This window comes from Nonomuraea rubra (assembly GCF_014207985.1).
Classification (GTDB): Bacteria; Actinomycetota; Actinomycetes; order Streptosporangiales; family Streptosporangiaceae; genus Nonomuraea; species Nonomuraea rubra.
In genome coordinates this window covers 3,305,962-3,363,632 of record NZ_JACHMI010000001.1, presented here as the reverse complement: position 1 = coordinate 3,363,632, position 57,671 = coordinate 3,305,962, and the positions used below count along the sequence as shown (strand labels likewise).

Annotated in this window: 40 protein-coding genes (1 of these 40 running past the window's edge); 14 read left to right on the top strand and 26 right to left on the bottom strand. The window is 73.4% G+C overall.

The genetic code is table 11. The features are described 5' to 3' along the window. The 5 genes from HD593_RS15300 to HD593_RS15280 form a co-directional block, all read right to left on the bottom strand. Positions 1-235 carry the start of a winged helix DNA-binding domain-containing protein gene (locus HD593_RS15300; protein ID WP_185102800.1) on the bottom strand. It extends 746 nt beyond the left edge of the window, so 235 of the gene's 981 nt are visible here — the first part of the coding sequence; its start codon is at positions 233-235; the stop codon falls past the left edge of the window. 103 nt (positions 236-338) lie between these two features. Beyond that, positions 339-2,603, bottom strand: a complete 2,265-nt coding sequence (locus HD593_RS15295) for a transglutaminase TgpA family protein (protein ID WP_185102799.1) — start codon at positions 2,601-2,603, stop codon at positions 339-341. Beyond that, entirely contained in the window at positions 2,600-3,766 is a 1,167-nt protein-coding gene (locus HD593_RS64320; RefSeq protein WP_221524773.1) for a DUF58 domain-containing protein, read from the bottom strand. Before HD593_RS64320 ends, HD593_RS15295 begins: the two co-directional genes overlap by 4 nt. Before the next feature lie 73 nt (positions 3,767-3,839). Then, positions 3,840-4,850, bottom strand: a complete 1,011-nt coding sequence (locus tag HD593_RS15285; RefSeq protein ID WP_246546547.1) for an AAA family ATPase — start codon at positions 4,848-4,850, stop codon at positions 3,840-3,842. A gap of 13 nt (positions 4,851-4,863) precedes the next feature. Further along, positions 4,864-6,966, bottom strand: a complete 2,103-nt coding sequence (locus HD593_RS15280; protein ID WP_185102798.1) for a fibronectin type III domain-containing protein — start codon at positions 6,964-6,966, stop codon at positions 4,864-4,866. Between the two features lie 166 nt (positions 6,967-7,132). Between HD593_RS15280 and HD593_RS15275 the strand changes: the two genes are divergently transcribed. From HD593_RS15275 to HD593_RS15265, 3 genes are read left to right on the top strand one after another with little or no spacing between them, the layout of a single operon-like run. Further along, positions 7,133-8,329, top strand: a complete 1,197-nt coding sequence (locus HD593_RS15275) for a hypothetical protein (RefSeq protein ID WP_185102797.1) — start codon at positions 7,133-7,135, stop codon at positions 8,327-8,329. Next, positions 8,329-9,789 (top strand): hypothetical protein, encoded by a 1,461-nt coding sequence (locus HD593_RS61330; RefSeq protein WP_246546543.1) that lies wholly within the window; start codon positions 8,329-8,331, stop codon positions 9,787-9,789. The genes HD593_RS15275 and HD593_RS61330 overlap by 1 nt, the downstream gene beginning before the upstream one ends. Positions 9,790-9,806: 17 nt before the next feature. Further along, positions 9,807-13,172 carry a coiled-coil domain-containing protein gene (locus HD593_RS15265; protein WP_246549835.1) on the top strand — a complete coding sequence of 1,122 codons (3,366 nt, stop codon included), beginning with the start codon at positions 9,807-9,809 and terminating at the stop codon, positions 13,170-13,172. A 9-nt stretch (positions 13,173-13,181) separates the two neighbouring features. On the opposite strand, the gene HD593_RS15260 is transcribed toward HD593_RS15265, so the two are convergent. Next, the gene (locus HD593_RS15260; RefSeq protein ID WP_185102796.1) at positions 13,182-14,546 is read right to left on the bottom strand and encodes a citrate synthase; all 1,365 of its coding nucleotides are present in this window, start codon (positions 14,544-14,546) and stop codon (positions 13,182-13,184) included. Between the two features lie 73 nt (positions 14,547-14,619). Between HD593_RS15260 and HD593_RS15255 the strand changes: the two genes are divergently transcribed. Then, entirely contained in the window at positions 14,620-15,837 is a 1,218-nt protein-coding gene (locus tag HD593_RS15255) for a LeuA family protein (protein WP_185102795.1), read from the top strand. 24 nt (positions 15,838-15,861) lie between these two features. Here the strand turns inward: HD593_RS15255 and HD593_RS15250 are convergent, their stop codons facing one another. Next, positions 15,862-17,289, bottom strand: a complete 1,428-nt coding sequence (locus HD593_RS15250; RefSeq protein ID WP_185102794.1) for an NAD(P)/FAD-dependent oxidoreductase — start codon at positions 17,287-17,289, stop codon at positions 15,862-15,864. Positions 17,290-17,382: 93 nt separating this feature from the next. Continuing rightward, on the bottom strand, positions 17,383-18,669 hold the full coding sequence (locus HD593_RS15245; protein WP_185102793.1) for an MFS transporter: 1,287 nt from the start codon (positions 18,667-18,669) through the stop codon (positions 17,383-17,385). 97 nt (positions 18,670-18,766) lie between these two features. Between HD593_RS15245 and HD593_RS15240 the strand changes: the two genes are divergently transcribed. Beyond that, positions 18,767-19,399 (top strand): HAD family hydrolase, encoded by a 633-nt coding sequence (locus tag HD593_RS15240; RefSeq protein ID WP_185102792.1) that lies wholly within the window; start codon positions 18,767-18,769, stop codon positions 19,397-19,399. 59 nt (positions 19,400-19,458) lie between these two features. Next, positions 19,459-20,088: a RibD family protein gene (locus tag HD593_RS15235; RefSeq protein WP_185102791.1), complete on the top strand. Its 630-nt coding sequence runs from the start codon at positions 19,459-19,461 to the stop codon at positions 20,086-20,088. Here the strand turns inward: HD593_RS15235 and HD593_RS15230 are convergent. Genes HD593_RS15230 through HD593_RS15220 form a run of 3 tightly spaced genes read right to left on the bottom strand, consistent with a single transcriptional unit; the run spans position 20,079 to position 26,135 of the window. After that, positions 20,079-20,963: an NAD-dependent epimerase/dehydratase family protein gene (locus HD593_RS15230; protein WP_185102790.1), complete on the bottom strand. Its 885-nt coding sequence runs from the start codon at positions 20,961-20,963 to the stop codon at positions 20,079-20,081. The genes HD593_RS15235 and HD593_RS15230 overlap by 10 nt on opposite strands. 39 nt (positions 20,964-21,002) lie before the next feature. Continuing rightward, positions 21,003-25,025 (bottom strand): AAA family ATPase, encoded by a 4,023-nt coding sequence (locus tag HD593_RS15225; protein WP_185102789.1) that lies wholly within the window; start codon positions 25,023-25,025, stop codon positions 21,003-21,005. Then, positions 25,026-26,135: an exonuclease SbcCD subunit D gene (locus HD593_RS15220; RefSeq protein ID WP_185102788.1), complete on the bottom strand. Its 1,110-nt coding sequence runs from the start codon at positions 26,133-26,135 to the stop codon at positions 25,026-25,028. 107 nt (positions 26,136-26,242) lie between these two features. Here HD593_RS15220 and HD593_RS15215 point away from each other — a divergent pair, with 107 nt between their 5' ends. Next, complete coding sequence (locus HD593_RS15215) at positions 26,243-27,736, top strand: alpha/beta hydrolase family protein (RefSeq protein ID WP_185102787.1); 1,494 nt, start codon at positions 26,243-26,245, stop codon at positions 27,734-27,736. A gap of 23 nt (positions 27,737-27,759) precedes the next feature. Here the strand turns inward: HD593_RS15215 and HD593_RS15210 are convergent, their stop codons facing one another. Continuing rightward, complete coding sequence (locus HD593_RS15210; RefSeq protein WP_246546542.1) at positions 27,760-28,668, bottom strand: alpha/beta hydrolase; 909 nt, start codon at positions 28,666-28,668, stop codon at positions 27,760-27,762. A 1-nt stretch (position 28,669) separates the two neighbouring features. Continuing rightward, positions 28,670-29,530: an enoyl-CoA hydratase-related protein gene (locus tag HD593_RS15205; RefSeq protein WP_185102786.1), complete on the bottom strand. Its 861-nt coding sequence runs from the start codon at positions 29,528-29,530 to the stop codon at positions 28,670-28,672. A gap of 170 nt (positions 29,531-29,700) precedes the next feature. Here HD593_RS15205 and HD593_RS15200 point away from each other — a divergent pair, with 170 nt between their 5' ends. Beyond that, positions 29,701-31,221 (top strand): LCP family protein, encoded by a 1,521-nt coding sequence (locus HD593_RS15200; protein ID WP_312903480.1) that lies wholly within the window; start codon positions 29,701-29,703, stop codon positions 31,219-31,221. 18 nt (positions 31,222-31,239) lie between these two features. Here the strand turns inward: HD593_RS15200 and HD593_RS15195 are convergent, their stop codons facing one another. Both HD593_RS15195 and HD593_RS15190 read right to left on the bottom strand, forming a co-directional pair. Then, positions 31,240-32,112: a TIGR03620 family F420-dependent LLM class oxidoreductase gene (locus tag HD593_RS15195; RefSeq protein ID WP_246546541.1), complete on the bottom strand. Its 873-nt coding sequence runs from the start codon at positions 32,110-32,112 to the stop codon at positions 31,240-31,242. 75 nt (positions 32,113-32,187) lie between these two features. Beyond that, positions 32,188-32,514, bottom strand: coding sequence for an ArsR/SmtB family transcription factor (locus tag HD593_RS15190; protein ID WP_185102785.1), 327 nt, complete (start codon positions 32,512-32,514; stop codon positions 32,188-32,190). A 93-nt stretch (positions 32,515-32,607) separates the two neighbouring features. Between HD593_RS15190 and HD593_RS15185 the strand changes: the two genes are divergently transcribed. Both HD593_RS15185 and HD593_RS15180 read left to right on the top strand, forming a co-directional pair. After that, on the top strand, positions 32,608-33,429 hold the full coding sequence (locus HD593_RS15185; protein ID WP_185102784.1) for an ankyrin repeat domain-containing protein: 822 nt from the start codon (positions 32,608-32,610) through the stop codon (positions 33,427-33,429). Between the two features lie 88 nt (positions 33,430-33,517). Continuing rightward, on the top strand, positions 33,518-33,733 hold the full coding sequence (locus tag HD593_RS15180) for a hypothetical protein (protein WP_185102783.1): 216 nt from the start codon (positions 33,518-33,520) through the stop codon (positions 33,731-33,733). Positions 33,734-33,802: 69 nt separating this feature from the next. On the opposite strand, the gene HD593_RS15175 is transcribed toward HD593_RS15180, so the two are convergent. The 3 genes from HD593_RS15175 to HD593_RS15165 all read right to left on the bottom strand — a co-directional run bounded on the left by HD593_RS15175 (position 33,803) and on the right by HD593_RS15165 (position 37,011). After that, on the bottom strand, positions 33,803-34,807 hold the full coding sequence (locus HD593_RS15175; RefSeq protein ID WP_185102782.1) for an enolase C-terminal domain-like protein: 1,005 nt from the start codon (positions 34,805-34,807) through the stop codon (positions 33,803-33,805). A gap of 9 nt (positions 34,808-34,816) precedes the next feature. Then, the gene (locus tag HD593_RS15170) at positions 34,817-36,199 is read right to left on the bottom strand and encodes an MFS transporter (RefSeq protein WP_221524771.1); all 1,383 of its coding nucleotides are present in this window, start codon (positions 36,197-36,199) and stop codon (positions 34,817-34,819) included. A 77-nt stretch (positions 36,200-36,276) separates the two neighbouring features. Further along, positions 36,277-37,011: a TetR/AcrR family transcriptional regulator gene (locus HD593_RS15165; protein ID WP_185102781.1), complete on the bottom strand. Its 735-nt coding sequence runs from the start codon at positions 37,009-37,011 to the stop codon at positions 36,277-36,279. Between the two features lie 98 nt (positions 37,012-37,109). Here HD593_RS15165 and HD593_RS15160 point away from each other — a divergent pair, with 98 nt between their 5' ends. After that, entirely contained in the window at positions 37,110-38,561 is a 1,452-nt protein-coding gene (locus tag HD593_RS15160; RefSeq protein ID WP_185102780.1) for a DHA2 family efflux MFS transporter permease subunit, read from the top strand. 9 nt (positions 38,562-38,570) lie between these two features. Here HD593_RS15160 and HD593_RS15155 read toward each other — a convergent pair whose 3' ends face one another. The 7 genes from HD593_RS15155 to HD593_RS15125 all read right to left on the bottom strand — a co-directional run bounded on the left by HD593_RS15155 (position 38,571) and on the right by HD593_RS15125 (position 49,243). After that, complete coding sequence (locus HD593_RS15155; protein ID WP_185102779.1) at positions 38,571-39,740, bottom strand: VWA domain-containing protein; 1,170 nt, start codon at positions 39,738-39,740, stop codon at positions 38,571-38,573. Next, positions 39,737-42,073: a DUF5682 family protein gene (locus tag HD593_RS15150; RefSeq protein WP_221524770.1), complete on the bottom strand. Its 2,337-nt coding sequence runs from the start codon at positions 42,071-42,073 to the stop codon at positions 39,737-39,739. The genes HD593_RS15155 and HD593_RS15150 overlap by 4 nt, the downstream gene beginning before the upstream one ends. Continuing rightward, complete coding sequence (locus HD593_RS15145; protein WP_185102778.1) at positions 42,070-43,134, bottom strand: ATP-binding protein; 1,065 nt, start codon at positions 43,132-43,134, stop codon at positions 42,070-42,072. The genes HD593_RS15150 and HD593_RS15145 overlap by 4 nt, the downstream gene beginning before the upstream one ends. Beyond that, positions 43,131-44,471, bottom strand: coding sequence for a DUF5691 domain-containing protein (locus HD593_RS15140; protein ID WP_312903479.1), 1,341 nt, complete (start codon positions 44,469-44,471; stop codon positions 43,131-43,133). The genes HD593_RS15145 and HD593_RS15140 overlap by 4 nt, the downstream gene beginning before the upstream one ends. Further along, a complete protein-coding gene (locus tag HD593_RS15135; RefSeq protein ID WP_312903478.1) occupies positions 44,468-45,943 on the bottom strand; it encodes an SWIM zinc finger family protein in 1,476 nt (491 codons plus the stop codon). The genes HD593_RS15140 and HD593_RS15135 overlap by 4 nt, the downstream gene beginning before the upstream one ends. Before the next feature lie 66 nt (positions 45,944-46,009). Then, entirely contained in the window at positions 46,010-47,647 is a 1,638-nt protein-coding gene (locus HD593_RS15130) for a discoidin domain-containing protein (RefSeq protein WP_185102777.1), read from the bottom strand. A 3-nt stretch (positions 47,648-47,650) separates the two neighbouring features. After that, entirely contained in the window at positions 47,651-49,243 is a 1,593-nt protein-coding gene (locus HD593_RS15125) for an alkaline phosphatase D family protein (protein WP_221524769.1), read from the bottom strand. A gap of 118 nt (positions 49,244-49,361) precedes the next feature. Between HD593_RS15125 and HD593_RS15120 the strand changes: the two genes are divergently transcribed. Further along, positions 49,362-49,907 (top strand): cupin domain-containing protein, encoded by a 546-nt coding sequence (locus tag HD593_RS15120; RefSeq protein ID WP_312903477.1) that lies wholly within the window; start codon positions 49,362-49,364, stop codon positions 49,905-49,907. Positions 49,908-50,113: 206 nt separating this feature from the next. Here HD593_RS15120 and HD593_RS15115 read toward each other — a convergent pair whose 3' ends face one another. Beyond that, a complete protein-coding gene (locus HD593_RS15115) occupies positions 50,114-56,164 on the bottom strand; it encodes an RHS repeat domain-containing protein (RefSeq protein ID WP_246547900.1) in 6,051 nt (2,016 codons plus the stop codon). A gap of 470 nt (positions 56,165-56,634) precedes the next feature. On the opposite strand from HD593_RS15115, the gene HD593_RS15110 reads away from it, so the two are divergent. After that, positions 56,635-57,309 carry an HAD family hydrolase gene (locus HD593_RS15110; protein WP_312903476.1) on the top strand — a complete coding sequence of 225 codons (675 nt, stop codon included), beginning with the start codon at positions 56,635-56,637 and terminating at the stop codon, positions 57,307-57,309. A gap of 46 nt (positions 57,310-57,355) precedes the next feature. Next, positions 57,356-57,628 (top strand): DUF1876 domain-containing protein, encoded by a 273-nt coding sequence (locus HD593_RS15105; protein WP_185102775.1) that lies wholly within the window; start codon positions 57,356-57,358, stop codon positions 57,626-57,628. Positions 57,629-57,671 lie beyond the last annotated feature (43 nt).

The following is a 57,671-nucleotide window of genomic DNA, read 5'->3' as shown; positions in this document are numbered from 1 at the left end:
GCAGGTCGTCGGCGTGCACGAAGTGCAGGGTGCCGCGCGGGCCCCACGTCCTGACGAGCTCGCGGGACTGCCAGGCCGCCTCGACGTCCGCCGGGGTGAGGGTGGCGGAGCGGGCGCGGAAGGCCAGCAGGGCCGAGGGGACGTCCTGCGCCTGCATGGCCGCCAGGCGCCTGACGATCTCGCCCGCGGTCAGGCCGGGCGGGCGGTGCAGGAGCTGGGCCTCGACGCTTCTCATGGGGCGATCATCGCAGGAGGAGGCAGGCCTGCCAGGAGGCTCATCGCGGGCGAGGAGGGGGCATCGCGGGAGCTGGCGGTCGCGCAAGGCGAGTGCGGACGGATCATCGCAGGAGGAGGCGGGCGCGGAGGCGGGTCAGGAGGGGCTTGCGGGTGCGGGCGGCTTTGCGGATGGCGTCGCTGTGGTGCCAGGCCTCGGTGGCGGCGGCGTCGGTGACGCCGTCCGGGGCGTACCGCACGAAGTTGGAAATTTCGGCCAACGGATGGAGATGTACGGAAATCTCGCCAGGCTGGCGGGACACCACGTCGCCCGCCGTCAGCGCGTACTCCCTGCCGAGCCCCAGATCGTCGCACGCCTGCCGCCACGCCCCCAGCACCCGCTGCGCGGGCTCCCTCGCGCTGCGGCGCCCGTGCCTGCGCCGCCACGGCACGACGGCCACCACACCCCCGTACGCCGCCAGCAGCCCGCCCGCCGCCACCGCCGCGACCAGCCACGGGTCAGGCCCGCCCGCCGCCCGCTCGTCCCGGTCGGCCGCCTGCGATTCGGACGTCTTCGGCCGGTCGCTGCCGCCCTTGGCGAGCTCGCCCTCCAGCTTCTCGCTCTCCTCGATCGCCGAGGAGGCCACCTCGTGGTCGTCCTTGGCCCCGCTGCGCCCCGGTGTCGGATAGAACGGCCGCCACCCCAGCCCTTCGAACCTGATCTCCGCCCACGCCATGACGTGTCCGGACTTGACGTGATAGACGCCGCCGGACTTCTCGCCCGGCCTGAACCCGACGACCACCCGCGACGGCAGCCCGAGCGTCCTGGCCATGAGCGCGAACGTGGCCGCGAACTGCTCCGACGTCCCCCGGTGCGTGGTCTGCAGGAAGAACTCCAGGCCCTTGAGCGAGTGTCCGGGGGGCGCGGTGACGTCGTAGGCGGCGTTCGTGCGCAGGTAGCTCTGCAGCCGGTACGCCTGCCGGATCGGCTCGCCGGCGCCCTTGACCGCCTGCTGGGCGAGCCTGCGGAAGAGCCGCTCCTGGGGCCCGTCGGGGAAGGCGGTCAGGCTCGCGTCGCGGGCGGGGGCGGCGGCCAGGAGGTCCTGCTTGGTGGGCCGGGGCACGCGGGAGGTCACCTCGTAGCTGAACCCCTTGGCCGGCTTGGTGCCGGCCAGCAGCGACCCGCTGGCGGGGTCCACGGTCAGGCCGCGCACGCCGGTGACCTGCTCGGGGCGTTCGGCGGCGGGCAGCCAGGTGCCGGGCAGGCCGCCGAACGTGATGCGCTGGCGCACCACGTCCGCGGCGCCCGTCCACTCGCCCTCGGGAACCCGGCCTCCGGTGGGCCGGAAGCGGGCGCCGGAGGTCCAGCGGACGCCGTCGTACCGGTCGAGCACGGCCAGGCGCCAGTTCTGCGGCTTGCCTGCCTCGACGGTGAACAGCTCGCGGTCGGGGATCTGCAACCACGCCGAGACCCGGTCCAGAGGGCTGACGCTGTCCACGCGGGCGGGAGGGGGGAGGTCGGCGTCCTGGCGCGGGTTGTACGGCTCCGCGGCGATGGGCAGCAGCGGGGCCGCCACCAGCGCGAGCCCGGCCAGCGCGGCGGCGGCCGGGATCCCGCCCAGCAGCCAGGCCGGGGAGCGGCCGTCGCGGATCAGGGCCAGCGTGGCCATCAGCACGAACAGGGCCGCCGCCACCGGCAGGTTCGAGCCCTCGCCGTCCACGCCCAGCAGCAGCGCCACCCCGTAGACGGCCAGGGCGGGGAGCGCGGCGGCGATCCTCGTGGCGGTGCGGGTCAGGGTCTCCGCGCCGATGGTGGCCGCCGCCCAGACCAGGGTGTGGACGAGGACCAGCAGCTCCGGCTCCGGCTGGGCGGGCAGCAGGGTGGTGAGCAGGGCGTGCCAGGCGTTGGCGACGTCGGCGGGGGCGGTGGCGGACAGCGTTCCGTACAGGGGGATGGTGCCGGCCAGCCAGAGGACCAGGTCCAGCGCCAGGGCCAGCCAGAGGGGGCGGGTGCGGGTCAGCGCGGCGACGGCCGCGGGGGCGACGGCGGCGGGCACGACGGCCAGGAGCAGCCCGGTGCCGGGGAACACCCGGTGAAAACCCCATCCCGCCACCCCGGCCAGCGCCGCGACAACGGCAAGCCCGGCCGCCCACCGCCACCACGGCCCACCCTGCACGGCCCCGCGCCGGGCCGCCCCGTACCGGGCGGCGCTGCCCGGAGCGGCCTCGCTCCGGGCGGCGTCGTGGTGGGCGGCGTCGTGGTGGGCGGCGTCGTGGTGGGCGGCGTCGTGGTGGGCGGCGTCGTGGTGGGCGGCGTCGTGGTGGGCGGCGTCGTGGTGGCCGTCTCCCTGCGGGACCGGTCGGGGGATGCGCCGCGTGCCCCTGGTCATCGGGAGCTCCAGGCCGCGGGCAGCTCGTCCAGGGACGTGATCGGCACGACCGTCACCCCGGGCGGGCCCGCCGGGGCGGGGCCGGGGCCCACGTACACGCAGATGACGCGGTCGAAGCGGCGCCGGGCTCCCGCGATCCGCCCGGCCTCCGACGGGTCCGCTGTCACCAGGACCAGGGACCCGCCGCCCCGGGCCGTTCGCAGGGCCTCGGTGACGCCGGACGTGCCGGGGCGGACCAGCGCGAGCCGGTCCAGGACGGTCTCGGCGTCCGTCTTCGTGTCGGGCAGCGGCCCGTCGCCGGTGACGACGCGTACGGGGAACCCGGCCCGGGCGGCGGCGACGGCGGCCGAGGCGGCGGCGTCCACGGCCGGCTCCGTCAGGCCCCGCGTGTCGAGCAGGACCGTCGTGGTGGGCAGGCTGGCGTCGATGAACTGCCGGACCATCAGGGTGCCCGTGCGGGCGCTGGAACGCCAGTGCACGTGGCGCAGGTCGTCGCCCAGGACGTACTCGCGCAGGGTGTGGAAGGTGACCGTGCCCGCGGGCGCGTTGTCACTGGCCGGCCCCTCCAGGTGGTGGGCCTTGCCGGACGGCGGGACAGGCAGGGCGACCGTGCGCGGGCGTACCAGGAGGGTGACGGGGCGGCCGTACTCGCGCAGCCGGCGCGTCAGCCCGAACGGGTCGGCGCGCACGAGCACGAGCGGCCCGACCGGGATCTCACCTCGCGTGTCCGTCGGCAGCGGGTACGACACCGTGCGCACCGCCCCCTTGGGCAGCCTCGGCAGGTCGACCGTGTGCTCCGACGCGCCGATCCGGTCCTGGGCGCGCAGTCCGGACAGGCCGCGGCGGCCGAGGTTGGTCACGGTCAGGACGGCCACGGCGGCCTCGCCGCGCGGCACCTTGAGCGGGGTGACCTCCCTGCGCACCTCCAGCAGCGGCTTCGGAGCGGTCCACGCCAGCGCCCCGGCCAGCGCGAGCACCGCACCCGTGGCCAGCACGACAGGCTCGGGATAACCGAGCGCGAACCCGGCGGCGTACAGCACCACGGCCCCTGCCAGCGTCCCCCAGCCCAGCGGCGTAAGCACGCCGGCCAGCCGACCGCGCAGCGCCGACGCCGGCGGCTGCGCGCCGGTCGGCGGGGTACGCGGCGCCTGCGCTGGGTGCACGGCGGTCGGCGGGGCGGGCGGGGCCGGCGGTGGGTGCGCGGGGGTGGGCCCGGGGGTTGGTGGGGGCCGCACCTCAGGCCGCCTGCGGCACCGGCATCCCGGCGAGGATCTCGCCGAGCGCGGCCGCCGCGGTGACCTCGCGCAGCTCGGCCTCCGGCGTGAGGATCAGGCGGTGCGCCAGCACCGGCACGGCCAGCGCCTTCACGTCCTCGGGCACCACGTAGTGCCGCCCGGCCGCGGCGGCCTTGACGCGGGCGGCGCGCAGCAGCGCGAGGCTCCCCCGGGGGCTGGCGCCGAGCCGCAGGTGCGGGCTGGTACGGGTGGCCCCGCACAGCGCCACGATGTAGTCGTAGACCGGGTCGGCCACGTGGATGCGCGAGGCGAAGTCGATCATGCCGGCCACGTCGGACGACCTGGCCACCACCGGCAGCCGCTCGACCTGCGGCCCCGTCGGCATGCCCTTGAGCACCTCGACCTCCGACGCGTGGTCCGGGTACCCGACGGAGATCTTCATCAGGAACCGGTCGAGCTGCGCCTCGGGCAGCGGGTACGTGCCGTCCATGTCCACCGGGTTCTGCGTGGCCACGACGAGGAACGGCCTCGGCACCGGATGCGGCTCGGCGTCCACGGTGACGCGGCGCTCCTCCATCACCTCCAGCAGCGCGGCCTGCGTCTTCGGGGAGGCGCGGTTGATCTCGTCGGCGAGCACGATGTTGGCGAAGACCGGCCCCTGGTGGAACTCGAACTTCTGGTGCGCCTGGTTGAAGATCGACACGCCGGTGATGTCGCTGGGCAGCAGGTCGGGCGTGAACTGGATGCGCCGCCACTCGGCGTCCACGCTGGCCGCCAGGGAGCGCGCGAGCGTGGTCTTGCCGGTGCCGGGGACGTCCTCGACCAGCAGGTGCCCCTCGGCGAACAGGCAGATCAGGGCCAGCTCGATGGCCTCGTGCTTGCCGCGGATGATGCGCTCGATGTTGCCGGCCAGGAGCTGGAAGCGCTGCGCGAACTGGCCGGCGAGCTGCTGCGGCTGCTCGTACGTCAGCGGCGGCTGCTGGAGCTGGTCCTGGTAGTTGTACTGGGTCAACTGAGTCCCCTTCTCAGTCGGTGCACTCGAAGAGCGGCCCCTCGGGGAAACCGCCGTCCGGAGTCGCCACCAGAGTGTCGTTCAGGTAGCCGTTGCCGTACTGGCTCTCGATCCGGTTCCAGATGTCGCTGGACCTGCCGGTCGAGGAGTCGGTGTACGAGGAGCCCTTGACCTGGCAGATCACGGTCAGGGTGATGTACTGACCCTTCGGGATCGTGCCGGCCGTGCCGCTGGTCGACGGGCCTGGGCGGATCAGCGTGTTCGTGTCGTCGTTGCTGGCGTTCTTGTACTGCTGGCGCGGGTAGGCCAGGTCCGCCTCGGCCGTGGCCACCTCCGGGCTCTCGCCGGCGGCGTTCCTGGCCTTGAGCTTGAAGGTGTGCTTCTGGTTGTTCGCCAGCCCGCTCACGGTGAACGACGTGCCCTTGATGCCGCTGCTGGTGGCGGCGCCGGTCAGCTCGTACGTGGTGGCGTCGTCGGCGCCCTCGGGGGCGGTCCAGGTCAGCTCGGCGCCGCGGTTCTTCGCCTTGGCCGCGAAGGCGGTGGGCGAGCCGGGCGCCACGCACGGCCGCACGCCGGCGCTGGGCTCGGACTCGACCCCGCCGCCCTGCCAGTGCGCGACCACGGTGAAGGTGTACTCGTTCGCGCAGTCACCGCCGGTGAACTCGAACCGGAACGGCCCGTCCGCGTCCACCGACTGCGGCGTGGACCTGCCGTCGCCGGAGGTCTTCAGCGTGTACCGCTCGACCTCGCCCCCGGTGGAGGCGCTGAACGTGACCGTCACCTTGCCGGGGCCCGACCTGGCGGTCACGGCGCCGGGCGCGGAGGGCGCGGTCGCCGACGGCTTCGTGCTGGGGGTTCTGGTGGGGGTCTCCCGCGTGGGTGTCTCCCGGGCGGGGGTGGTCGTGACCGGGTCCGGGTCGGGGTCCGGTTCCCGTTCGGGCGGGGTGTCGGGGCGCGTGGGCTCGGTGCTCGGGGTCGGCCGGGGCTTGGGGGTGTTGGACGGTCCCGGTACGTCGGAGTCGCCCTTGTCGACGTCGTGCTTGCGGCCTTCGGGGTCGATGACGACGGCCTTGTCGCCGTTCTCGTCGTTCGCCCAGAGCAGGCCGTCCTTGACGAACACGTCCACCGGGCCCGGCTCCCGCGCCACCTGGAGCGTGGTCGGGCGGCCGCCCGCCGCGCTGTCCCAGACGATCAGCGCGCCGCTGCCCTGGTCCGGCACGTACACCTTGCTGCCGAGCACCTGCGGCACCCCCAGCCCGGACGGGTCGCCGGTGGCGAGCCTGGTGCTGAGCACGGAGTTGGAGGCCGTGTCGACCACGACGAGCAGCCCCGAGTCGCCGGGCGCCAGGATCGGCACCAGGGAGCCCTCGGTGGCGGCCGGGGTGAGCGCGCCGCCCTTGGCGGCCCTGGCCACGTCCTTGGGCAGGGTGATCTCGCCGACGCCCCCGTCGGAGCCGATGGTCGTGGCGGTGGCGGCCCTGGTGTTGACCACGACGGGCAGGCCGCCGGCGATGGTGACCGACAGTTCCTCGCCGGGCTCGCCGACCTTGACCGGGGTGGCGGCGGTGCCGTTCGTGACCGGGACGACCTGGCCCCGCGCCGTCACCGGCACCCACAGGCGGCCCCCGCCGTCGATGCGGGCCGCGCCCAGCGGGCCCGGCAGGGTCAGCGCGGCGCCGGCGGTGTCCAGCGTGGCGGGGTCGATCCGCTGGACCTTGCCCGCGGCCGGGTCCACGGCGTACGCGGTGTTCCCGGACATGGCGAGCTGCATCCCGGCCGCGCCGAGGTCGCGGGTCTCGGTGACGCTGAGCTGGCTGGGCTCGACGCGGCTGACGTACCCGGTGCGGTCGTCCACCAGCAGGACGTTGCCGCCGTCCTGGACGACGCGCAGCCGTCGGCCCGCCTTGTCGTCGAGGTAGCCGTCCACCTCGCCGGACAGGCCGTTGACGTGCACGATCCTGCCGCGGGCGGCGGTCCACAACCAGGCGCCGACGTCGGCCAGCTTGGGGTTGGCGCTGGAGACGCCCACGCCGAACCACGCCGCCGCGGCGACCAGGATCACGGCCGCGACTCCGGCCGTCACCGCCGTGCCACGATCGCCGCGGAGCACGCTCACCTCGTTACCCACCCCGGTTTGTACGACTAGGGAGCGTTTCGCCCCGGAATAACGGGCATCACCCTAGCGCCCGGACGTCCCTCACGCGTATGTACCGGCTGGTAGCCATGGGAGAGCCGGTGCGCGAGTGCCAAGAGTGTCGGTGCGAAGCCGTACCTTAGAGCCCGTGTCCGAACAGCCCCTGACCCTCGACTCCGTCCTCACCGACGAGGCGGTCCTGTCGACCTACCGCCGCATGTTCGCCGCGCTGGCCCGCGACAGCGGGGCGGTGGTCGACGATCCGGCCCTGGTCGACATCGCCGAGACGCTGTTCGCGGCGTTCGCGGAGGCGGGCGAGGAATGGCTGACGCACGAGCAGATGCGCTTCGCCTGCCGCGCCTACCCCACCGACCAGTTCGACAACCGGCTGCGCGTGCTCAAGGGGCTCGGCGCCATCCGCGAGGTGTTCCCCAAGCCCAACCAGCTCCGCTACCGCGCCTCGTTCACCAGCGTGGTGGGGCTGATGTTCATCAGGCGGATGATGGACGACGGCGGCCAGTCCGAGATGCACCGCCTGCTGGCGCTCGAAGACCTCAACGTCGCCGACCCGCGCACCACGATGGAGGAGGCCAGGCAGAGCGCGCTCAATCTGGCGCGGGCGTTCCGGCTGTGGGCGCTGGAGCTGATCACGCTCACCACCGGCACCATCGAGGAGCTGCGCGAGCAGGCGCCCAAGCTGTGGGGCACCGAGGAGATCGCGCGGCGGGCGCAGAGCCTGCACGGCACGATCCTGACCCGCTGGCCGGAGCTCGACCGGGTCTGCACCGACCTGCGGGCCGCCATCTACGCCTACAGCGACGCCTCGCGCCGCGCCGCGGGCCGCCTGGCCGACTCGGCGGGCACCACGCGCAACCTGACGCTGCTGCCGACCGAGACGTGGCGCACATTCGCGCAGACGGCGCCCAGGGAGCGGCTGGCGGCCGTGCTCGACGGGTTCCTCTTCGACGCGCCCGCGCCCTGGCACGATCCCGCCGCCATCGCCAGGGCCGTCGACGAGGCCCCGCGCCCGGCCCCCGCCCAGCCCACTCCCCCGCGCTCCACGCTGCCCGACCCCGGCCCCGAGTCCTCGCTCGACACCTCGCCGGGCGCCGCGCTCGAACGGCTCACGCAGATGGCCGAGTCGCTGCTGGGAGAGTCCTCGCGGGTGGCGCTGGCCGACGTGCTCGGCTCCGACTGGGTCGCGGCGCGGCGCATGCTGGCCGACCTGACGACCGTGGACCTGCGGCCCGAGCTGCCCTACCGGCTCGCCTGGGCCGACGGGCTGACCGTCGATCCCGACCGCGAGCCCGCCTGGCTCTCGCACGGCTACCTGGAGCGTGTCTGATGGATCAGCGGCAAGCGGCTGTCTCCCATGCGCTGGTGCGGGCCCACGGGCCCGTCCGGCTGGGCGCCGGGGTTCTCGCCGCCCCCGGCATGATCCGGCTGACCAGGCCCGACTCCACCGGCGACGCCCTGCCCGTGTGGCCCGACGGGGTGACGCCGTCGCTGCTGGACGAGCACCAGGTGGCGCCCGTGCCCGTGGAGCGGTCCGGCGAGACGCGGCGGGTGCTGGCGGCGGTGCTCAAGTGCTGCTGGACCGATCTGTCCGTGGATCCGTGGCCGGGCGATCCCGCGCCGGTGGAGCTGGTGCTCGACACGTACCGGGAGCTGATCGGGCGCACCGACGACCTGATGCGCAACTGGGCGCGGGGGGCGCTGCGGCGGCTGCACGACTCCGCCTGGGTGGTGATGGACGACGGGGTGGTGCTGCTCGGGCCGAGGTGTGCGTTGTGGCCGGTGGAGGCGCACGCGCAGCTGCAGGAGCTGGTGCGGCGGCTGCCCGAACCCGAGCGGCCCGAGCTGACCGTGGTGGGTGATGCCGACATCGTCGCGGCCGCGCGGGCGGGGGCGGAGAGCTCGCGTCCCAGCGGCCCTGCCGTCGAGGTAGCCGAGCCGCTTGCGGGGAGTGAGGCCGTCGCGGAGGCCGAGGTCTTTGCGGGTGCCGAGGTCGAAGCGGGGGCCGAGGTCTTTGCGGGTGCTGAAGTCGAAGCGAGGACCGAGGCGTTTGCGGGTGCTGAAGTCGAGGCGGGGGCCGGGCGGGTCGAGGGTGGGGCGGCCGAGTTCGACGATCTGCTGGGTGGTTACGACGAGCGGCGGCGGGCCGAGCTGGTGGCGGCGTTCATGGTGGTGGAGCATGCCGCCGAGCCGGTGCAGGAGGTGCGCTTCGCCGCCCTGCGCGACCCGGCGCTGCGCCGCACGCTGGGCGAGATGCTGGCCAGGCGCGGCCGTACGCTGATCCAGCATCGCGACCGCTGGATCTCCGGCTACGACGACGGCGTGGCCGCCACCGTCGGCGCCCTCCACGCCGCCGGCCTCGGTGCGCACGATGCCGGCGGTCCGCCTGGGGCCGCGCGCGGGCCGCTCGGGGCGGCGCGCGGGCCGCTCGGGGTGAGCGAGCGGGCCGTGCTGACGCTCGTGCTGGTGCACTCCGTGGCCATCCCGCGGGCCGAGGGGCTGCTGCCGGAGGACTCGTGGCTGTCGCCGCACCCGACGCCGGTCGAGGAGCTGCGCCGCCACACCCAGCTCCCGATCGGCGAGCTGGAGTCGGCGTTGCGGACGTTGCGGCACGCGGGGCTGCTCGGCCAGGTGAAGGCGGGTGAGGAGGCGGGCGGTTACGTGCCGGGGCCGCAGTTCCACCGGCTGACGGCGGCGGCGCGGCGGCGGCTGCAGGAGGAGCTGATCCTGGCGGCCGGGCCGAACACCCCGCTCGCCACGGCCGTGCTGGCGCGTAGATCCGCCAAGTAAGAGCGTTTCTGTGATGGATGGAAGGGTTACGGGGGTTCGAGGTGTCGCAGGTGGAGAACGTCGTCGGGGACCGGGTGCTGATCGCCATGCAGGCGGTCAACATCTCACGGTTGTCGACCCATCCCGTGCCCACCGTCCCCGGCACGCTCATCGTCGTGGCGGGCGCTGGGCCCAAGGACTCCAACGGGGCGGGCAAGTCCTCGTTCATCGCCTCGATCACCGCGCTGCTCGGTGACGAGCAGTGGCGCTTCGCCTCGGGCGCCAAGGCGGTGTCGGAGCTGCTGTTCAACGCGGAGCTGGCCAGCGGCGCCGGGGCCCGGCAGTGGGCCAGCGCCGATCACGGCTACATCGTGGGGGTCTTCGGGCCGCCCGGCATGAACGGCTTCGACCCCGTCCCTCCGCCGGGCGGCACCGATGGCCCGGCCTCGTCCTCCATCGGCGGCGGGGCAGCGGCCGACGGCACAGGCGCGGCGCTGGGCCGTGCGGAGGGTGGCGGCGGTGTGGCCGGTGGGACGGGCTCCGGTGACGGGCCGGTGGTCGCCGGTGACGGTGGCGGGGCCGAGCTCGTGCTCGGGGAGGCCGATGGCGGTGGCGGGGAGCTGTTCGAGGTGCCCGACACCTCGGGCGGGGCGCTGACCGTGTGGCTGAAGGTCAACCAGGAGGCGCCGCACCTGGAGATCCGGTGGCGGGAGGGCGTGCACCTGGCGGCGTCCCCGTCCGAGGCCGAGCGGGTGGCGCGGGCCGACGAGATCTGGGCGTCGCTGCCGAAGTCGGCCGGGCGGCGCGACGTCGTGGCCCGCGACCTGACCAAGGTGCTGTACGGCGACAAGGTCAGGTGCGTGTCGTTCCTGTCCACGTCCGTGCGCAGCAAGGTCGCCACCAACCTGCTCTCCCAGCCGCTCAACGAGATCTCCCCCGAGCGCGTCTTCGAGGCCATCGCCGCGCTCACCGGCCTGGACGCCGAGCTGGAGCAGGAGCGCGAGGCCCGCCGCGACGAGCACGCCAAGCGGGTGCGGGCGGCGCAGGCGGCCGAGCGGCTGGCCGAGTTCGAGTCGGAGTCGAAGGCGCTGCTGACCACGTTCGACCGGCGGGACCAGGCGCGCATCCGGCTGGCCGACGCGCTGCGCTGCTGGCGCGGGCGGCAGGCGCGCAAGCTGGCCGACGCCGCGGCCAAGGACGAGGCCCTGGCCGCCGACCTCGAACGGCACCGCGCCGCCGGCGAGGCGGCGGGCGAGGCGATCGCCATGGTCAAGGCGGAGATCGCCACGCTGCGCGAGGACACCCTCGACCGGCAGGTCTCGCAGGCCCGCAAGGAGCTGTCGGCCCTGCAGGCGCGGGCGGCCAAGCTCGACGCCGACCGCGCCGTGGCGGAGAACTCCGCCGACGAGCTGCGCGGGCTGATCCCGGGCCTGGAGGAGACCCGGCGGTTCGCCGACGGGCGGGACGTTCCCGCGGCCGAGCGGGAGCTGGGTGAGGTACGGCTGCGGCTCAACGAGGCACTCAAGGCCCTGGGCGTGGCCGACCAGGAGGTGGCCTCGGCACAGGCCGCGCTGGACGACGCCGAGGGCGGCCCGGCGGCGGCCCAGCTCAACGCGCTCGCCGCGGCCGGCATCGGGGCCACCGGCCTGCTGGACGCTCTGGACGTGGCGGAACAGGCCCGCGACGCCGCCCACACACCCCCGCCCGCCTTGCCCAGCTCTCTTACGGGCGCCGGCGGTTCTGACACGGGCGGCGGGCAGGCGCTGGGTGAGGCGCTCAAGGCGCGCTACGGCAAGGCGACCGGCGCGGCCTCCGAAGCGGCGTCCGCTGGCGCGCCCGGCGCCGGGGCGGCGGGTGCCGGGGCCGGGCTTGCGCTGGGTGAGTTGCGGGGGTGGCCGAACGAGCATGCCGTGATCGTGGACGCCGCCCGGCTCGACGAGGCCGCCGCCGCGCTGGCGGAGCTGCCCGGATCCGTGCTGGTCAGTGCGGCCGGGGTGAGCGTCGTGGGAGCGTTCGACGGGGTGGCGACCGGGCGGGAGGCCCGGATCAAGGCCGCCGAGCAGCGGCTCAACCGGGCCAAGGACGTTCAGGAGAGCGCGGCGCAGGCCGTGCACGACGGGGAGGAGGCCGTCGCGCAGGCGCAGCGGCGGCTGGAGGGGGCCAGGGCCGGGGTGCGGCTGGCCGAGATCGAGGCCAAGCTCGGCGAGCGGCGGGCCAGGCTGGGCGAGCTGAACGCGGCCATCGAGGAGCTGACTCCGAAGGTCGCCGAGGCCGAGAGGCAGGCGGGCACGCTGGACTTCCGGGCGCGTACCAGGGACATGGAGATCGAGCGGCTGGAGGGCCGCAGGCACCGGCACGAGTCCGAGCGGGCGCAGGCCCGCGAGCAGGAGACGAGAGTCGGGGCGGAGCGGGAGTCGCTCAAGCTCGGCGCGCTGGCCGCCGACTGGGGCGGCACGATCGAGACCGCCCGCGAATGGCTGGAGGCGCTGCCCGAGGAGGAGCGGCCCCGGGCCGCCGAGGAGTGGTGGCGGGTCGCCGAACGCCATCTCGACCAGGCGTTGCGCGACACGTTCCCGTCGGAGGACGAGGCGGAGATCCCGGAGGAGCTGCGGTTCCTGCTGAACGAGCGGGAGGGCAGCACGGCGCGGGAGCAGGCGACGTTCCCGGCGGTGTGCGGGGCGCTGGCGTCGTACCTGCGGGGGCAGGAGGAGTACGAACGGCACCAGCGGCGGCAGATCGAGGCGCAGCTCGTCTCCCGTCAGCGGGACCTGGCGGCGGCGGCCAGGGGTGCCGAGGAGGCGGCCCAGTCCACGGCCGTGCACCGGGCGGCGCTGACGGCGGCGATCAAGGCGCGGCTGGCGCGGGTGGCCGAGGAGTTCGACAAGCTCGACACCTCCTACGGCGGTTACGGCGCGACCCTGGAGTTCCCGGTGCCGCCCGCGCCGGCCGATCCCGAGCAGCGCTGGCAGTGGCGGGTGACGCCGAAGTGGCGGCGGGGCGAGGGGCAGGGGTTCGTGCCGTACAACCGGCGGGCCAACACGGCGCTGATGGACGAGAAGGCCGTCAAGCTGGTGTGCGCGGCGGCCATCGCGTCGTCCGGCGGCGGCCATCTGTGCCTCGTGCTCGACGAGCTGGGGCGCAACCTGGGCAAGGAGCATCGGCGGGAGGCCGTGGCGCTGTTCAGGAGGATCGGGGAGACGTACGGGATCACGGTGATCGGGGCGTTGCAGGACGACATGGAGCCGTACGCGATCGATGCCTGCGGGCAGTACATCAAGCTGCGGCGGTCGTCGGACGCGATGCCGTACAACGAGCCGCCGGTGATCGTCGGGCACGACCAGCACGCGGAACGGGTCCGCGCCCTGGCCGCGTACGTGGACCGGGGCACGCCCGCCCTCGCCTGACCGGCGACCTCAGGTGATCGGCGGGCCGGTGTAGGAGGCGCGGAGGCGGAGGAGGGAGCCGCGTTCGTACTCCTCCATGGCGTGGGCCAGCCAGCCCGCCGTCCTGGCCACCGCGAAGATCGCCTCCCCGGCGCCCGGCACCATGCCGCTGACGGCGGAGAGGGTGGCCAGGGCGAAGTCGATGTTGCGGTCGGGCAGGCGGCGGCGCCGCATCTCCGCCAGCACGGCCTCCCCCGCCGCGATCCGCCCGTGCCCCGGCGCGGCCTGCTTGATCAGGTCGAGCAGGGCGGCGCCGCGGCCGTCGCCGTTCTTGTAGACGCTGTGGCCGAAGCCGGGGATGCGCTCGCCCCGCCGTACCCGTTCGGCGATGACGCGGGCGGCGTGACGGGGCTCGGCGATCTCGGCCAGCAGGCGTTCTGCGCCGTACGACGCTCCGCCGTGCAACGGGCCGCCGAGGACGCCGAGGCCGGTCAGGACCACCGCGTACGGGTCGGCCTTGGCGGAGGCGGCCACCCTGGCGGCCAGCGTCGAGGCGGCCAGCTCGTGGTCGGCGAGCAGCACCAGCGCGGCTTCCATGGCTGTGAGCAGGGGTGGGGTGGCGGGGTGTGGGCACAGGCGGGACCACAGGCGTTCGGCGATCGAGTGCCCCTGGGGGTCGCTCAGCGGGGGCAGCGCGTCCACCAGGCCCGCGATCAGCCGGCGGCCGGTGGCGGTGACCGAGCCCGGGTCGAGCTGGTAGCGGAGGGTGTCGGACGCGCCGAGCACCGTGGTGATCACCTGGAGGCGGTCGAGGGGCAGCAGGTCGTCCGGCAGCGCGCGCTGCGCGGTGATGGCGGCTTGCAGTGCTTCGTCGGGCTCGCACCGCCAGGGCTCACCGGCCCGCCCGGCACGCCTCGCCGCACCGGTGCCGTCGGCGTGCGTCACCGCGCCAGGCTTGCGGCTGCTGTCGGCGTGCGTCGCCGCGCCAGGCTCGCCGCTGCGCCCCGGGTCCACCGTTGAGGCCGGTCCAGCGCGTAGGTGCGCCACCGAGTCGCCGGCGGGGGGTGGGCGCCAGACGGCTGGGTCGCCGGTCCAGAGCCACTCGGCGACCGTCTCGAAGGCGGCTGTCCCCGCCAGGGCCGGCACGTCGATCCCCCGGTAGTACGGCCGATCAACCCCCAGGGCCGTCACCGCCGACTCGATCACCAGCTCCGGCGGCTGGCTGCGGGGCCGGCCCCGGCGGGCGAGGCGCTCGATCTCCTCGGCCGAGAAGAGGCTGCGCCGCCCGTCCTCGCCGTGCCGCCGCCGCAGCACCCCCCGGCTCACGTACGCGTACAGCGTGGCGGGCTTGACGCCCAGCCGCTCCGCCGCCGTGGCCGCGTCGATCCACTCCACCGCCGCCCAGCCCTCCCATAGTTGACGAAAATCAATATTGATCCACGTTGAACGAGCATGTCAACGTGAGGACATGCCAAAAGTTCACTTCCTCGACGTCACCAACCGGGACGGCGTGCAGACCGCGCGCACCGGCCTGTCGAAGTTCGGCAAGACCATGGTCAACTTCTACCTGGCCAAACTCGGCGTGGCGCAGTCCGAGATCGGCTTCCCGTTCCTCTTCCACGAGGTCCCGTACGTCAAGGCGCAGGTGGCGCTGGCGCAGGCGGGGGCGTTCGGGGAGCTGAGGCTGTCCGGGTGGTGCCGGGGCGTGCCGCAGGACGTGGAGAAGGCCGCGCCGCTCGGCCTGAAGCACTACAACCTGTCCATCTCGACGTCCGACTACATGATCCAGAACAAGTTCCGCGGCCGGCTGGACAGGGACGCGATCATCAGGGAGATGACGGCGGCCGTCCGCGTGGCCAAGGACGCGGGCGCGCTGACCGTCGGGGTGAACGCCGAGGACGGCTCGCGTACGGATGACGGGTTCCTGCTGGAGTTCGCGCTGGCGGCCAAGCAGGCGGGCGCCGACCGCGTACGCTACTGCGACACCATCGGCGGCGACACGCCCGACCGGATCCGCGAGCGCTTCGCCAAGCTGGCCTCCGCCACCGCGATGCCCGTCGAGACCCACTGCCACAACGACCTGGGCCTGGCCGTGGCCAACTCCGTGTCGGGCGCGCTCGGCGACCTCGACGCCGGGCAGGACGCGTGGATCAACACCTGCGTGAACGGCATCGGCGAGCGCTCGGGCAACGCCGACCTGCTCTCCACGATCCTGGCCTTCCGCCACGGGTTCGGGCTGGAGCCGGCGCAGATCGGGGACGCGCTGAACCTGGAGTGGGCCCGCCGGTTCGGGCTGTGGGCGAGTTACGCGCTGGGGCAGCCGCTGCCGTACAACCAGGTCGGGGTGGGGCGCAACGCGTTCGCGCACGAGTCGGGCATCCACGCGGACGGCGCGCTGAAGGATCACGGCAACTACGAGCTGTACGACGAGGCGACGCTGGGGCCGTTCCCGGAGGACTGGCACGCGCGGGCGGGGCGGGTGGTGCTGACGGGCGAGTACGGCGGCAAGGCCGGGTTCCGTCACGTCATGGAGGGGCTGGGGGTGGAGGTGGCCGACGAGGAGGAGTCGTTCCGGCTGGTGCAGCTCTGCAACGCGATGACGGGCAGGCCGCTCACGGACGACGAATTGCGTCTGATCGCGGCCTACCCGCGCGAATTGTCGCTGATGTTCCCCGGTTACGCCTGACCGGTCCCCGGCCAGGCCGGACGCTCACGCGGCCGGCGCCTGACGGGCATCCGTACCGGCCACCGAACCGGCCTCCCCGGCAGCCGACACGTCCCGGACGGGCCGGCCGGCGGCCGGCTCGGGGGTCGCGGCCGGGACGCCGGTCCCGTCCGTCTGGCCGACCGCCAGCGCGTGCCGGAAGTCCTCATCCGCGTGCTCGATGGCCTCCAGCCGCACCATCTCACGCCGGAACAGCCCCGCCAGCAGCCAGTCGGCCAGCACCGCCGCCTTGTGCCGGGCCGTCGGCACCCACCCCAGGTGGTAGGCGCGATGCGCGAGCCACCCGAGAAGGCCGGTGAGCTTGATCCGGTACACCTGGGCGACCCCCTGGTGGTGACCGAGCCCGGCGACCGAGCCCAGGTAGGCGTGCCGGTACGGCTTGAGCCGCCGCCCGCGCACGTACGCGACCAGGTTCCGCCCGAGCAGCTTGGCCTGCCGGACCGCGTGCTGGGCGTTGGGCGCGGTGAACTCGCCCGGCCGGGTCAGGTCGGGCACGGCGGCGCCGTCACCGGCGGTGAAGGCGTCCTCGACGCCCGCCACCGTCAGGTACTCGGTCGCGAGGAGCCGCCCGATGCGGTCCACGGGCAGCCCGCTGGCCGCCGCGAGCGGGCTGGGCCGACCGCCCGCCGCCCACACCACCGTGCCGGCGTCGAGCTCGGTCCCGTCCGAGAGGACGGCGACCCCGCCGGCCAGCGACGTCAGCCGGGTGCCGAGCCGCACGTCCACGGCGCGCCTGCGCAGCGCGTCCACGGTCCAGCGGCCGAGGTCGGGGTGCAGCTCGGGCAGGATGTGGTCGTTGGCCTCGACGAGAGTCCAGCTCAGGTCGGCGGCCTCGATCCCGTCGTGGTAGCGCACGGCCTCGTCGGCCAGGCCCTGCATCTCCGCCAGCGCCTCCACGCCGGAGAACCCGCCTCCGACCACCACGAACGTCAGCGCCCTGCGCCGTACCAGCTCGTCATCGGTCGAGGCGGCGGCGGCGAGGTTGGCCAGCACGCGGTTGCGCAGGTGCACGGCCTCGCCGATGCTCTTGAAGCCGACCGCGTGCTCGGCCAGCCCGGGGATGGGCAGCCCGCGGGTGATCGAGCCGGCCGCCATGACGAGGATGTCGTACTCGATCGTCCTGGCCGGGCCCTGGACCGGCTGGAACTCGGCGCTGCGCGCCTCGTGGTCCACCCGCGTGACGCGCCCGGTCAGCACCCGCATGCCCTTGAGCACCTGCCCGAGCGGGGCGGCCACGTGGCGCGGCTCGATCGAGCCGCCGACGGCCTCGGCGAGGAACGGCATGTACGTCATGTAGCCGCGCGGGTCCACGACGGTGACGCTCGCCTCGCCGGAACGGACGAGCTTACGCAGCCCCATCGCGCTGTACAGGCCGACGTATCCGCCACCGACGATCAGGATGTGCTTCCTCATTGCCCCGTCTCCTTTCGGGTTCTACACCCCATGGACGGGACAGGGCCGCCGTTTGTGACAACTTCCGGCGAAGTCTCAGAGGGATCAGAGGGATCAGAGGGACCTGTCGCCGGTCTCCGGCAGGGCGAGCAGGCACAGCAGGCTCAGCAGGGCCATCGCGGAGACGTACCCGCCGATCGCCATGACGCCCAGCCCGCCCGCCTGCATGCCGGTCGCCACCAGCGGCGGCACCGCGCCGCCGAGCACGCCGCCGAGGCTGTAGGCGACGGACGCGCCGCTGTAGCGGTACTCGGTCTTGAACAGCTCCGGCAGGTACGCCCCCATCGGCCCGAACACCAGGCCCATCAGCGCGAGCGCCCCGGCCAGCGCCAGCCCGACCAGGAAGATCGAGCGGGTCTCCATCAGCGGGAACATCACCAGCCCCCACGCGATCGCCACGCCCGTGCCCCAGAGCAGCGTCCGGCGGCGGCCCAGCCGGTCGGACACCAGGGCCGAGACGACGGTGCCCGCCGCCATGAACACCACGCCGACCATGGTCAGCGCGAGCATGGTCGTCCGCGGGATCTGCAGGGTGTCGGTGCCGTAGGCCAGGCAGTAGGTGGTGGCGGTGTAGAAGAGCGTGTAGGCGACGGTCATGGCGCCGGCGCCGAGCAGCACACGCCGCCACTGGTGCCGCATGAGCCCGGCGAACGGCACCTTGGCGATGCGGCGCTGGTCCATGGCCGCCTGGAAGACGGGGGTCTCGGAGATCTTCAGCCGGACGTACAGGCCGACGACGACCAGCAGCAGGCTCGCCACGAACGGCAGCCGCCAGCCCCAGCTCTCGAACTGCCCATCGCTCAGCACGGCGCCGAGGATCAGGAACAGCCCGTTGGCCACGATGAACCCGGCCGACGGGCCGAGCTGCGGGAACATCGCGTACAGGCCGCGCTTGCCGGGCGGCGCGTGCTCGGTGGCCAGCAGCGCGGCGCCGCCCCACTCGCCGCCGAGGCCGATGCCCTGCGTGAAGCGCAGCAGCACCAGCAGGACGGGCGCGATCACGCCGATCGCGGCGTAGCCGGGCAGCAGGCCGATCAGGACCGTCGACAGGCCCATCACCAGCAGCGAGACGACCAGCATGGACTTGCGGCCGACGCGGTCGCCCCAGTGCCCGAACACGGCCGAGCCGAGCGGCCGCGAGATGAACGCCACGGCGAACGTCGAGAACGACGCCAGCGTGCCCGCCACCGAGTCCATCTTGGGGAAGAACGCGGTGTTGAGCACCAGGGCCGCCGCGGTGCCGTAGATGTAGAAATCATAGAATTCGATCGCGGTGCCGATGAGGCTCGCCGCCGCGACCCGGGACCGGCTGGGGGCCGCGGTCTGGGGGGAAGTCGTCATGAAACAGTCTCACTATGCGGACTAGCGTCTTGTGAAGCGATACGCAGACGCTACCACCTGCGCAATGTTACGCATCACCCACTAGGAGGGACACGGTTTGACCGTCGAGCTGGTGATCTTCGACTGTGACGGGGTGCTCGTGGACAGCGAGCCGATCTCCGTACGCGTGGGCACCGCCGCGCTGCGGCGGCTCGGCTGGGACATCGACGAGGCCGAGTACGCCGAACGGTTCGTGGGCTGCACGAACGAGTACTGGGCCGAGCAGGTCGGCGAGACCCCGCCGGGCTGGCGCGAGCAGGTCAACGCCGACTACGCCGCCGCGATCGCCGCCGAGCTGTGCGCGATCGACGGCATCGAGACAGCGCTCGACCAGCTGTCCATCCCCTACTGCGTGGCCTCCAACGGCCGGCACCCGACCATCCGGCGCAGCCTGGAGCTGACCGGGCTGGCCGGCAGGTTCGACGGGCGGGTGTTCAGCGCCGAGGACGTCGCCAAGGGCAAGCCGGAGCCCGACCTGTTCCTGCACGCCGCGGCCACGATGGGCGCCGAGCCCGGACGCTGCGTCGTGGTGGAGGACAGCCCGTTCGGCGTCACGGCGGCGATGCGCGCCGGCATGCGCTGCCTCGCCTTCGCCGGCGGCCTCACCCCGGCCTCCCGGCTGACCGGCCTGGGCGCGACGCTCTTCCACGACCCCGCCAAGCTGCCCGACCTGATCGCCGCCCTCGACTGACCGCTGCCCTCGACTGACCGCTGCCCTCGACTGACCGCTGCGTCAACTAGCGTGAGGCCATGCCTACAGGTACGCAACGTCCCTACGTGGTGGCCCACGTCGCTGTGTCCGCCGACGGAGCTACCACGGGATTCCAGCCGGACGTCACCCGCTTCTACCAGCTCGCCCAGACCTGGAAGGAAGACCTCACCCTGGCGGGGGCCGACACCATCCTCGCCCAGGAGCAGGCGCTGGCCGGCGCCGAGCTCCCCGGCCCCGCCCCCGACGGGCCGCTGCTGGCCGTGGTGGACGGCCGCGGACGGGTCAGCGAGTGGCAGGCGCTGCGCGCGGCCGGCCACTGGCACGACGTCGTGGCCCTGCACTGCCCCGCCACTCCCCCGCGCCCGCCAGGCAGGCCGGTGCGCGAGCTGGTCACGGGCACCGACCGGGTCGACCTCGCCGAGGCGCTGCGCACGCTCGGCCGCGACGACGGGGTCGGCGTCGTACGGGTCGACAGCGGCGGCCGGCTCATCGGCGCGCTGCTGCGGGCCGGGCTGGTGGACGAGGTCAGCCTGCTCGTCCACCCGTGCCTGGCCGGCGAGCACGCCACCCGCTTCTGGTACGGCGACCGCCCCGCCGCCGCACCGCTCACCCTCATCGCCGCGCAGAGCCTGCCCGACGGCCTCGTCTGGCTCCGCTATCACCCTTGACGGGTACGGCCGTTCTCGTCCAGGTAGTCGCGCCACGACCGCTTCGGCGTCCAGCCCAGCAGCCGGTGGGCCTTGGCGCAGGAGATGCCCGAGGCGTCGGGACGGGCCAGCGGCCGCAGCTCGATCCGGTCGCCGAAGTAGCGGCGCAGCATGGCGGCGAAGTCGTGCCCGCCCGCGTTGTCCGGCGAGGCGATGTAGAACACCTCGTGCCCGGGCAGATCGGACTCGGTGGCCAGCACGATCGCGTCCGCCAGGTCGTACACGTCGATGTAACTCCACAGCCCCGCGCCCGCCTCGGAGCTGTCGCGCACCTGCGGGCCGAGGTTGCGCTCGTAGTTGCCCTCGTGCTGCACCCAGCTCGGGCGCAGCGAGATGCAGCGCAGGTCCGAGCGGCGCACCGCCGCGTCCATGAGCTGCTCACCGAAGTGCTTGGCCAGCGCGTACGGATCCTGCGGCCGGATCGGGTGCTCCTCGTCCACCGGCGCGTAGTCGGGCAGGAACGGCCGCTCGGCGAAGAAGAACCCGGGGACGGTCTCGCTGGAGATGTTCACGAACCGCGACACCCCGAACCGTACCGCCGCCTCCAGCACGTTGAACGTCGCCATCAGGTTGTTCTGGAACACCACGTGCGGGGCGTTGGCCATCGGATCGGGGATGGCCGCCGCGTGCACCACCGCCTCGGCCTCACGTACGACGGCGAACGCCTGACCCACGTCCGTCAGGTCCGCCTGCACGTAACGCGGCTGATCCGGCTCGCGCCGCTCCCAGACCGGACGCGTCAGATCGCTGGCGGTCACCTCGTGACCCGCCGCGAGCAGGGCGCTGACGGCCGCCCTGCCGACCTTGCCGTGGGCTCCGGTGACGACGACACGCATCGATGGCTCCTTAGGGGATGGATCCGGTAGTGCTGCCTGTCAGACTCCCACGGCCTTGAGCGTGGAGCCCGTCCGCGTCTTGGTCACCTTGAGCTGCGCCGTGACCCTCGACCGCAGCTCGGCCACGTGGCTGACGATGCCCACGGCCCGGCCGCCGTCGCGCAGCCCGTCGAGGATGTCGAGCACGCCGTCGAGCGTGTCCTCGTCGAGCGTGCCGAACCCCTCGTCCACGAACAGCGTGCCCAGCTCCGCGCCGCCCGCCTCCGCCGTGACGACGTCGGCCAGGCCCAGCGCCAGGGCCAGCGAGGTGATGAAGCTCTCGCCGCCGGACAGCGTGGCCGGATCCCGGTCGACGCCCGTCCATCCGTCGGCCACCCTCAGCCCGAGCCCGCCGCCCGCGCGGGCCCGCGAGCCCGCCGTCTTGCGCAGGTCGTGCCGCAGCAGGTAACGGCCGCCCGACATGTGGTCCAGCCGCTCGTTCGCCGCCGCCACCACCTGGCGCAGCCGCTCGCCCAGCACGAACGACGACAGGCTCATGCTCCACTGGTTGTCGCTGGACGTGCCGCTCGCCAGCGCCGCCATCCGCTCGGCCAGCCGGTGCCTGTCGGCCGCGGGACGCCAGCGCTCGATGCGGCCCGACAGCTCGCCGCACAGCTCCTCCAGCCGCCGCGCCCGCGCCTGCGCCCGGTCGCGCGCGCTGGCCAGCCTCGTGTACGCCTGCTCCAGCCCGTCCCGCTCGGCCCCGATCTCCTCCAGGTCAGGCGCCGGCTCCGCCGCGGCGGCCACCAGCTCGGGGTCGGCCAGCACGCCGGTCACAGCGGCATGCTGGTCGTCCAGCCTGCGCAGCAGCTCCGCCTTGCTCTCCCGCTCGGCCACGCTCCGGTACGCGGCCTCCGCCTCCCGCACGTCCCCGAACCCGGCCTCGTCCGCCGCCTCCTCGGCCGCCTGCCTGGCCCGCTCCAGCTCCTCCCTGGCCGCCACCGCCGCCTGCGTCGCCTCCAGCGCCTCGCGCAGCAGCTCCGCCTCGTCGTGCAACCTCGACAGGCGGGCGGTCAGGGTGTCGTCGCCGCCGCGCGCCGCATCCAGCCTCGCGCTCAGCCGCCCGGCGTCGCCGCTCAGCTCCTCATGCCTGGTACGGCCGGCCGCCAGCCTCCCGGCGACCCTGCGGCCCCGCTCCTCCAGCTCCTCCCGCTCGCGCCGCAGCCCGGCGGCCTCCTCGGCCAGCACCCGCTCCCGGCCCGCCGACGCCTCCAGCCTCCGCAACTCCCGCTCCGCCTCAGCCAGCACCCGCCGCCCATCCACCCCGGCAGCCTCCGCACCCGCACCTGCGTGCGGCCCAGCACCTGCGCTCGGCCCCTCGGCCTCTGCGCCAGGCCCTCGGCCCACCCCGCCGACCTCCCCGCCGACCTCCGCGCCGGTTTCCGCGCCGGTTTCCGCGCCGGCCTCCGGAACCGCCTCAGCCGTGCTCCCCGCGGACGCGCCGGGCGTGCCCGCCGGACCGTCGGCCGGAGTCGTGAGGGCGCCGGGTGGGCCTGCCGGAGCTACGGATGCCGACGCCTGGGCGAGCTGGGTGTGGACGCGGGCGCGTTCGGACTCCAGGTGGCGGTGGTGGGCGCGGTGGGCGGCGAGGGCCTCGGCGATCTCCCTGGACTGGTCGCGGACCCGTTCGCGCTCGTCCTCGACGCGTTCGAGCGCGGCCGCCAGGGCGGGCTCGCGGTCGGCCACCGCCTGGAGGCGGGACACCTCCTGCTCGGCCAGCGCCACCTGACCCCCTGCCTCCGCCACGTCCAGCCCGCCGGTGGCCTCGACCGCGTCGGCGTGCCGGGACTCCAGCGACGCGAGCGCCCGCTCGGCGGCCTCGCGCTCGGCCAGGGCGGCCTCGTGGGCGCTCTCGGCCTCCTGCTCGTCGTCGGCCGAGGGAGCACTCGCGGCCGGGGCGGCCGGGGCGGGGTGGTGCTCGGAGCCGCAGACCGCGCAGGGCCGCCCGTCGGACAGGTCGCGCGCCAGCTCGGCCGCCATGCCGTCGATGCGGGCCTGCCGCAGGTCGAGCCAGCGTTCGCGGGACGCCTGTGCCTGGTCCACGAGCACCTGGTGCGCGGCCACGGCCGCCTCCAGCTCCGCCGCCAGCGCCTCCCGCCGGTGGGCGGCCTCCAGCGCGGCCCTGGCGGCGTCGAGGCCGGCGGACGCGGCGGGGATGGCCGCCGCCTCCGCGCGTACCTCGGCCAGGGCGGCGCTCGCGTCGGCGAGCCGTCCGGGGAGCTCGGCGTCGGCGGCGGCCACCTCGGCCTCGCGCTGTGCCAGCGTGTCCAGCTCCACCGCCAGCCTGGCCAGCTCGCCGTCTATCTCGATCAGGTGGGCGGCGGCGTCGCGTACGGCCCGCGCGGCCGGGATCCTGGCGGCGTCCACCCGCGCCTCGGCGAGCCTGGCCTCGGCCTGCTCGATCAGCCCGGGCAGCACGGCCAGCCGGGCGGCCACGGCCTCGTCGGCGCGTACCAGCTCGGCCAGCTCCTGCTCGACGCGCAGCAGGTCGCGCCGCACCACCGACAGCCTGGCCTCCTCGGTGAGCAGCTCGGACAGGCGCGCGATCTCGTCCTGCCGCCGCCGTTCCAACCCGGCCAGCTCGGCCACGGACGGCTCCCCGCTCAGGTACGCGGAGGACCGGCCCGTGTCCCGCTCCTCCGCTGAGCCTGAGCCGTGGGCGGGCGACGCCGCGAAATCCTGGCCCGGGATGTGAGCGGGCGGCACCGTGACGTTCTGGTCGCGGGCCGGGCCGGGGGTGGAGAGGAGGGGGCGGGCGCGGGCGAGGGCGTCGGCGGCCAGCGTGCGGGCCTTGGTGGCAGCCTCCGCGCGCTGGCGGGCGGCCGTGATGAGCGGGATCACGCGGTCCGCCCTGGCGGCGTCGTCGAGGATCGCCTGCAGGTCGGCCCGCTCGTCGGCGCGCTCGTCGAGGGTGCGGCGCAGGGTGAGCGCCTCGGCGTGGCGGCGCTGGCGCTCGGCCAGCGCGGCGGCCCGCTCGAAGCGCGTCCGGGCCGCCCGCAGCTCCTGACCGGCGGCGGCGTGCTCCTCCTCGGCGCGCCGCACGACGGCCCGCGCGGCGTCCAGCAGGGCGCCCGCCCACCGCACGGGATCGCTCTCCGGCGTCGGAACCTCGTCCCCCGTCCCGCCACCCTCCTCCGACGAGCCGCCCACGGACGGGCTCGGCTGCACCGGAGCAGGCAGGTCGAAGAGAGCCGGCGGCGCCAAGTGGTCAGCCCTCGGACCGGCCGGCGTGGCGGGCGCAGGCACCTTGGACGCCGACGCGGCCGGCCCGGACGCAGCCGGCCCGGACGCGGCCAGCCCGGCCGATGCGGGCACAGCCTCAGCGGGCGCGGCGGTCAGTGCGGCGGCGAGGTCGTCGCCCGCGGCTTCCTCCACCCGCTTGACGGCGAAGTCCACCTCCTGCCGCAACTCCTGCGCCTCCCGCCAGGCAAGCTTGCGATGCTCGGCCAGCCACGACTCCGCCGACGTGAAGATCTTGACGGTGAACAGCCGCTCCAGCAGCTTCGACCGCTCATCCCCATCGGCCCGCAGGAACCGCGCGAAATCCCCCTGCGGCAACATCGCCACCTGGCAGAACTGATCGGCGTTCATCCCGAGCAGCCCGCCCACCAGATCCCCGGCCTCGTCCAGCCGCGTCGTCAGCCCATGCCAGTCACCCCCCTGCCACTCCGACAGCACGACCTTGGACTTCTCCTCCGTGACCCCGGACCCCCGCAGCTTGGGCCGCAGCCAGGCCGGGGAACGCTGGATGCGCAGTAAGCGCCCCCGGATCGTCACCTCCAGCGTGACCGACGGCCCCACCGACGGCGGGGCGTGGTCGCAGCGCAGGCTGCGGGCGCTGTTGCGCTGCCCGGGCACCTGGCCGTACAGGGCGAAGCACAGCGCGTCGAGGATCGTGGTCTTGCCCGCCCCGGTGGGCCCGTGGACGAGGAAGAGCCCGGCCGCCGACAGGGCGTCGAAATCGACCGTCTCGGTGCCCGGGAACGACCCGAACGCCGTGAGCGTGAGCCTGTGCGGCCGCATCTACGCCATCGTCTCCTTCACCCTGGACGCCTCGATGGCCTGTCTTAGCAGCTCTTCCTCCTCGGGTGCGGCAGGCTCGCCGCGCACCTCCCGAACGAAGTCGAGCGCCACCTCCGCCTCCGGCCGCCCGCTGAGACGTACGGGCTGGGCGGCGGGTGCGGCGCCCACCGGGTCGAAGGAGAGGGCGAGCGTGTGCGGGAACCGGGCACGGAGCCGGTCCATGGCGGATTTCGGGCGGACGGCGTCGGTGAGCACGACCTGCAGCCAGTGATCCTCGTAGGCCGCGTACGCGGGCAGCGCCAGCAGCTCCTCCAGCTCCCCGCGCAGCCGGCCGACCGGGCGCGGCACCGGAGCGGGCACGAACTCGGCGCCCTCCCCCAGCGTCACCAGCCACGACCCCTTGAGCTGCCCCACCTCGGAGAAGGAGTACGCCAGCGGCGAGCCGGAGTAGCGCACAGTCTCCGACATGCGCTGCCGCCCGTGCAGGTGGCCAAGCGCCACGTAGTCGACCCCGTCGAACGCCCGCAGCGGCACGTGCGCCACCCCGCCCACGCTGATGTCACGCTCGCTGTCGCTGGCCTGCCCGCCCGTCACGAAGCAGTGGGACAGCACCACCGACGCCCGGTGGCGTACGGCATCGGCCCTGATGCGCGTCATCGCGTGCGTGATCGCCGCCGTGTGGCCGCGATCGGGCAGCTCCCACGCAGCCCGCACCAGCTCGGGCTCCAGGTACGGGATGCCGTAGAAGGCGACGCCGTCGACCACCACCGGCTCCCACGACTGGTCCGGCGAGGTACGCACGTGCACCCCCGCCGCCTCGAACAGCGCCGAGCCGAACCGCAGCCGCAGCGCCGAGTCGTGGTTGCCGCTGATCAGCACCACCCGCGCCCCTGCCCCGCGCAGCCGCCCGAGCGCCTCGTCGAGCAGCGCCACCGCGTCGACCGGCGGCAGCGCCCTGTCGTAGACGTCGCCGGCCACCGCCACCACGTCGACCCGCTCGGCCCGCACCGTCTCCACCAGGTGGTCGACGAACGCCGCCTGCGCCGCGAGCAGGCTCTCCCGGTGAAAGGAACGCCCGAGGTGCCAGTCGGAGGTGTGCAGGATCCGCATGTCGCAGGAAGCTAACAGGTCTCACCGACAAATGAGGTATCTCCAGTCCCACACGCTGGGAGTAGGCTGGAAGATCAGCGGGCAAACCAACGCACATGGGGAGGCCAATGCGCACTGGCCGTGGCACCTTGAGCGTCGCCGCCGGTCTGGTGCTGGTGGCTCTCGCTTCGGTCGGATACGTACTGCCACCCGCGTTCGACCCACCGCCGCTCAAGGTCGAACCAGCCTTCCAGGCGATCCCGGCGCAGCCCGCCGGCGAGCAGAAGCCTGTGGTGGCCGTCGATCCCGTCCGCAGCGAGGAGATCTCGATCCCGGCGGAGGCCCAGCGCCTGGAGGGCACGCTCCGGGTGCCGCTCACGCCTGGGCGGCATCCGGCGATGGTGTTCGTGTCGGGCTCGGGCAACGGCTCGCGCACGGAGTTCACGCCGCAGGCGGAGTTCCTGGCCAGGGCGGGCGTGGCGACGATCGCGTTCGACAAGCGCACGATCGGCTACAACTTCCGCGACCGCGACTTCGGGCTGCTCGCCGACGACGCGCTGCGCATGGTGGAGTACCTGCGCACCCGTCCCGAGGTCGACCCGGCGCGCGTCGGCATCTGGGCCGTCTCGGAAGGCGGCTGGGTGGCGCCGATCGCGGCGGCCAAGAGCTCGTCGGTCGGGTTCATGGTGCTGGTGTCCTCGCCGAACGTCTCCCCGCTGCGCCAGGTCGCCTGGGCGCTCAACGAGCAGCTCCTGCGGCTGCGCGCCCCCATCGGCGCCCGCGACCTGCTGACCAGGGCGATGGGCGGCGTCGGCTTCGACTTCCTGCGCTACGACGCGATGCCCGCGTTAAGCCAGGTCAAGCAGCCGGTCCTGGCCTTCTACGGCACCACCGACCCCTCGATCCCCTTCGTCGAGTCCACCAAGGCGCTCATCACCGCGATGCACAAGGCGGGCAACGACGACTACACGATCCGCTTCATGGCCAACGGCGACCACGCCATGCGCGTCAAGGGCGGCCCCTTCACCAAGGGATACCTGGAGACCCTCGCCAACTGGATCGAGGGCCTGCCCGGCACCGCCAGACCCGCCGTGCACATGGCCGGCGCCACCCCCGTCCAGCGGTTCGAGGCCAGCGACGTGCCCGCCGCCCCCTGGTACGCCGGCGGCACGATGCTCGGCCTGACCATCTGCCTGGCCGCCGTCGGCTACGTGGCCGGCCCGGTCGCCGCCGTCGTCGTACGCCTGCGCCACCGCAACCAGACCCCCGTCGAGACCAACGCCAGGCTGTGGCCGCCGATCAGGCGCAGGCTCAGCCGGATGGCCTGGACCGGGCTCGGCCTGCTGGCCTCGGTGGTGGCGTTCATCACGCTGCTGGTGCTGTTCTCGGTCAACCAGGCGGGCGCGTGGCCGGCCGTGCTGGCCGGCTGGCTGGTTGTGCGGCTGCTCGCCGTGCTGATGCTGATCCAGGAGGTCACGGCGGTGGCCGCGTACGTCTCGGCGCTGCGCGAAGGGCTGCAGCCGAGCCGGTGGCAGCACGTGGCCGTCGGCGGCGTCCTCGGCGGCACCGGCCTGCTGCTGGTCGCCGCCGCCTACTACGGCCTGTTCTCGTTCCCCTGGTGAAGCCGGTCACCCGAGGTAGCCGGTCACCCGAGGTAGGCGGCCATCCAGCGGTCCAGCTCGGCGAAGACCTGCTTGCGGGCGGGCTCGGCCGACAGCACCAGGTCGTGCAGCCCGTCCGGGATCCGCACGCACGTCACGTGCGGCCCCAGCGAGGTGGACCAGCGGGCGATGTGCCGAGGGTCGAGCACGATGTCGGCCGAGCGCGCCTCCGGCACGAAGTCGCGTACCCGCAGCCCGGTCGAGGAGGCCAGTACCAGCACCGGCACGTCCACCGACAGGCCCTGGTGCAGCCGCCGCTGCGCCCGCCGGATCGCGGCCAGCCACATGGCGTGCACGGAGAAGCCGCCCAGCGGCTTCAGCTCCAGGTCGTAGTTCCACTCGCCCTGCTCGTCGCGGTGCAGCGTCCGCCCGTAGACGGTGCTGGAGCCCAGCGGCAGTACCCGGCGGCTGTACGACAGCGGCGTCCTGAGCAGGTCGGCCGCCAGCCGCAGCGGCGCGGGCACGTTGAGGTCGAAGAACGGGCTGTTGAGCACCAGCCCCTGCACCAGGCCCCGGCCGCGCACCCGGTCGGCCCACAGCGGCGCGATCAGCCCGCCCGTGGAATGGGCGTTGATCGTCACCTCGTCGTGGTCGCGGCGGATGATCCGCACGGCCTCGTCGATCTCGGGGAAGTAGTCGGTGACGCTCCTGATCAGGCCCCTGGTCTGGTGCGGCAGCAACGACCGGCCGTACTTGCGCAGGTCGAGGGCGTAGAAGTCGATGCCGCGCTGCACGTAGTGCTCGGCCAGGTGGTCCTGGAAGAAGTAGTCGGTGAATCCGTGCAGGTAGAGCACCGCACGACGGGAGCCCGCCTCGGCCCTCCTGCTCACCAGCGTCGCCACGACCTGGCCCTCGAAGTCGTCGGGCATGGGCAGCACGGTGATGTCGTACATGCTAGACACCATAGGGATCGTCCGGCCACGACGGCACACCGGGCGGCAGATCCTGGCTCACCTTCATCGGGAAGTCCGCCTGCCGCTTCTCGAGGAAGGCCGTCACCCCCTCCACCGCGTCGGCTCCGCCGCCCAGCTCGGCCATGAGGCGGGAGTCGGCCGCGTGCGCCTCCCAGGGCGAGGCCGCCGACAGCCCCGACCACATCAACCGCCGGATGGCCGCCACGGAGACACCCGAGGTGTTGTCGGCGATCTCGCGGGCCAGCGCGTACGCCGCCGGCAGCAGCTCGTCCTGCGGGTAGACGCGCGAGACCAGCCGCCCCTCCAGCGCCTCCGACGCGGGGAAGACCCGGCCCGTCGCCGCCCACTCCATGGCCTGCGCGATGCCCACGATCCTGGGCAGGAACCAGCTCGACGCCGCCTCGGTGACGATCCCCCGCCGCGCGAACACGAACCCGAACCGCGCCGTCTCCGACGCCAGCCGCACGTCCATCGGCAGCGTCATCGTGACCCCCACCCCCACGGCCGGCCCGTTGACGGCGCCGATGACGGGCTTGAGCGAGCGGGCGATCCGCAGCGCCACCGTGCCGCCGCCGTCGCGCGGCGCCCCGTCCACCGTCTCGCCCTTCTGACGGTGCCCGAACGTGTCGCCCCCTCCGCCGAGGTCGGCCCCGGCGCAGAACGCCCTGCCCGCCCCGGTCACCACCACCGCGCGCACGTCGTCATCGGCGTCGGCGAGGTCGAAAGCCTCGATCAACTCCCCGCGCATCGTAAAGGTGAACGCGTTGAGCCGCTCGGGACGCTTCAATGTGACGGTGGCGATGCGATCGGTCACCCCGTACTCGATCTCCGTGAAGGCCATGCCCCGAATCTTATTCGGTTACTGATGTTCACCCTCTGATAAAGACATATTTCGTATCTGATGCATAGGCTGCCGCCTCTATGGGAGCCTGAGGCGACCGCGCCCATGCGGTTCACCGCAGGTTGCGGACTTTGCGCCTATGGTGGAAATCGCGGGGAAACGGGGAAGGCGTGCGGCAGGCTAAGGAACCACTGAGCGCCGGAGCGGTCCTCGGGTGGCTGGTGCTGGCGGCACTCGCACCCGGGGCCGCTCATCTGCGTGCCGGCCGCCGCAGGACAGGCCTCGTCCTCATCTCCCTCTACGCCGTCCTCTTGCTCGCCCTGCTCGCGTTCGTCCTCACCAACGACCTCGGCGACCTCGCCGGCTCGGCCACCAGGGACTCCTCCCTCGCCGCCATCGTGTTCGGCTCGATCGCCCTCGGGCTGGCCTGGTTCGCCCTGATCGTGCACTCGTTCGTGGTGCTGCAGCCCGGCCGGCTGGCACAGTCGGGGCAGATCCTCACCGGCACCGTCGCCGGGCTGCTCGCCGTCGTGGTCGTGATCCCCTTCGGCTACACCGCCCAGTTCGCCCAGACCTCGCGCGAGGCCATCGACAACATCTTCAACGCCCCCGAGAACGAGGGCGAGCCCCCGGCCCCCGAGCCCAAGCCCGAGGACCCCTGGGCCGGCCGCGACCGCGTCAACATCCTGCTGCTCGGCGGCGACGCCGACGACAACAGGACCGGCGTCCGCACCGACAGCATGAACCTCGCCAGCATCGACGTGAAGACCGGCAACACCGTCCTGTTCAGCCTCCCCCGCAACCTCGAGGACGTGCGCTTCCGCCCGGGCACCCCGATGGCCCGCCGCTTCCCCAACGGCTTCGACCTGCCCAAGGACGCCAACGGCGGCGCCAGCGACCTGCTCAACAGCGTCTGGGAGTACGCCGACGCCCACCCCGAGATCTTCGGCGGCAAGCAGCACCAGGGCCCCAAGGTCCTCATGGACACCATCGGCTACACCCTCGGCCTCAAGGTCGACTGGTACGCCCTGGTCAACATGTGGGGCTTCGCCCGCATCATCGACGCCATCGGCGGCGTCACCATCACCGTCGAGCGGGACGTCGTCTTCGGCAAGTACAACGAGGGCCTGGTCAAGGCCGGCACCCGCAAGCTCAAGGGCGCCGACGCCATGTGGTACGCCCGCTCGCGCACCTACAGCGACGACTACACCCGCATGAGCCGCCAGCGCTGCGTGCTCGGCGCCATCCTCGACCAGGCCGACCCGGCGACCGTGCTCACCAGGTTCAACCAGATCGCCCGGGCCACCAAGGAACTGATCAGGACCGACATCCCCCGGACGTGGCTGGAGCACCTCGTGCCGCTGGCGCTGAAGGTCAAGGACGCCGAGGTCACGAGCGTGCAGTTCGTGCCGCCGCTGATCAACACCGGCTACCCCGACTGGGAGAAGATCCGCGACATCGCGGCGAAGGCGGTCCGCGACTCCACCCGTACCAAGGCGGCCGTCGCGGCCTCCGCCAGCCCGTCGTCCTCCTCCCCCGCCACGGCCACGCCCTCGTCACCGGCCTCGTCCCCGTCCTCGCCTTCGCCTTCGCCTTCGCCGAAGAAGACCAAGCGGCCCGGGAGGGAGACCGGCGACGACCCCACCAAGGGGCTCACCGAAGGGTGCGGGATGACGTCCGCCAAGGGCTGAGGTCCTTTACGTTGTAGATCACAGAAGTGCTCCGGCGAGCCGGCGCCAGTGCGGCATGGCGGACCCGCCCGGCTCCAGCACCTGGATCCCGACGTGGTCCGCGCCCGCGTCGAGGTGGTCGTGCAGCTTGCGGGCGATCGTGTCGAGGTCGCCCCAGACCACGAGGTCGTCGACCAGCCGGTCGCTGCCGCGGCCGCCGTCGAGGTCCGCCTCGGTGTAGCCGAGGCGCAGGAACTTGGCGATGTTGTACGGCGTGGTGAAGTAGGGGCGCAGGTGCTCGCGGGCGAGCTCGCGTGCCCTGCCGGGGTCGCTCTCGAACAGCACCGCCTGCTCGACGCCGAGGAACGGCCCCTCCCCCAGCGTCCGCCGCGCCTGCGCCGTGTGCCGCACGGTCACGTGGTAGGTGTGCGCGCCGTCGGCCCGGTCGCGGGCCAGCTCCAGCATCTTCGGCCCGTACGCCGCCAGCAGCCGCCGCATCCGCCCCCGCGGCGCGGGAACGGCGTCCGCCGCCGCGTCCATGGCGTCCAGGTAGTCGGCCATCGCCTGCAACGGCTTGACCCCCGGCCGCCTGTCGCCGCCGAAGCCCAGGCCGAGCAGGTGACGGCCGGGGTAGGCGTCGGCCAGGAGGGTGGCCGCGCTCTGCGTCCACCGGGGCTCGCGGGACCAGATCTGCGCGATGCCGTTGACGACGTTGATCCGCTCGGTGCAGGACAGCAGGAACCCCGCGTGCGTCATGGCCTCGCGCCCCTGCAGCTCCGGCACCCAGATCGCCTGCCAGCCCAGCTCTTCCAGCTCCCGCACGGACTCGCGCATCGCGCTCGCCGGCAGGCCGTCGAAGTCGAACGTCCAGACCCCGAACCGCCCCAGGTCCATGCCTTCGATCGTGCCCATGACTCTCCCCATCGACATATCGCATATTCTCGATATGAGAGTACACGCTGGAGACGGAGGCCGATGACCGGGTTCTCAGAGCGAGCGGCCGAGCACGTCCACGAGGCGCGAGATGCGTTCCTCGTCGCGCTGGTAGTGCGTCCACTTGCCCACGCGGGTGGAGCGCACCAGGCCGGCGCGCTCCAGCGAGGCCATGTAGGCGGAGACGGTGGACTGGGCGAGGCCGAGCTTGGCCTGGATGTGGCTCACGCAGACGCCCACCTCGTGCGGGTCGGCGATGCCGGTCTCCACCGGGAAGTGCGCCTCGGGGTCGCGCAGCCATTGGAGCACCTGGAGGCGCACGGGGTTGGCGAGCGCCTTGAAGACCTCGACGAGGTGCGCGGAGGTGTCGTCCTGAGCCATCGGTACGAGTATAGGCCGACATTTCGCGGAACTTCGATATGACGTGGGAAAACCGGTGGATGGTGGCGCGGAGGGGCGTACAGACTGGGGTTGATGAGCGATGACGAGCTGCGGTCGGCGGCGATGACCGGCCAAGCCGGGGAGGTCAGGCGACTCCTGGAGGCCGCCGGCGGGCCGGATGCAGGCGGGCCGGATGCAGGCGGGCCGGATGCAGGCGGGCCGGACACGGCCGCAACGGACACGGCCGCAACGGACATGGCCGGGGCGCTCTACCAGGCGGCCGTGCAGGGGCACGCCGGCATCGTGCGGATGTTGCTGGAGGCCGGTGCCGACCCTGACCGGGAGACCGGGGACGAGAGCGAGGGCCTGCCGCTGTGCGCGGCCGCCTGCTGGGGGCACCTCGGCGCCGTCAACGCGCTGCTCGACGCCGGTGCCGACCCCGACCGGCGGGAGGACCCGGGCGCCATGACGGCCCTGCACTGGGCGGCGGCCAACGACCGGCTGGCCGTCGCACGGGCCCTGCTCGCCCGGGGCGCCGGCCCCGACCTGCGCGATTCCGCCGGCAACACCCCGCTCTCCCGTGCGGCGGAACGCGGCGCGACGGCCATGGTCAGAGCGCTGCTCGACCACGGTGCCACCCCGGCGGCACACCACCTCGACCTCGCCAGGCGCCACGCCGGCCACGACATCGAGGCCGAGGTACGCGCGCGGGCCGGGCAGTACGCGCCGCCGGGCGCGCGGATCGGCGTGCGGCGCGAGGAGGCCGAAGGGGGCGGGGTGCGCGTGGTGGCCGAGGTCCGCGACGCGGAGGGGCGGCTCCGGTCGGAGATCCACCTGGGCACCGGGCATGCCGAGATCGTGCGTCTCCTGGAGGCCCGGCTCGGCGGGGATCCCGGAATGAGCGCGGGAGCGTAAAGAACCTGCCTCGCCGCTGTGGCGGATCCGGCCGGACCCCTGCGGCCCGTGGTCTCCTGGGCGAAACTCGTCACCCAGGAGGTCCGACATGCGCCGCCGCGCCCATCTGCTGCTCGCCACCGCCGCCCTGGCCACCGCGCTCGTACCGCTCGTACCGCTCGCCCCCGCGGACTCCCCCCAGCCTCCCGGGCTGATCCGCAGCACGCAGAGCGTCCGTCACGCGCTCATGAAGGCGGGCCAGCACTTCTACCGGCTCTCCGACATCCTCGGCGGCATCAACTGGCACCACCAGCTCACACTCTGACGCCACCGGGCTCACGCTCCGGACGCCGTCAGATCAAGCTGTGATCTCCGCCGGGCTCACGCCCCGGCGTCACGCGCGAAACGACTCCTTGGCCAGGCGCCGCACCCGCGCCTCGTCGATGTCGTGCCCGAGCCCCGACTGGGTCAGCGGCACCGCGATGACCCCCGCGTTCGCGCCGACGATCGGGGTGACGATCTGGTTCTGGCGGGGCGGCTGCGTGACGTCGCACGGCAGCGTGCAGCCCGGCAGGCTGGCCACCGCCACGGTGGCCGCCCTGGCCAGGCCCGCGCCCTGGCCGCCGGTGCACTGGATGTCCCAGCCCGCCGCCGCGGCCTTGTCGTGGGCGCGCCTGACCTCCGACAGCGAGGAGAACGCCGCCGGCCGCAGCAGCAGGACCCGGGCCGCCCGGAGCGTCAGGTAGTCGTCCAGCTCGGCCGGCGAGGCCGCCTCGACCGCCACCGAGGCGGTCACCTCGTCCTGGAGCGAGGCGTGGGCGTGCACGTCGGAGGTGGCGAAGGGCCGCTCGATGACCTCCAGGCCGTAGGAGTCGAGCGCGACGAGCTGGCCGAGGTCGGTGTAGGCGTTGCCGCAGTCGACCGCCAGGGTCAGCGCGGGGTACGCCTGCCGCACGGCGCGTACGGGCTCGACGTCCCAGCCGGGCCTGACGTCCAGCGTGACGTGCCCGTACCCGGCGCAGACCTGCTGGTTGACCCGGGACACCAGGCTCTCGACGGACGGGTCGGGCGCCAGCCGGACGGTGGCCATGAGCGAGGTGCGGGTGCCGCCGATCGCCTCGGCGAGCGGCACCCCGCGCATCCTGGTCCACAGGTCCCAGCACGCCATGTCCACGGCGGAGTCGCCGCCGGCCACCGTGTCCGGATGTTCCCAGTCGACCCCGACCAGCAGCGCCGCCAGCGACTCCTCCAGCCTCGACCAGGTCTTCGCCGCAGGGGCGGTCGCCTCGCCCCATCCGGTCATGCCCCCGTGGTCGGTGAGCTTCACGAGCAGGGTCTCCGTGCGCCTGCCGTACGGCAGGACCAGCCGGAAGACCTCGAGCTCCCGCACTCGCGGCATGTACCCCCCTTATGACGCGGTTCCCTCCATAGTGCCCGCTGCCCGGGGGTGAACGAAACGTGGGGCCAGCACGGCGCCGAGAAGCGCGAGCCCGATGGTGAAGACGAGACCGACCGCGTAGTTCTGCGCGGCGGCGGTGAACAGGGCGCCGCTGACCGCCACGGCCACCACGGTGAACACCGACTCGCCCACGCCCACGGCCGCGCTGTTGTTGCCCTCCTCGCCCTCCTTCGACATCTCCAGTACCAGCACCGACACGGTCGGGTGCAGCACGCCGATGCCGAGGCCGACGGCGGCCATGCCCACGTGCGCGAGAACGAGCGGCAGCGGGTCGATGAGGACGAGCGTCACCAGCGAGATGCCGGCCGCGATCAGCAACGCGCCGCCGCGCAGGGCGGCCATGTTGCCGATCAGGCCGCGGCCCTTGAGCCAGGAGCCGGTGGACCAGCCGAGGGCTCCGATGGTGAGCACGATGCCGGCCGCGGTGACGCTCAGGCCGCGCTCGTACTTGAGCATGAGGGGGATGAGCACCTCGGCCGCCGTGTACGAGCCGAACGCCAGCCCGCGCAGCAGCGGCCCGGTCGGCAGGCCGCGGGCGGCCCGCAGCGAGCCCGGCAGCAGCAGCTTGGGCAGCGACACGGCCAGCAGGACGATGCCGGCGGCGAGCAGGGGCAGGCCGGCGAGCTTGAGCGCGCTGCCGTACTGGATGAGGGCGGCGGCGACGGCGGTCAGGGTGGCGTAGACGAGCTTGCGGCCGAGGCCGGGGGCGGGTGCGGCGACGGCCTCGTGCACGGCCCTGCCGGACATCCCGCGCCAGAGCAGCAGCGCCGACGGGACGACGATCACCGTGACACCGAGGAAGATCCACCGCCAGTCCAGGCTCTCCGCGATGAACCCGGCGATGGCCGGGCCGATCATGGAGGGCACCACCCAGGCCGCCGAGAACGCGGCGAACACCCGGGGATGCATCTCAGGCGGGTACGCCCTGGCCACCAGCACGTACAGCGCCACCTGCGTCAATCCGGTCCCGAGCCCCTGCACGAACCGGCCCGCGACGAACAGCTCCATCGTCGGCGCGAGCCCGGCCAGCAGCAGCCCCGCCACGAACGTCACCACGCCGGCGCCGATGGGCCGCAGCGGCCCCCGCACGTCGCTCCACCGTCCGCCCAGCACCGTCGCGATCACGCTGGCCGCGAGGGTGGCGCTGAAGGCCAGGTTGTACAGGGACATGCCGTCGAGCTCGCGGGCCACCACGGGCATGGCCGTGGCCACCGCCATGGCCTCGAAGGCCTGCAACGTGACCAGCGCGACCAGCCCGATGCTGAGCGCGCGGTACTGCGGCGAGAGCACGCCCGCCGGGGTCCCCACAGGGCTTTCAACAGTCGTTGTCATACCGGCAAACTATGGTGAAGGCCCTGGTCGGCACATCGGGCGCAGGGCCTAGGCAATTCGCCCTAAGGCCGGGCGCGTCAGGTCCTGGGCATGCGGGCCTCGATGCCGTCGAGCAGCAGCTCCAGCCCGTACTCGAAGCGGGCTTCACCGCCGTCGGCGGTCAGGTCGTCCACGTGGTCGTACAGGTGCGGGAACCGTTCCCGCGGCAGCGCCCGGTAGTAGGTGGTGATCTGCCTGATGAACGCCTCGAAGTACTCCCGCGGGTCCCGCATCCCGGCCGCGCGCATCCGCGCCCAGTGCACCGACGCCTCGTAGGCGTCGCCGACGAGGTAGAGCGTCAGCCGGTCCATCGCCAGGGACGCCTCCCTCGGCGACATGCCCGCCTCGATCAGCAGCCCGTACGTGAACTCGCCCGTACGCAGGGAGTGCTCCCCCGTCGGGATGCTCGCCAGGGCGGCCCTGGCCACGTCGGCGTGCTCGCCGAACACGCGGTGCACCTCCAGGGCGTACTCCCGCAGCTGCTCCTTCCAGCGGGACGGGTCGGGCTCCGGCAGCCGGATCTCGGCGCACACGCGGTCGTAGATGAGTTCGAGCAGCTCCTCCTTGCCGGACACGTGCGCGTACAGCGAGGCGGGGCCGGTTTCGAGCTCCTGGGCCACCCGTCTCATGCTCAGCGCGTCGAAGCCCTCGGCGTCGAGGATGGCCAGCCCGGTCTCGACGATCAGCTCCTGGTTGAGCTGCCGCTTGACCTGCGCCGGGCGGCGCGGCTTGCGCCACGGGGGCGCGGGCACGTCACGGGAGTCCTTGCTCATGCGAACACTGTACTTGACACGAACGCTGTTCGTCACTAAAACAGTGTTCGTTGACGAACGCCGTTCGTCCGCTAGAACACCGTTTGAAGGAGCTTGTGATGACAGTCACCGCCTCCGGTGCGACCACCGAGGCCCCGCCCTACCGCTGGCGCTGGGTCGCCCTGTTCGTGATCCTGGCCGCCGAGGTCATGGACCTGCTCGACGCGCTCGTCACCGCGATCGCCGCCCCCACGATCCAGGAGGAGCTCGGCGGCTCCGAGAGCCTCGTGCAGTGGCTCGGCGCGAGCTACACCCTGGCCATGGCCGTCGGCCTGATCACCGGCGGGCGGCTCGGCGACCTGTTCGGCAAGAAGCGCATGTTCGTGATCGGCGCCGCCGGCTTCACCGTCGCCTCACTCCTGTGCGGCATCGCCGTCAGCCCCGAGATGCTCGTCGCGGGCCGGGCGGTGCAGGGCCTGTTCGGGGCCGTGATGCTGCCGCAGGGGCTGGGGCTGATCAGGGAGATGTTCCCGCCACAGGAGATGGGCAAGGCGTTCGGCATGTTCGGGCCGGTCATGACCATCTCCTCCGTCGGCGGGCCCGTGCTGGCGGGCTGGCTGGTGGACGCCGACTTCTTCGGCACCGGCTGGCGCATGATCTTCCTGATCAACCTGCCCATCGGGCTGGCCGCCGTCCTGGCCGCGCTGCGCTTCCTGCCCGAGTTCCGCCTCTCCAACGCCACGCGGCTCGACCTGCCAGGCGTCGCACTCGTCTCGATCGCCGCGTTCCTGCTGATCTTCCCACTCATCCAGGGCCGCGAGGCGGGCTGGCCGGCCTGGACGTTCGTCTCGATGGCGGCCTCCGCCCTCATGTTCGTCCTCTTCGGCCGGTACGAGTCGCGCCGCGCCAGGTCCGGCCGGGATCCGCTGGTCACGCCCTCCCTGTTCCGCAAGCGGGGCTTCGTCGGCGGCCTCGTCGCCGGCCTGGCCTTCTTCTCCGGCATGACCGGCTTCGGCGTCGTGTTCAGCTTCTACACCCAGGCCGGCCTCGGGTTCACGCCGCTCCAGGCGGGACTGACCGCGCTCCCGCAGGCCGTCGGCGGCGTCGCCGGCTTCGCCCTGGCGATGGCCGGGCTGCAGGAGAAGCTGGGCCGCGGGCTCATGCAGATCGGCACCGTCGTGATGGCGGCCGGGGCGGCGGTCCTCGCCCTGACCATCCACCTGGCCGGGATCGACGTCGGCGCCTGGCAGCTCGCTCCGGGGCTGGCCCTGGTCGGCGTCGGGATGGGGCTGACCATGGCGCCGTTCTTCGACATCGTGCTGGCCGGGGTCGAGCCGCACGAGACCGGCTCCGCCTCCGGCACGCTGACCGGGGTGCAGCAGCTCGGCGGCGCCCTCGGCACGGCCGTGCTCGGCACGCTCTTCTTCGGCCTGCTCGCCGATCAGTGGGAGTTCGGGGCGTCGATGGAGGTCACCGTGTGGGTCGAGGTCGGGCTGCTGCTGCTGACGTTCGCCCTGTCGTACCTGCTGCCGCGCCGCGCCCGCCCGGAGCAGCAGCCGCACGGCGCGTGACCCCGGGTGTCAGGTCGTCTGGTGCCGCTCGGCCCACTGGGCGATGTCGCGGCGCTCGATCGCGGCGGCCATCAGGCCGGGGAAGGCGTCGGGCGTGCACGCGAACGCGGGCACGCCCATCGCCGCCAGCGCGGCGGCGTTCTCGTGGTCGTAGAACGGCGCTCCCTCGTCGGACAGCGCGAGCAGCACGATCACCTGCACCCCCGCCTGTGTCATCGCCGCCACCCTGCGCAGCATCTCCTGCCTGATCCCGCCCTCGTAGAGGTCACTGATCAGGATGAAGATCGAGTTCGCCGGCCGGGTGATGAGGCCCTGGCAGTAGGCGACGGCGCGGTTGATGTCGGTGCCGCCGCCGAGCTGGGTGCCGAACAGCACCTCCACCGGGTCGTGCAGCTGATCGGTGAGATCCACCACCGCCGTGTCGAACACGACGAGCGACGTCCTGAGCGACCGCATCGACGCCAGGACCGCCCCGAACACGCTCGAATACACCACCGAGGCCGCCATCGACCCGCTCTGGTCGACGCACAGCACCACCTCCCGCTGCACCGACCGCTGCCTGCGCGCGTAGCCCACCAGCCGGGACGGGACCACGGTGTTCCTGTCGGGCAGGTAGTTCTTCAGGTTCGCCCTGATCGTGCGGTCCCAGTCGATGTCGGCCACCCGCCTGGGCCGGTGCGTCCTGGCCGAGCGGTCCAGCGCCCCGGACACGGCGGCCCTGGTCTTCTGCGCCAGCCTGCGCTCCAGCTCCTCCACCACCCGCCGCACCAGCGCCCTGGCCGACTCGCGGGCCTGGTCGGGCATCACCTTGTTGAGCGCGAGCAGGGTGCCGGCCAGGTGCACGTCCGGCTCCACCGCCTCAAGCATCTCGGGCTCCAGGAGGAGCCTGGTGAGGTTCAGCTTCTCGATCGCGTCCTTCTGCATGACCTGGACGACCGTGGACGGGAAGTACGTCCGGATGTCGCCCAGCCACCTGGCCACCCGGGGCGCCGACGCCCCGAGGCCGCCCTGCCTGCGGTCGCCGCCGTCGTCGCCGCCCTGGCCGCCCTGGTCGTAGACGGCGGCCAGGGCGGCGTCCATCCGCGCGTCCACGCCTTCCAGCCCGAACCCGGTGCCGTCGGCCTGCCCGCCCCCGAGCACCAGCCGCCACCGCCGCATCCGCTCGTCCGCCGCGCTCATCCGCTCGCCTTCCCGATGATCGACAGGACGGTGGCGACGGCCGCCGCGGCGCGGCGCTCGTCCACGTCCTGCTCCCCTTCCCCCTCGTCGCGGCCGGCCGAGCGCAGCCGCTCGCCGATCGCCCTGCGCTCCGGCGCGGCGAACCCGCCGAACGTGCGGCGCAGCAGCGGCAGCACGTCCGTGAACTGGTCGCCAGGCAGCCCGGACAGCCAGCCGTCCACCAGGGCCAGCAGGCGCGGGTCGTGCACCAGCAGCAGCCCGTCACCAGCCAGGAAGCCCTCGACCCAGGCCGCCGCCCGGGCCGGCGCCTGGCCCCGCGACATGGCCCTGGACATGCGGTCACCGGCGTCGTCCAGCTCGCCGGAGTCCAGCAGGATCCTGGTCAGGCGGCCCTCGATGAGGCCGTGCAGGTCCTGCCGGTCGCTGATGCCCCGCAACGTGCTCAGCCACCGCCCGCGGGGCCCGGCCCCCTCCGCAGCCCCGCCCGAAGCCCCGTCCGAAGCCCCGTCCGAAGCCCCGTCTGGAGCGCCGTCTGGAGTGGTGTCGGGCAGGAGGGCGACGGCCGAGTGCACCGCGTCCACGTGCTTGAGCAGGTCCGCCGCCGCCTCGTCGTCCAGGCCCGTCACCGCCACCGGCAGCCCGACGCGGATCCGCTCCAGCATCGACCGCACGATCACCGCCAGCCCCTCCGCCGAGGTGCCGCGCACGTCGCCGTACCGGTGGGCGCGCACCATCGCGGGCAGCGCCGCCATCAGGCGGGTGACGTCCGTGTCCAGCGCCGCCTTGGCCGACAGCGCCGCCAGCACGTCCGGCAGCGCCTCCGGCAGGTCCGCCAGCAGGCACCGCTCGACCAGCGACGTCAGATCGGCCAGCGCCGCCGACGGCTCCGCCGCCAGGTCCGCGGCCCGCTGCGCCGCCGCCCCGGCCACGGTCGTGCCGAGCGCGGCGTGCTCGATGAGCGCGAGGTCGTGCTCGGGGCGCCACCGCAGCGTCCACGTCTCCCTGAACGTGCCCTTGCCGCGCGCCTGCCCCGGCGTGCCCCAGCCCACCCCGAGCAGCGCCAGCCGGTGCAGCAGGTGGCTGCGGTCGAGGTCGAGGGGCTTGCGCAGGTCGAGGTCGAGCTCCCGGTCGAGCGCCTCGGGCTTGAGCTTGAGCCGCCGCTGCTGCTCGCGCAGGTCGCGTTGCAGCGGCACCATCGGCGTGCCGTCGGAGACGTGGCCGAGCCGGTCGCCGACGACCATGCGCCGCTGGATCAGCTCCACGGCCAGGTCGTCGCCCTCGCACAGCACGGCCCTGGCCGCCTCGGTGACCTCGCCGAGCCCGGCCAGCGGCCTGCCGCGCAGGACGGCCAGGCTCTGCGCGAGGCGTACGGACTCGATGACGTGCGCCGACGACACCGCCAGTCCCTCGTCGCGGAGCACCCCCGCCGCCTGCGCCAGCCACCGCTCCACGGGCCGGTCGGGCGCGTCGAACAGGTGGTGGTACCAGCCGGGCGAGGTGATCCCCGCGCCGTAGCCGCTCCAGGAGGCCAGCCGCCCGTACGTCCACGGCACCCACGTCAGCTCCGCCTTCACCTTCGGCAGGCCGCGCAGGACGGCGTTGTCCGCGGCGGCGGACGGCATCGGGCCGGTCAGCGCGGGCACGTGCCAGGCGCCGCAGATCACCGCGATCCGGCCGAAGCCCTGCTTGACGGCCGCGCGGAGGGTCTTGCGCATGTACGCCTCCCGCCTGGCCTCCCGCCCGCCCGGCTCGTGACCCTCGCGTACGGCGGCCATGGCCTCGGCGATCACCTCGAACGGCGTGTCGCCGTCCCGGTGCTCGACGACGTCCTCCCACCAGCGTTCCGGGTCGTCGTAGCCGGCCGCGGCGGCCAGGGAGCCGATCGGGTCCACCTGCGCGGGCTCGGGCTCGTCGGGGCCGTCGGGGTCGCCGGCCAGGGAGTGGGCGGCGGGGAGGTCGCAGAAGCGGACCGGGATGCCCGCGGACGTGCCGTACAGGATCGCCTGCCACTCGGGAGAGAACGTCGCGAACGGCCAGAACGCGGCCCGCGACGGCTCGGCCGGCACGTGGGCGAGCAGCGCGACCGGCGGCTCCAGGCCGGGCGCGAGCGTGACCAGGGCGTCCGCCTCGGGCGGGCCCTCGATGAGGATCGCGTCGGGGCGCAGCCGTTCGAGCTCCCGCCGCACGGCACGCGCCGAGCCGGGCCCGTGATGCCGCACCCCGAGGACGGACACGCCGCTCACCCGGCCACCGCCAGCCGGGGCGGTGCTCAACCGCTCTCCGCCGGCCGGGACGCCGCTCTCCCGGTCGCCGCCGGTCGGGGGGCCGCTCATGAGACCTCGCGGCAGGCGCGGTAGAAGTCGCGCCAGTCGGAGCGCTCGCGGACCACGGTCTCCAGGTACTCGCGCCACACCACCCGGTCCGACACCGGCTCCTGCACCACCGCGCCGACGATCCCGGCGGCCACGTCCGCCGGGCGCAGCACCCCGTCGCCGAAGTGGGCGGCCAGGGCGATGCCGCTGGTCAGGACCGAGATGGCCTCGGCCGTGGACAGGGTGCCGCTGGGCGACTTGACCTTGGTGCGGCCGTCCTCCGTGACCCCCGTGCGCAGCTCCCTGAACACCGTCACCACCCGCCTGATCTCCGCCGGCCCCGTCGCCGTCTCCGGCAGCTCCAGGGAACGGCCGAGCTGGGCGACGCGGCGGGCGACGATGTCCACCTCCTCCTCGGCGGTGGCGGGGACCGGCAGCACGACGGTGTTGAAGCGGCGGCGCAGCGCGCTGGACAGCTCGTTCACGCCCCGGTCGCGGTCGTTGGCCGTGGCGATCACGTTGAAGCCGCGCTGCGCCTGCACCTCGCGGTTCAGCTCGGGAATCGGCAGCGTCTTCTCCGACAGCACGGTGATCAGGGCGTCCTGCACGTCGGACGGCATGCGGGTGAGCTCCTCGACCCGGGCCACCCGGCCCTCCGCCATCGCGCGCATGACCGGCGACGGGGTCAGCGCCTCCATCGACGGGCCCTCGGCCAGCAGCCGGGCGTAGTTCCAGCCGTACCGGACGGCCTCCTCGGCGGTGCCCGCGGTGCCCTGCACGAGCAGCGTCGAGTCGCCGCTGATCGCGGCGGCCAGGTGCTCCGACAGCCACGTCTTCGCGGTGCCGGGCACGCCGAGCAGCAGCAGCGCGCGGTCGGTGGCCAGCGTCGCCACGGCCACCTCCACGATGCGGCGGGCGCCGACGTACTTGGGGGTGATGCGGTCGCCGTCGCCCAGGACGTACGTGGTCACCGCCCACGGCGACAGCTTCCAGCCCGGCGGCCTGGGCCGGTCGTCGTCCTTGGCGAGGAAGGCCAGCTCCTCGGCGTACTGGTCTTCCGCGTGCGGGCGCAGAACGGTCATCGGGAGAGCTCCTTGTACATGTCAGCGCGGAAACGCAGCAGGGCGGCGACCTTCTGGACGGGCTCGGCCGGCGAGTAGTCCTCGGCCAGCTCGAACAGGGCGGGGTCGATGTGCTCGCCCGCCAGCTTGACCAGCTCGCCGAGGTTCCAGGGCTGCGTGGTGTTCACCTTCACGATCTTGCTGAGCACGGCCGTCGCCAGGCCCTCGCGCCAGTGGGACGACACGCCGCCCAGCACCATGATCAACTGGCTGTCGAGGTCGTGGCCGCGTACGAACCGGGCGGCCAGCTCCTGCTGCTCCTCGGGCGGCAGGCATTCGAGCAGGTCGGCGATCGGGTCCCAGCCGAACATCGCCCGCGCCCACTCGGGGTCGCGCTGCAGCACCGCGGCGCGTACCCAGGCGGCCTTCACCTCGGCGTCCCAGTCGGGGATCTTCATCCCCAGCAGGACGTTCGGGCTGCCCCAGAAGGACAGCGGGGCGCGGGAGACGATCTGCTGCAGCCACCAGGCGCGCTCGCCGATGCCGCGGGGCGGCTTCGGGCGCACGCCGTCGCGCTCCATGTCCCTGTCGCAGGCTTCCGGGGCCTCGACGGTGATCGTGTCGCCGCTGATCGTCACGCGGGCGCGTACCCGCCCGGCCATGCGCTGCGACAGGCGCGAGCCGGGCAGGCGGGTCAGGAGGTTGGCGGCGGCCTGCCGCACCTCCCTGCGGCGGTCGTCCAGCGCCTGCTCCAGGAACGGCTCGTCGGCCATGCTCAGCCCGTCGGCCAGCACCTCCACGAACCCCGCCCGGTCGTCCGGCGTCTCCCGCTCCCACGTGCTCTCCAGCAGCCGCCTGGCCTGGCCGGGATCGGCCGCCCTGAGCGCGCTCAGGTGGGCGCGCCGGTCGGCGGCGCCGCCCAGCTCCCACGTCTCGCCCGTGGGCTCCTCCAGCAGGTACGCCCAGGCCGGGTTCTGCCCGGCCAGCCAGCGGCCGCGCTGCCCGGCCAGCACGCCGAGGTGCACCCTGATCGAACGGTCGCGGCGGCCGCGCTCCAGCAGCTCGGGCAGCACGTACGCGGGGACCCTGCGGCCGGTGGCGGCGGCCGCGGCCAGCCATTCGGGGATCAGCCTCTCGTGCTCGCCGCCGAGCAGCCTGCCCAGCCGCTCGGCCGCCCGCCTGCCGACCGCCTCGCGTTCCTCGCCGGGCGCGGGCTCCACGCCGCCCGGCTCGTTCACCCGGCCGCCCGCGCGCCGCCGCGCCACCTCGACGGCCGCCGCTTCGAGCAGGTCGCCTCCGTACGGTCTGCGGTCGGTGCCCACGAGCGCCGTCGAGGCCAGCTCGTCCCAGCCGGTCACAGGATCACCGCCGTTCCTTCGTCGTCCCAGGTGGTCAGGGGGCGCAGGCCCTGAGGTGTCCATTCGGCGGCCACGGTGAGCGGGCGGCCGCCGGAGACGGCGATCAGGCGCCACGGGTCGTGGGCGCGGGGGTGGAGCGGGAGGCCGCCGAGGGTGGTGCGGCCGGGGACCACGCCGGTGAGCACCAGCGGCCACGACTCGGTCCACGGGTCCTCGCCCAGCACCCACGCCACCTCGTCGAGCGCCTCACCGGGCGACACCCCGGGCGGCGCCTCGGGTGGCGCCTCGGGTGGCGCCTCGGGTGGCGCCTCGGGTGGCGCCTCGGGTGGCACGGCCTGCGGTGCGGCCGGTGGTGGGGTGGTGGGGTGGCGGAGGGCGACGAGGGCGCGGAGGGGGGCGGCACCCGGGTAGAAGGTGAGGTCGGCGTCGATGGTGGTGCCCGTGACCAGGGAGGCGTCCAGGGGCTGGCCCTGCGGGGCGAACGACAGGATGAGGGCCGGGCGGCCGGTGCGGCGGCCGCGGAGCCAGACGCGGCGGGCGGTCAGCCGGTCCTGGGTCTCGTCGCGCCTGCCCAGCACGTCCCAGTGATCGCGCACCGGGGGGCCGGCGAGGACCTCTTCCCTCGTGATGGGGAAGCCGGTGCGGATCAGGACGGTCTGCGCCAGGGGATCCGGCAGGGCGGCGCGGCGGCGGTAGGCGATGGCGAGCAGGTTGACCAGGGCGTACTCCTCCAGGAGCCGGCCCGGCCAGCCCTCCTCGGCGCGGACTCTGGCCAGCCGGGACACCACGCCGGCCACGCCGGGGGCCTGGGCGTCGATGAGCCGCTTGGCCAGGCCGTCCCAGTCGTGTTCCTGGGCGCCCGCCAGGCCCTGCCGCACCTGGTCGGCCAGCCACCGCTCCAGCTCGGCCAGCCCGGCCGCGACCCGCTGATGCCGTACGGACTCCACCCGGCCACCGGCGCCGGGCACGGTGCCGGGCACGGTGCCGGGGGCGGTGCCGGGGGCGGAGGGGCCCGCGCCCGGAACCGCAGCCGAGGCACCCGGGGCCGAGGGTCCAGCGTCCCGGGCCGAGGGGGCGGTGCCCGGGGTGGTGGCGAGGCGGGTGCGGGCCGCGTCCAGGCGGGCCGCTGACTTGGCGGCGCGTTCGGCGCGGCCGTCCAGCCACTCCGTGACCCACTGCGGCGCCGCCTCCTGGGCGGGCACCCCGTCGGCGGACCACAGGAGCAGCAGCCCGAGCGCGTGCTTGCACGGGAACTTCCTGCTCGGGCAGCTGCACCGGTAGGCGGGCTCGCTCAGGTCGACGGCCGCCAGGTAGGGGCGGGCGCCGCTGCCCTTGCACTCGCCGTACAGCACCGTGCCCGTCGTGCCGCGCAGCGACCACTTTCCGGCAGCCGCCACCCCCTGCGCCGCCTTCTGGGACGACGCGTCGGGGGCGAGGGCGAGCACCTGATCACGGCTCCACCGTTCAGTCACCTGCCGCAGATTACTCAGGCGGACCGACAATCCGCGCGCAGTCAGGACGATCCCGGACGACGGTGGCTACCCCGCGCTCACCTCCGCCGCCGACAGGTACGAGCCACCGCTGGCCCGGTGCCCTTCGAGCCGGACGTAGCGGGCCTCGACGGCGCCGAACGTGGCCGTCTTGAGCCGGGCGTCCAGCGCCCAGGTGCCGGTCGCGACCTCGCTGAACGTCTGCCCGTCCGTGCTGACGTACACCTTGTAGTCGAGGACCGTCCCGTTCAGGTTGCCGTCGAAGCGGGGCTGGTAGTCGAGCTTCGAGACCTGCTTCACCTCGCCCAGGTTGAGGGTGATCGACTGCGGGAGCGGGGTGGGCGGCGAGTACTCGGAGTGCCAGAACGTGCCGATGTCCCCGTCGACGGCCCGCTCGGGGCCGAACCCGGCGTGGAAGCTGCTGGCGTACACCTGCGGCTCCGTGCAGCCCTCCGTGACGGTGACCGGGACCTCCGCGGTGTGGTCGCCGGCCCGTACGGTGATCCGGTGCTCGCCGGGAGGCGTGTCCCGGGGTGCGGTGATCTTGACGACGGCGGTGGCGGCCTGGCCGGCGGGGACGTCCAGGGTGCCGGTGGCCGGGGTGGCGGTCAGCGGGGCCTGGGCGGTCACCTCCAGCGGCCTGGAGATCGCCTCGCCGGTGTTGTTGACGACCCTGGCCGCCACCTCGGCCTGCCGTACGGCCAGCTCGCAGTGGTCCAGCGCGACGCGGCTCGGCGTCACCGACTCCTGCACCGGCAGCCCGGCGGCGAGCACGGCCCAGCCGAACGGCGCGTCCGCGTAGTACGCGGCGCGGCACGCCGAGGGGGCCGAGCGGGGTCGGCCCGCGTCGAAGGACGGCTTGCAGGCGGCCCGGTCGGGCAGGTCCGCGTCGTAGGCGGTGTCGAGCCCGGCCGAGAGCACCTGGCCGCGGGCGAACAGGTACCCGCTGTGGCTGCGGCTCTGCGCGTCGGCCTTGTCGAACAGCGCGTCGCTGTACGCCTTCGCCCCGGTCAGGTCCGCCCAGAACGCCTGCGGCGCGCAGCCGATCGGCTGGTCCACGGTCGGCACGGCGCAGCGGGCGGCCCTGAAGTCACCACCGAGTACGGGCACCTGCGCCTGCGGGAACTTGGCGGCGGCCAGCGCGGTGAACGCGGCGGTGGCCGTGGCCGGGTCGCCGCCGGGGTGGACGGCGAGAAGCGGCACCCGCAGCGTGCCGTCACGCCTGGCCGCGCCGGCGTACGCCTGGTCCTCGTCCTGCACGCGCTCGTACCCGGAGGGCCGGGAGCCGGTCATGGTGTCGGCGTTCAGGATGATCGCGGTCTCGCGTACCGAGCCGTCGGCCTGGAACGCCCCGCGCTCCCCGGCCACCTCCACGCGGTACCGGTATCCCGTGGCCCTGCTGAGGCTGGAGGCCAGGCGGCGGGCGCCGGGGCCGAGCACCTCGTTGAGCACGAGCGCGTCGGGCGCGGCGGGCACCTTGGCGGCCAGGCGGGCGGCGAAGTTCTCCAGGTCGGTGGTGTCGGCGGCGTCGGCCGGGCGGACCGAGTCCTGGAGGTTGGCGTGCACGACGAGCACCTGGCCCGCGGGGGTCCTGGGGAGCTTGGGCGCGGTGGTGGAGCCGGCCGCGGGCACGGCGCCCAGGGGGACGAGCGCGAGGACGGCGGCGACGTAGACGGATTTCCTCATGGTTCACGCGTCCTGGAGGGAGGGCCGGCCGGACTCGACGACGAACGACTTGCGGACGGAGGCGGTGCCGTCGGGCGTGGTGACCTTGTCGACGACCACGTAGTCGGCTCGCATGGTGTCCCTGGCGACGTGGCAGCGGATGTAGCCGCGCTGGCTGTTGAAGAACTTCAGGTGCGGGTTGGCCGCCAGCCACTCGGTCCCGCCGGCGGTCATGTCGGAGCCGTTGCCGCCGGAGGTGATCGAGGTGCCGAGGAACTCGACGCCCACGGTCGGGGAGCCGGGGTCGGCGAAGTCGGCCTTGAGCTCGGCGGCGCAGTTGACGTGCGCGTCGCCGGTGATCACGACCGGGTTGGCCACCTTCCGCTGGGTGATCCCGGCCCAGAGGCGGTCGCGCTCGGCGGCGTACCCGTCCCAGGTGTCGGGGTTGAGCTGCTGCAGCCCGGGGTCGGTGAGCCGGTCGAGCTGGAACATCTGCACCTGGTTGGCCATGATGTTCCAGGTGCTGCGGGAGCGGCCGAGGCCGTCCAGCAGCCAGGCGGCCTGCTGCTCGCCGAGCATGGTGCGGCCCGGGTCGAGCCGGGCGGCGATGTTCGCGGGGCTGCGGAACTGCCGCTCGTCCAGGACGTGGAACGTGGCCAGCCTGCCGTACGGGATGCGCTGGTACATCGACAGGTCGGGCCCGGCCGGGAGGCTCGACGGGCGCATCGGCTGGTTCTCGAAGCAGGCGCGGAAGGCGGCGGCGCGGCGGCGCAGGAAGTTCTCCGGGGTGCCGCCGGTGGGCGACAGGTCGGCGCCCCAGTTGTCCTCGACGTCGTGGTCGTCGAGGGCGAAGAACCAGGGTGCGGCGGCGCGGGCGGCCTGGAGGTCGGGGTCGGAGTTGACCAGGGCGTAGCGCAGCCGGTACTGCGACAGCGTCATGGTGGGCGCGTTGTGCGCGGCCGACAGGGACGTCCTGCGCTGGCCGCCCGTGGCGCCGATGGCCAGCTCGTAGATGTAGTCGCCGAGGTGCCCGATGAGGTCGAGGTCCTGGGCGGCCATGTCGCGGTAGGCGGTGTAGAAGCCGCTCTCCCACTGCTGGCAGGAGGCGTAGGCGAAGGAGATCTCGCTGTTCCAGCGGGGGTCGGGGGCGGTCTTCGTCCGGCCGACGCGGCTGGTCTCGCCGCCGGCGGTGAAGCGGTACCAGTACTCGCGTCCCGGGCGCAGCCCGTCCACCTCGACGTGGACGGCGTGGGCGAGCTCGGGCGTGGCGGTGGCCACGCCCCTGCGGACGACGCGGCGCATGCCGTCGTCCTCGGCGACCTCCCACCGGACGGGCACCTTGGCCCGCGGCATGCCGCCGAACCCGTCGTCGGCCAGCGGCTCGGTGGCGAGCCTGGTCCACAGCACGACGCTGTCGGGGCGGGGGTCGCCGGAGGAGACGCCTAACGTGAAGGGGTTCGCGGGCAGGGCGGGGGTGCGGTCGGTCGCGCCGGCGGGCACCTGGCCCAGCGCGGCGAGTCCGGCTACGCCTGTGGCGTACATGAGCATCTGGCGCCGGGAGGCCCTGCTGTCGAGCAGCGAGCGCCACTGGTCGGGTTTCACCTGGTCGTGCCTCATTCGTGGGTCTGATTGCCGGTGAAAAAATATTAAAATATGAGGAATCGTACGCCAGGTGAACGGCCGAGGTCATCAGCGGAGACAGTACTTGTCCGAAATATCCTCATAAACTCTGCGTGTGGAGTTGCGGATCTACCCCGACGGCCCGTCCACCGAGGTTCCCGACGAGGCGGCGGCCCTGGCCAGCCCGCTCGGCGGGCAGCTCGTCCTCGACGGCAGCCGCTTCCTGCGCAGGGACGTCACCGGCGCCCCCGTCGCCTTCGTCGAACGCCCGCCCATCGCCCAGGCCCTCGACCTGCTTCCCCACCCCGAGGGCGGCTGGTTCAAGGAGACCTACCGGTCGCCCGTCACGTTCACCCCGGACGGCTATCCGGGGCCCCGCGCCAGCGCCACCGCCATCTACTTCCTGCTGCACCCGGGCGAGGAGTCCGTGCCGCACATGGTCACCTCGGCGGAGATCTGGCTGTGGCACCGCGGCGGGCCGCTCGATCTGACGATCGGCGACGAGACGGTCGTCCTCGGCCCGGACGTCGAGCACGGCCAGGTCCCGCAGGCGGTCGTGCCGGGCGGCGTGTGGCAGTCGGCGCGCCCGGCCGGCGACACGGAGGTGCTGGTGAGCTGCCTGGTCTCGCCGGGCTTCGACTTCGCCGACTTCCATGCCTGAACTTCCATGCCTGAACTTCCACGCCTGAACTTCCACGCCTGAAATTCCGCCCCTGAAATTCCACCGCCTGAATTACGTGCCTGATGTTTCGTGCCTGATGTTTCGTGCCTGATGTTTCGCGCCTGGCATGAGCGAGCTCCCGCCCGGACGGTCCGCACCGTCCGGACGGGAGCTCCGGTCAACTCTGGTCGGGCCTCAGTGCCGGATCAGTTCGGCGGGACCGCCGGCGGCCTGAAGATCTCCCAGATGCGGTAGACGCGCGCCCAGCCCTTCGAACGCGGGAGCTCGGACTGGTACGGCTTGGAGGCCGGGCCGTGGCCGGTGCCCTGCCACGCGATGCCCTCCGTCTCGGTCCTGGCGCTCCTCGTGTACGCCCCGGTGGGCCGGGCCCTGCCCAACTGCTCGTCGATCGAGCGTTTCTGCGCTTCACTCAGCCCGCGCGACTGGCTCTGACCCTGGCTCGGCGCGTTCCGCTGAGCCTTGGCCGGGGCCTCCCGCTGGACCGCCCTGCGGCTGGTCGGGCGGACGGCGGGCCGGTGCCTGACCGTGGCCTTGGGCCTGCTCGCACGCCTGGTGACCGCCCTGCGCGCGGCCGCGGCCCTGCGCCTGGCCGCCGCGGCCCTGCGCTGCGCCGCCGCCGCCCGCCGCCTGGCAGCGGCCGCTGCCGCCCGCTGCCTGGCCAGCGCGGCCTTCTTCCTGGCCGCCAGCGCCGCCCTCTTCCTGGCGGCTTCGGCGGCCCGCTTCCTCGCCGCTTCCGCCGCCTTCTTCCTGGCGGCCTCGGCGGCCCTGCGCCTGGCGGCCTCCAGGGCGCGCCTCCTGGCCGCCTCGGCGGCCCTGCGCCTGGCGGCGGCGAGCGCCGCCCGCCTGGCCGCCGCGGCCGCCGCCCGCCTGGCGGCGGCCTGGGCCAGCCGCCTGGCGATGGCACGCGCCGCGATCCGAGCCGCGATGCCGACGGCGAACCAGAACAGCTGACCGTCGGGGTCGCTCATGGTAACGGGGCTGTTGTTGGCGTAGGCGTAGGCGTTGAGCTGCTGCGGATCGTTCTCGTCGATGATCGGGTCGACCGAGAGGAAGCGGCCGTTGGCCGGGTCGTACTCGCGGGCGCCGAGGTGCACGAGCCCGGTGGTCGCGTCCTTGGTGCCGCCGACGAACCCGCGCTGTCCCGGCCACCAGGGTGGCGCTGTCCCGCGATCCTCGCCGAACGGGGTCTGCCTGCGGACGGCCACGTCCCCGGTGCCGGCGTTCACCATGGCCTGCGCGGTGCCCTGGTGGTCGTTGGCCATGAAGTAGACCTGGTTGTCCGGCGTGCGCATCGCGATGGCCTCGCCGCCGATGGTGTAGTACCGGGTCTGCTCGACGGCGTCCTTGGCGTAGTCGAGCCGCAGCTCCATGTCGTCGATGTAGAGGGTGGCGTCGGTGGCGGTCTTGCGGAGCAGCCGGTCGCCGTCGGCGTCGTAGACGAACGAGGTCGTCTTGCCCGCCTCGGTCACCGACTCCAGGTTGCCCTCGGCGTCCCACACCAGGCTCTGGTCGGAGGTGCCGACCTTGCGCCTGGTCGTGTTGCCCGCCGCGTCGTACTCGAACAGGTCCGTGCCGACGCTCTGCAGCGCGTGCGGCTGCTTGCCGCCCGCCGAGGGGTAGGTGAAGGTGCGTACGCTCTCGCCCCCGCTGCCGAAGGCGTGCTTGGTCTCCTTGGTCCGGTTGCCGGTGACGTCGTAGGCGTAGCTGACCGCGTACGGGGCCACGCCGCCGATCTTGCCGGACTGCGGGGCGCCGGCGGCGCAGTCGTCCGTGGCCGTCCACGCCGAGGTCAACCGGCGCAGATGGTCGTGCGTGAAGCACTGCGTGTCCTGGGCGGCCTTGTCGGCGATCTTGGTGACGTTGCCGGCCGCGTCGTAGCTGTAGTGGAGGTCCAGGTCACTGGCCGAGGCGCCGGCCCGGTCCAGCCGCATGCCGGTCAGCCTGCGGGTGCCCTCGTCGTGGGTGTAGGTGAGCCAGGTCTTCTTGTCGCCCTCGCCCAGCTCGTACTGCAGGGTCTCGCCGAGCTTGGAGTAGCGGGTGGCGGTGACGTACGCCGACAGGCCCGTGACCTTGGTCGGCTGGCTGAGCGCGTCGTAGCTGTAGACGACCTGCTCCTCCGCCAGCCCGCCGCCGGCCGGGAAGCTGATCGACTGGACCTGGTCGTCGAGCGTGTAGCGGGTGTTGAGCTGGTAGGAGCCGGCCAGCTTGCCCTCCCGCGCCGGGACGGTCACGGTCTGGCGGAGCGTGCGGTAGTCGGTGTCGATCGCGTTGATCTCGGCCGTGTACGCCTGCCCGTCCACGTACCGGATGCTGGCGTTGAGGTGCCCCTTGGCCAGCGCGTCGTACTTCCACTCGGCCAGCAGCGTGCCGGTCGCCGAGCCGTCGCGCAGCTGCGTCTTGCGGCCCAGCGCGTCGTAGCCGTACCACAGGGTCTTGCCGCGCGAGTCGGTCGTGGTGACGACCTCGTCGGCGTCGTTGTACGTGGTGGTCGTGACGCCCTTGTCCGGGTCCTCGGTCCTGATCTCCCGGCCGCGCAGGTCGTAGTGGTGCCGCCAGACGTTCCCGGCCGGGTCGGTCACCGTGGCCAGGCGGCCCGCGTGGTCGTAGGTGTACTTGGTTGACTCGTACTCGCCGGTCGGGGTCGCGCCCTTGTACTGGCGCAGCTCGATCAGCCGGTCCTGCGCGTCGCCGATGCGGGTCGTGGCCGTCCCGCCCGGCGGCGGGGTGATGTGCAGCCGGTCGCCCTCATCCTTGGCGGTGACGCGGTACTGCTCCACGCCCTTCACCCTGAAGATCTCGGCGTTCTTCTCACCCGTGCCGTCGAACTGCGCCACGACCTGGTTCGGCACGGCGGTGTCGGCCACCGCCAGCAGCGCGGTGGACGGCGTGCCCGTGGCGAAGTAGCCGGTGTTCTGCTTGTACTCCTCGCCCTGGGAGTTGTAGAAGGTGTCGGTGATCGTGCGGCCGTCGCGCAGCGCCGGGTCCTGCGTCTGGTCGTCGGTGGGCGACGGCTCCTGGGTCTGGCGCTCGCGCATCAGGCCGTCGTACAGCTCGTGGCTGACGGTGTAGCCGCCGTCCGCGCGCAGCGTCTTGGTGGTGACGACGCTGGGCCCGTCGGACCGCACCGTGTAGGAGTACTCGGTGCTGGGCGACTGCCCGGCCGCCTTGCTGCGGTCGGCCTGCCAGACCTTGATCAGGCGGCCCAGCGCGTCGTACTCCATGTCGACGCGGCGGTTGTTGGCGTCGATCTCGGCGACCGGCTCGCCCCAGGCCGGTTCGAGCTGGGTGCGCTCGAGGTGGCCGAGCTGGTTCGTCTCCGTGGTCTCCCTCGCCGGGGCGCCGGTGGCGGGGCTGTAGGCGGTCACGGACTTGGTGCCGACCGGGTCGGTCTCGCTGGTCTCCCGGCCGTAGACGTCGTAGGTGTGGGTGCTGCCGGTGATCGTCTGTCCGTCGGCCGAGACGACCTCCTGGACCGCGGTCACGTCGCCCTTGGTCGGGGGCTGGCCGTTCGCCTGTCCGTCGTAGTGGATCTTCTCGTCGGAGAGCACCTCGCCGGCGGCCAGCGTGGAGACCGCGGTGCCGCAGCCGGCGGCGACCTTCTGGACCCGGCTGGGGTAGTCGAGCATCCAGGACGTGTCGTTGCGGGCGTAGGTGTAGCGGACGCACTCGTCGTCGTCGGTGGTGGCCAGGTCGCCCTTCTCGTCCACCTGGAGGAGCAGGCCCTTGGCGTCGTACTCGCGGTCCTCCCCGGTACGCCGCCACTTGCCGCCGGGCAGCGAGTCGCGGGTGACCATGGACTTGGGCTGGACCACGTGCGCGGTCTTGGTGACGCCGCCCTGCGTGGACTCGGCCGTCTTGACCGACCACGGCTGCTGTGCCGTCGCCGTCAGGAGCGTGCCGCCGTCGCCGTCGTAGAGGATCTCCTCCCGCTCGAACCCGGCGAGCTGGTCGTGGTCGTCCAGCTTGACGCCTTCGGAGTCCTCGACCTGCGCGCTGCGCCTGGAGCCGTCGGCCAGCTTGTCGCCGTGCATGCCGCGGAAGTAGCGGAACTCCGTCAGCGTGCGCTTGGTGTCCTGCCCGTCGCCCTCGCGGACGCGGACCCGGCCGTAGCCGCGGTAGTCGGCCCAGGTGCGGTGCTCCGGCTTGACCAGGATGTTGTCGGCGTAGTGCCAGCCGGCGCCGTCCAGGTACTCGTAGTCGGTGACCACGTTCGGGGAGCCCGCCACCCGGTCGACCTCGACGGTCTGGGTGACCAGGTACTTGTGGAACCAGTCGGTGACCTCTGCCTCGTTCGGCGGGGCCCAGCGCTGCGGGAAGCAACGCCTGGTGTTCTTGTCCGCCGCGGGCACGTCACCCGGCTTGCAGTCGGCCGCCGAGTAGTTGATCCGCAGCTCGCCGCCGGACTCGTTGTTGATCGCCTGCACCCGCCACTTGACCAGCGGGGCGCGGCCTTCGAGGGCGTCCACCCGGTTGGGCAGCTGCACGCCGGTGAACTTCACCGGAGGCAGCGTGATCGTGCCGCCCACGTGACCGGTCTGCTGGATCGAGGCCAGCCACAGCGCCGGGCTCATGCCGTCACCCGAGGCGGGGAACTGGTGCGTCAGCGCCCAGGAGTCCACCGGGTAGTACTGCCCCGCGGCGTTGAGCACCTGCGTGGTGACCTTGGCCAGGCGCTTGCGCGTGAAGAACGTCGGCGCCAGGCGGTCGACGCACTTCACGCCCGCGTCGCAGATCTGGTCGAAGGGCACGTCCGGCCAGTGGCTGGCGGTCTCCTTCTTCAGCTCGGCGGGCGCGCAGGTGATGGTGCCGCTGGGCAGGCAGCGCTCGGCCGTCTCGAACAGCACGCGGGCGGCCGGCGCCTTGGTGAACAGCTCGCCCTTCAGGTAGCCGTAGTCGATGCGGGTCAGGTACGCGCCGCGCACGTACTGGGTGCCCAGCTCCGGCTTCATGTTGCGGCCGTAGTAGTTGGTCTCGCGCTCGTACCAGTAGGTGGTGGCGTTGCCGTGGGTGTCCACCTCGGAGTCGAGGTTCCACCGGTAGGCCTGCTGGCACCAGGCGTTGGCCGGGGTGCTGTTGTAGCAGGGCTCGCCGCTGTTGTTGCCGAACACCGGCACCGTCTGCACCGACTTCGTCTCGGCCTTGCCGCTGACCCAGCCGGGCAGGCGGTTCAGGCCGAAGGTGTACTGGGTGCCGTCCGGCGTGGTGACCCGCCAGTACTCGCCGTTGTTGTCACCGTTCGTGGCGCCGGTCAGCGCCTCGATCCTGGTGCCGTCGTCGCGCTTGGGCCGCCACTGCTTCGTGGTGGCGTCCTTGACCAGCTCGACCGACGAGTCGCCGATGGACATGGTGGCGTTGTCCTGGTCCCAGCACAGGTCGCCGGTCTTCTTGCCGTCGATCATGCAGGACTTGTAGCGGCGCTCGATGTAGCCGCCCGGGTTCAGCTCGAAGCCCTCACCCGCCCACGACGCCTGGTTGTTGGTGGAGGCGGTGCGGCCGTCCACGCTCTGCGAGGAGTAGCCGAGCGACACGCCCGGCTCCTCGCCGCCCAGCGATGGAGGCGTCCGCAGGTCGTAGCCCCAGGTGAAGTCGCCCGACTGGGTGCCCACGCTCCAGTCCGAGGAGGCCGCCAGGGAGGTGGCGGCGTGGTCGCCCGACGGGCCGGACGCCGCCGCGGTCAGCGCGTACAGGCCGCCGGTCTCGACCTCGGCGGTCACCGTGCCGCTCGCGGCGTTGTTGTCGCTCTTGACCGGTTGCGGCGCGGCGCAGCCCGCCGCGCCGGTCAGCGCGCACTCCTCCAGCTTCACCAGGCGCAGCCGGGAGCCGTAGTCGCCGCCGTAGGCGTAGCGGAAGCCGGAGTAGTCCACTTCCACGCGGGTCTTGGCCGGTTTGGCCGCCGCGGCGGCCGCCACTCCCTGGCCCGGCGTGACGCGCATGGCCAGGCCGAGCCGGTCGGTGTCGAGCAGCTCGACGCTGATCGGGGCCGCCGCCTGTGCCGCCCTGGCCGTGCCCGGCGCCAGCTTCACCGGGAAGCCGGCCTTCAGGGTGGAGACCGAGCCGCCCAGCTCCGCCTTCTGCGGCTTGGGCCAGGTGACGGCCGGCGCCGCCTTCCACGCCTGCTTGGCGGCGGGATCGGCCAGCGGCGGCTTGACGGGCACCTTCTCGCCCGTCACCGGTGTCTCCTTCTGCACGCCCGGCGCCGAGCGCGGGGCCGCGTAGGCGGGCATGGCGTACGCCATCTCCACCACCAGGACGATCGAGAGAACGGGGGCCAGCCTGCGTGGCCAGCGCGATTCCGGCTTGGCTTCCCGCGTCGCGAAACGATTCCACGACGAGTCGGGGCGATCCGGTTCTTGAGGGGGTCGTTGCAGGCCGTTCCATCGGGAGTCAGGCAGGTCTAACTCACTCGGCTGATCCATTGAGCTCCTCCGGGGGTTACGAGGGAGGCCGGCTGAGCGAGCAGTGCGGTGCTCGGCCGGCCGTCGGCAGGAGCGAGAACCCGGCGGGTCCCGCTGCTCGAGGAGGCGAAGACGACGAGGCGGGCCAGCCCTTCACTGGCGCCTTGACACGATCTACGTCGATGATCGGATCGTCGCCCGCGGGCCGCCGTTGGTCCAGACTTTTGCGCGTTCTGCTCAAATGTTCTTCAGAGGTGCGGCCCGCGCTGAAACTTTCCGCCCGGCCTGACTGGCCCGAGTGAGGAGCGAACGTGATCGGTACCCGTCCGGACGGCGGCCGGCTGGCGCTGTTCGACCTCGACTGGACGCTGCTCGACCTGGGCGCGGCGTTCGTCCGGTGGGCGGGCGAGTTCGCCGAGCGGCACCGGCTGCCGGAGGGGGCGGTGGAGCGGCTGGTCGAGCTGAACGCCGCGGCCCACCCCGATCGGGGGCGGTTCTTCGCCGAGGCGCGGCGCGCGTTCGGCGTGCGGGAGTCCGTGGCGGAGCTGACGAGGGGCTTCCACCGGCGGATCCCGCGGCTCGCCGACCCCTACCCCGGCGTGCCCGAGGCGCTGACCGGGCTGCGGGAGGCGGGCTGGCGGGTCGGCATTGTCACCAACGGCCCGGCGCAGCGCCAGCTCACCAAGCTCCGGCGGACCGGGCTGGACCGGCTGGTGGACGGGTACGCCATCTCGGGCGCCGAAGGGGTGCGCAAGCCGGAGGTGGAGCTGTTCGCGATCGCTGCCCGGCGGTGCGGGGCCGAGCTGGGGGCGGGCGGCTGGATGACGGGCGACAACCTGACCGCGGACATCGCCGGGGCCAGGGCGGCGGGCCTGCGCGGCATCTGGATCGACCACGGCACCTGGCCCGGACAGGAGCACGGGGCCGACCACGTGGTCGGCAACGTCCTGGACGGCATCGCCATCCTGGCCGCCACCCGCCACTGACCTGATCGCCAAGGTTTACAGGCGGTCTGATGGTAAGGGGCGGGGCATGGAGACCAAGGAATGGACCGTGCGCATCTCGCTCGCCGAGGCCGGTGACGACACCTCGGCGCAGGCGACGCTGACCACCGCGAAAGGCGAGCAGGTGACCGGGACCGGACGGGCGCGCCGCAACCCGGCGGACCCGTCGAAGCCGGTGATCGGGGACGAGCTGGCCGCCTCCCGCGCGCTGGCCGACCTGGCACATCACCTGGCCGTCATCGCGAACCACGACATTTCAGAATCAGCCGCGGATTCTCCGCCCCCCACCCGTTCCTGGTAATACATTATATCACAAAACCCGAATTTTCGCATTTTAGCGAAAT

Excerpts from the sequence above, each read along its gene's own strand:
- HD593_RS15295 (WP_185102799.1), bottom strand. The coding sequence starts at position 2,603 with ATGACCAGGGGCACGCGGCGCATCCCCCGACCGGTCCCGCAGGGAGAC.
- HD593_RS61330 (WP_246546543.1), top strand. The coding sequence starts at position 8,329 with ATGGATCAGCGGCAAGCGGCTGTCTCCCATGCGCTGGTGCGGGCCCAC.
- HD593_RS15265 (WP_246549835.1), top strand. The coding sequence starts at position 9,807 with ATGGAAGGGTTACGGGGGTTCGAGGTGTCGCAGGTGGAGAACGTCGTC.
- HD593_RS15255 (WP_185102795.1), top strand. The coding sequence starts at position 14,620 with ATGCCAAAAGTTCACTTCCTCGACGTCACCAACCGGGACGGCGTGCAG.
- HD593_RS15250 (WP_185102794.1), bottom strand. The coding sequence starts at position 17,289 with ATGAGGAAGCACATCCTGATCGTCGGTGGCGGATACGTCGGCCTGTAC.
- HD593_RS15245 (WP_185102793.1), bottom strand. The coding sequence starts at position 18,669 with ATGACGACTTCCCCCCAGACCGCGGCCCCCAGCCGGTCCCGGGTCGCG.
- HD593_RS15235 (WP_185102791.1), top strand. The coding sequence starts at position 19,459 with ATGCCTACAGGTACGCAACGTCCCTACGTGGTGGCCCACGTCGCTGTG.
- HD593_RS15230 (WP_185102790.1), bottom strand. The coding sequence starts at position 20,963 with ATGCGTGTCGTCGTCACCGGAGCCCACGGCAAGGTCGGCAGGGCGGCC.
- HD593_RS15225 (WP_185102789.1), bottom strand. The coding sequence starts at position 25,025 with ATGCGGCCGCACAGGCTCACGCTCACGGCGTTCGGGTCGTTCCCGGGC.
- HD593_RS15220 (WP_185102788.1), bottom strand. The coding sequence starts at position 26,135 with ATGCGGATCCTGCACACCTCCGACTGGCACCTCGGGCGTTCCTTTCAC.
- HD593_RS15215 (WP_185102787.1), top strand. The coding sequence starts at position 26,243 with ATGCGCACTGGCCGTGGCACCTTGAGCGTCGCCGCCGGTCTGGTGCTG.
- HD593_RS15210 (WP_246546542.1), bottom strand. The coding sequence starts at position 28,668 with ATGTACGACATCACCGTGCTGCCCATGCCCGACGACTTCGAGGGCCAG.
- HD593_RS15205 (WP_185102786.1), bottom strand. The coding sequence starts at position 29,530 with ATGGCCTTCACGGAGATCGAGTACGGGGTGACCGATCGCATCGCCACC.
- HD593_RS15195 (WP_246546541.1), bottom strand. The coding sequence starts at position 32,112 with ATGGGCACGATCGAAGGCATGGACCTGGGGCGGTTCGGGGTCTGGACG.
- HD593_RS15190 (WP_185102785.1), bottom strand. The coding sequence starts at position 32,514 with ATGGCTCAGGACGACACCTCCGCGCACCTCGTCGAGGTCTTCAAGGCG.
- HD593_RS15185 (WP_185102784.1), top strand. The coding sequence starts at position 32,608 with ATGAGCGATGACGAGCTGCGGTCGGCGGCGATGACCGGCCAAGCCGGG.
- HD593_RS15180 (WP_185102783.1), top strand. The coding sequence starts at position 33,518 with ATGCGCCGCCGCGCCCATCTGCTGCTCGCCACCGCCGCCCTGGCCACC.
- HD593_RS15175 (WP_185102782.1), bottom strand. The coding sequence starts at position 34,807 with ATGCCGCGAGTGCGGGAGCTCGAGGTCTTCCGGCTGGTCCTGCCGTAC.
- HD593_RS15170 (WP_221524771.1), bottom strand. The coding sequence starts at position 36,199 with ATGACAACGACTGTTGAAAGCCCTGTGGGGACCCCGGCGGGCGTGCTC.
- HD593_RS15165 (WP_185102781.1), bottom strand. The coding sequence starts at position 37,011 with ATGAGCAAGGACTCCCGTGACGTGCCCGCGCCCCCGTGGCGCAAGCCG.
- HD593_RS15160 (WP_185102780.1), top strand. The coding sequence starts at position 37,110 with ATGACAGTCACCGCCTCCGGTGCGACCACCGAGGCCCCGCCCTACCGC.
- HD593_RS15155 (WP_185102779.1), bottom strand. The coding sequence starts at position 39,740 with ATGAGCGCGGCGGACGAGCGGATGCGGCGGTGGCGGCTGGTGCTCGGG.
- HD593_RS15150 (WP_221524770.1), bottom strand. The coding sequence starts at position 42,073 with ATGAGCGGCCCCCCGACCGGCGGCGACCGGGAGAGCGGCGTCCCGGCC.
- HD593_RS15145 (WP_185102778.1), bottom strand. The coding sequence starts at position 43,134 with ATGACCGTTCTGCGCCCGCACGCGGAAGACCAGTACGCCGAGGAGCTG.
- HD593_RS15130 (WP_185102777.1), bottom strand. The coding sequence starts at position 47,647 with ATGAGGAAATCCGTCTACGTCGCCGCCGTCCTCGCGCTCGTCCCCCTG.
- HD593_RS15125 (WP_221524769.1), bottom strand. The coding sequence starts at position 49,243 with ATGAGGCACGACCAGGTGAAACCCGACCAGTGGCGCTCGCTGCTCGAC.
- HD593_RS15115 (WP_246547900.1), bottom strand. The coding sequence starts at position 56,164 with ATGGCGTACGCCATGCCCGCCTACGCGGCCCCGCGCTCGGCGCCGGGC.
- HD593_RS15105 (WP_185102775.1), top strand. The coding sequence starts at position 57,356 with ATGGAGACCAAGGAATGGACCGTGCGCATCTCGCTCGCCGAGGCCGGT.